Raw genomic sequence first — 57,671 nt, 5'->3', positions numbered from 1 at the left:
GCCAACGCCGTTTTCGGGAAATAAGGCAAAGGCTTAGTCATGCCTTCGAAGAATAAGCGAACTAATTCAGTCAGTAGCTGTTTGGCATACTGAGCATCGGCAATTTCTGGGTAGATCAAATGCAGCGCGCCTTCTTTACGATCGTAACCAATGATGTGAGTTTTCTTAGCATGACCCGACGCCGACATGGCAAGGTGATCGATCCACGCTGCAAGGTAATCCTGCGATCGAATCTTACCGCTTCGATAGCGAATCAAACCGGATTGGTAGCATTGAGTTAGCCAACCTGTTAGGCGAACGTTTTTCTCTTCGCCTTCATTTCGCTCAAACAAGGAATCAAACGTCAGGTCGATTTCCAAATCGTCTTGAGGCGCACCAGATAAAAACGCCAGTTTGTCCACCAGCTCTTCCGCCTGAACTCGGTTGGTTTCAAACTCGATATAACCAAACGCCCCCACCGGCAGTTTGCCTTGCGCGCGCTGTTGACTCATAAAGTGTTTAAGCACCTCTGTTTTTTTCTCTGGCTGCATCAATGTCGTTTCAAGCAAGGTTTCTAACAGCTCATCACGCATTTGATAGCTTTCCAAACCACCTAAAACAAAGGGTTCGTCGTCTTCCATCACCGGCAGTGGCGGTTCAAAGATTACTTTTAAACGACGATTGAAAAAATACTGCACAGGTAAGCGCCAGAAACGTTGCAACTCGACTAAGTCGAGCTCAAGTGGGAACGTCGCTCCTAACAGATAGTCGTCTAATGCCCGATTAAAATCACGACGAACATAGCCTTGCGATTGACTACTTTGAGTCAATGCCGCTGGAATCCACTCTTTCGCGTAGCTGGCGTGCATGCCTTGGAACGCACTCGGGCTAAACGGCACCATGGCGTGGGTATTCACCAACGCATTTAATAAGTTGTCGCCAGACTCATCAACGGGCAACGCTTCATCACCACTTAAACAATAGTTTTGGTGACAGTATTCCATCAGCTCAGAAACCAGAACCGAAGGCACTCGCTCGGTGTTATCTTGGATTGAACGACCAACATAACTGATGTAGAGCGTTTGCTGTGCAGACAACATCGCTTCGAGGAATAGGTAACGGTCATCATCTCGGCGCGAACGGTCGCCCGGTTTGGTTCTTCCTGTCATCAAGTCAAAGCCTTCTGGCGGCATGGAGCGCGGATACACGCCGTCATTCATCCCCAACAGACAAACAGTTCTAAACGGAATAGAGCGCATCGGCATCAGGGTACAAAAGTTCACTTGACCAGCAAGGAAGCGCTGGCTGACTCGTGTGCCAGATAATTTGTTTTGAAGGTATTGGCTGATGATCGACGGCGATAACGCATCATCAAATGCGGCATCAGCTAATTGCTCTTTGAGTTGGCTGAGCGTATCGCGAATGGATTTGAGCGCCATTTCGCCTTCTAACTCAACTGAGAAGAAGTCATCCAGCAGTAAAACTAAAGTCTCTCGCCAACCATCAATAGTCTGAACATGAGAAAGTTTGCTTCGATAAGTGCTAATTTGTTGGATAAAGTGTGCCAACTTGCCCGCCAGCTCTGCGCCCATGCCTTGTACTTCGTTGTACGGAGACAAACTGCCTTGCTCGGTTTCAAACAAACCTGCGGATTCTGGCATCGCGTAGCCAAGCAACATTCGTTGAATACCAAATTGCCATGTGTTTTGACGGGTTTCCGGCAGTTCAAATTCGCATCCGGTATTGGCGTCCAATCCCCAGCGAATCCCCGATTCCTCAACCCATTGTTTGGCTTGTAAAAAATCATCTTCGCTGAGTTCAAAACGCTTTAATATCGCTGGAGTTTCCAGAAGTTCGAGTAGTTCTGAGGCCAAACAGCGCGTATTGGGTAAGTTCACCAACTGCATAAATGCGGCCAGAATTGGGCTCTCTTGATCGGCGGTTCGGTCAGAAATCGAATATGGAATAAAACGCTCACCCGGCGCGTTACCAAAGACCGCCTGAATCGCAGGGCTGTAAGCGTTGATGTCCGCGACCATCACGATAATATCGCGCGGTTTTAACGTTGGGTCAGCATCGAACATCGCCAACAGTTGATCATGCAGCACTTCCACTTCACGCATCGGGCTGTGACAAGCGTGTAGGCTCAGTGATTTATCACCCAAGCTAACCACTTGTTTGTGATGACTGTTTTCAATCTGTTGGTCATCTTGATGTTCTTCAAGATTGAGAATATCCGCTTGCAATTGATGGAGCAGACTGTCGCGCTCAACATCAACAAAGGCTTCAATTTCATGAGATTCCAGCTGAGACAACAGATACATATTGTCGCGCCCGAGTTTACCCATGGATGCCAACAGACTGTTTCCGACCACATCGGTGTGCAGCTCATCGATCACATTATCTTCCAGTGATCCTTTCAGTTGCTCAGTTTCACCTTGCACTTCCGAGTGATCGTCCTGCCACACAACGTGCTGACGATGTTTCGCCGCCAAACGAGCCAGATATTTGCGATCTCGAACTTCACCCCAGTAATAACGACACGGGTTGGTGAACATCAGATGCACGTCGATGTGTTCACCAATTGCTTTTAGCGCATCCATATAGCGAGGCGGCAACGAAGAAATGCCAAAAACAAACAAACGCTTGGGTAAATGGTCAAAATTGCCGTTAAAACTCTCTAACGTGTCGATAAAGTGCTCATAAAGGTTGGCACGGTGATATGGAGACTGTCCTAATGACACAGTGTGATCATACAACGCTTGCCATAAGATCGGCTGCCACGGATGCTCATCTTCCAGCTCTGGCACACTCTGCCCTGCTTCCCAACTTGCGATCCACTCCGGACGATACACCAAGTAACCATCGAAAATATCGGCAATTTTCTCAGCCAGTTGATACAGCTTAGAGTGATCACTGTCATCTTTGAGGTACTGCGCTAACGGCGAAAACACGTCTTGGTTGAGAAGCCCCGGCAGCAGATGCATCAACTTCCAAGTCATCGCTTCTTTGTTAAACGCACTGCGTTTTGGCACGTCTGGCAACACCTGCGTAAACATTTCCCAAATGAAAGTAGCAGGGAGCGGAAAATCAATGTTCGCGGCAACACCAAACTCTTTGGCCAATTCCATTTTTAGCCACTGGGACATGCCCGGACTTTGAACCAGAATTTGTTCTTTTTCGAACGGGTTTTCCAGCGGACTGATTCGAATCAGTTCGACAAGGAGTGATTTAAGAACGTCAACTTGGTTGGAGTGATAAACAGTAAACAAATTGGGAATACCGAGCGCCGATTGAAACTGTTAGCTAGCTTAGCACAGCCCCATTTAAACCCGCAGTGATCTCGCGTTCGGAAAAAACAAAAGGTTATATATCACTCAAATAGAGTATGAATCTTCTGAATTTTCACATGTCAATCAAGTCTGACACTTCCATACAAAATGTGACATTCGTCGCAACTATTCCATAATAAAAAACACTGTTTTATACTCCCTCTACCCATAATTTATAAACAAACAAAAAGTATGTTTCGCAAACTGTCTTCCAACAGCGCTTGGCTGATTGCTTTTTTTGCTTGCTTTGCAGTGTACCTGTCGATCGCTTGTTATCCTTTTGTGTTGTCTAACAATCAGAATGAACCGCTAACCTTGTTGCAAGGTTACTATTTGGTTTCGACTCAATATGGCTGGCTGGGCTTGATCGCTCTTCCATTTATGTTGTTGAGTTTATTGCTCTCTTTTCTACCGACTCGAGCATTCAAAGGTATCGTGATCGCTATCGCGATCTGTCTATTGATCATGTTTAAAGTCGATATCCTCGTTTTTCAGCAATACAAACTTCACATCAACGCTCTATTAATCCGTATGTTTTTCGAAGGTGGTGGTGATGTCTTCGATATTTCGTGGATGAGTTGGCTAATCTTCATCAGTGAAATTGCCGTTCTGGTGATCGGGCTCGCTTGTACCGTTTGGGTAAGTAATCAACTGGCACAAAGCCGAGCTAAGTTCGTTTTGATCAGCGTCTGGTTTGCTGTATTGCTTAGCACGCAGATGATTCATGCGTACAAAAACGCACTTTACGACGATGAAGTCAGTCAGTTTTCGAATAACTGGCCACTTTACTACCCGCTGACGGCTCGTAAATTTATTTACAAACACGACCTAGTGGATGAGAACATTGCATCGAAGAACCGCGTAGAGTTAACCAACATTGAACGTAGCTCACTCAACTATCCGCTTGCGCCGATTCAAGTGCAAAGCAAAGAGAAACAGCCCAATGTCTTGTTTATCTTGGTTGACGCGTGGCGCTACAGTGATGCGACGCCGGAAGTCATGCCAAATGTCAGCAAGTTCGCCGAAAAAACGGTGAATTTCACACAACATATGAGCGGCGGCAACTCAACTCAAGCGGGTATTTTCAGCCTGTTTTACAGCTTGCCAGCGACCTACTGGGAAAGCTTTTACGCAAGTCAACGCTCTCCTGTTTTTATGGATACGCTGCAAGCAGAAGGCTACCGCATGGGCATTTTTGGCTCGGCACCGCTCACCAGCCCGCCACTTTCTCGCACGGTATTCAAAAAAGTGTCGGACTTGACCCTGAAACAAACTGGGGAAACAGCTGTCGAGCGCGATCAGCAGATAACAGACAAGTTCATCGAGTTCCAAAAGCAGGATAGCGACAAGCCGTACTTTGGTTTTCTGTTCTACGATGCCGCCCACGGCACGGTGTTTCCCGAACCTGAATTTGCGAAATTCAAACCATACTGGGAACGCGTTGACCACATTTTGCTCAACAACGATTTTGACGCTTCGCTTTACCATAATCGATACAAGAACTCGTTGTACTACATCGATAGCTTGATTGGTGATGTGCTGAAAAACGTCGACTTAGACAATACCATTGTGGTGATTTCATCAGATCATGGTGAAGAGTTTAATGACCATAAGATGAACTATTGGGGCCACACGGGTAACTACAGTGACGTTCAAGTACATGTGCCTCTTTACGTGTACATGCCAAATCGTCAGCCAGAGCAAGTTGATTACCGCACGACCCATTTTGACGTCGTGCCAACCATGATGAATACGCTGTTTGACGTTCAAGGAACAACGAGTTCATACAGCGTTGGTCATAACTTGTTTGATAGCTCTGCCTCTCGCGATTGGTATATTGCAGGCAGCTACTACAACTATGCATTGGTCGGCAAAGAACTGATGCTTGTGGTCAACCCTGGCGGGCACTCTCAGCAACTGAATCGCCAGTTAAAAGTCGAGAAAGAACAGAAAGTTCCTGTCGATATCATTCGTCATTCTCTGGATGAGATGTCGCGATTTTACAAAAAAGGCTAGCGTCCAACATCGACGCCGATTGAAATAAAAAAGCCTCTTGGTTGTAAGACCAAGAGGCTTTTTCCTATCTGCTATTTAAGCGTGATGAGCGTGCATCAAGCGTGGCTGAATCAACAAGTTGTTGATGTATTGTAAGGCCACATAAGAGACAACAAATGTTGCCACAATCAACTCAAGACCAGCTAAGCCGCGCACTTGTTGAACATAGTGCGCAGCCAATCCTTGCAACTCCATCCAATTGGCCATTTTAAACAGCGCCGTCGCACCGATCACCATCGGGAAAGTGAACGCCGCATAGCCTGGGCTAAATGGCAGTCTAAGCAATTTAAAGAATGCGAGGTAAATGATGGCTGTCATCAATACCGCGATACCAAATAGCATAGCGATGATCACTGGTGATGGTGTCGCAGTGACCGTTAAGTACCCTGCCAATGATAGACTTGCTGGCGCTGCCATGATTGCCATTGTTGGTTTCGCTGCATCCGGAATTTCATGGGTAAACATGAAACGGTAAATCATCATCGGCAACATGATCGCGTACGCCACCATACCGAACATCAATGCACCTTGTGCCACTGGTGCTAACATCGGGTTGCCAGAGAAAGACACATCTGCAACGATGATACCCACAGGCGGTACAAACCAACTAGGAACCATGTGGTGCAATTCAAAATCTTTGGCGCGATGGTAAACAAAGCTCACCAAGAACACGATGTGCAAAACCACCGCAATCAGCCAAAGCGCATCGCCAGCTAATGGGTAAAAATGGCCGAGAGAGTTCGATACCACCATAGTGCCCATCGCAAATGTCGGAACCACGCTGCCCACAACCGGATGAGCAAGATCTTGTCTCAACAGATGATTATGTAGCAAAAACTTGGTTGCCAATATAGCCAACAATATGCTTGCGATACCCGCACTAATCCACTGTCCGTAGCCATGTAATTCGGCGAAGTTTTCCCAACTCCAGCCCAAGCTTGCAATACCAAGAGCCAAACCCGCCATTGGAGTTGGCGCTCCCATTATTTTTGCTTTTGTTCTTTGAATCATGATGACCTCAACCAGACTCACTCTTGATGGGACGTATAATACGCTTGCACTTCGTTCCGATATATCTAATTATTTAAAACAAACGTTCAGAATTACTTAACGGTGGGGTATGGCAAGTCACATTTCTCTTAAACAACTGAAAGTGTTTACGACGATCACGCAGCACAAAACGCTCACAGCGGCTTCTGATAGTCTCTTTTTATCGAAAGCCGCAGTGAGCATGGCACTCTCAGAATTAGAAAAACAGATCGGCCATCACTTGTTTGATCGTGTTAATAACCGACTAATTTTGAACCAAGAAGGTCAAAAACTGCTGCCACTGGCGGACGAATTACTCAACCGAGCCAAGGACATCGAGAGCATTTTCGATGGTGACCAAGCGCTATCGGGCCAACTTCGCATTGGTGCCAGCGACACCATTGGCAACCAAGTCGCGCCCTATTTGCTTAGCGAATTTCGTCAGCAAACGAACCATCGTTCTCAAAGCCTGTTCATTTCTAACTCCGCACAAATCTGCGACATGCTGACCGATTACGAGTTAGACATAGCCCTCATTGAAGGCAAAACACTTCACCCTGAATTGCAGTCCACCCAGTTTAGCGAAGATGAAATGTGCGTGATTTGCGCGCCCGATTCCCCAGCCGTGCACGAAGGGCCAGTAAACTTAACCGAGCTAGAAAACAGTGAATGGATATTGCGAGAGGCAGGATCTGGTTCACGCGAATTTTTTATGCGCGTTGTCGCGCCGCGCTTGGAACATTGGCATGAAGCTTTTCAGCTCAATACCACCGAAGCGTTGATCAACTCAGTATCGGCAGGGTTAGGCTTGGGCTGCTTGTCACGTTTGTCTGCAGAACCTGCTATTCGTGACGGCCGCGTAAAACTGCTCGACATGCCTTTAGATATGAAGCGCCGCTTCTGGTTACTGGTTCATAAAGAGAAATATCAAAGCCCATTGCTCAGAACGTTTATCGAATTTTGCCAAGATTGGGAGCGACCAACAAACCTTCCTTTGGGGAATAAATCCGCAAAGTGAAACCAAGATAGTTTAAATGCTAGTCAGTTAGTTGTACGTGTCTCTCATTCTGAGGCTTGTCGCTAGACTTGATTGGTCAAAAACTGTATAAAAAGCCAGTATCAATACACCAAATTAGGGGACCAACCATGGCTGTAATCGTCAAGTACGTGGTAGAACGCAATGGAGAAGAGAAAATGACTTTTACCTCTAAAGCGGAAGCTGACGCATACGACAAAATGCTGGATATGGCAGACGAGTTATTCTCACTGCTGGGTAAAAGTGAACTTCTAGAAGACGAAGGTAAGCAAGAAGATCTTGCAATGTTCCTTGCGCAAAACAAAGAAGAAGTGCTTTACGCTCTGGGTGCAAAACGTAAACCTGCACCAAAAAAAGCAAAGAAGCTTGAAGCTGTTGAAGAAGATAGCGAACAAGAAGACGCTGCATAAGCCTCTCATTTGTTTAGAAAAAACGTCGCATTATGCGGCGTTTTTTTATTCCTTCCGTTTATCTCCATATATCTCTGAGAATATAAAGAACCGATTTAATATCCCAAATTGCTCTAAATTTCATGTTGCAGATTAGTGTGACTTAGATCTAGTCTAAATGGGTCCGGTGATGGGGTGCCACCGGAATCGAAAGATTCGAACCGCTGTTAAAGCTAATGACTCCTACAGAAACGAAAACAGGTCAGCCCTGTTGGAAGTGCTTTCGCTTATGTTGTGAAAGCGAGAGTTCTGTAGTGAGCAATTCAACTCTTCTCCAACCCCGCTCCTGTTTTCTCAAAAATAAAAATACACTGGGAAAACATTATGCAATATTCACACGAAATCCAATCAATGTGCCCGATTCAACGCGGCGATCTTCATGCATCTGCACCGATCCCTGTTGAAGGCGCAATGATCAATCCAAAAGACGTTATCGCGATTTCTGGTCTTAGCCACGGCGTTGGTGCTTGTGCTCCTCAACAAGGTGCAGCAAAACTGACTCTTAACGTCAAAAACGGCATCATCGAAGAAGCTTTGATCGAAACGATCGGCTGTTCAGGCATGACTCAATCAGCCGCGATGGCCGCAGAAATCCTAACTGGCAAAACCATTCTTGAAGCACTGAATACCGACTTGGTATGTGATGCTATTAACGTCGCGATGCGCGAAATCTTCCTTCAATTTGTTTACGGTCGTACTCAATCTGCTTTCTCTGAAGGCGGCTTGGAAATTGGTGCGGCACTGGAAGACCTTGGTCAAACTCAACGTAGCCAAGTGGGTACTAGTTACTCAACTAAAGCAAAAGGCGTGCGTTACATGGAGTTGGCTGAAGGCTACGTAACAAAACTCGCGCTAGACGAAAACAAAGAAGTGATTGGTTACCAATATCTCAACCTCGGCAAGATGATGAAAGCCATCAACGAAGGCGTATCTGCTGCAGAAGCCGCAGACAAAGCAACGGGGACTTACGGTCGTTTTGACGAAGCCGTAACTACCATCAACCCACGCCAACAATAATTGCCACCAAGAGGAAAGAGATTATGAACACTCCAATTACTGAATCTGTACGTCGCACATTAGACGAAATGCAACTTTCCTCTCTGGAAGAGGCTTACCAATACTGTATGGATCGTGGTATCGACCCTAAAGCACTAGTGATGGACACTCAACCTATCGCGTTTGAAAGCGCTGCCGATGCCTACACGCTAGGCACTGCTTTGGCGATTTTCCGCGGAGCAAAAACAGCAGAAGAAGCTGCAAACATCATCGGTGAAGGCCTTCAAGCCTGCACAAAACCAGGCAGCGTAGCAGAACAACGCCGAGTGGGTATCGGTCACGGTGCATTGGCGGCTCGTCTATTGAATGAAGAAAGTGGCTGTTTCGCTTTCCTTGCGGGCCATGAGTCATTCGCAGCGGCAGAAGGCGCAATCAAAATCGCATTGAACGTCAACAAATCACGCAAAAATCCGTTGAAAGTGATCCTGAACGGTTTGGGTAAAGACGCCGCTTACCTCATCTCACGCATCAATGGTTTCACTTACGTACGCACTCAGTACAACTACCAAACTGGTGAGTTAGTGGAAGTAGAACGTCGCCGTTTCTCCCAAGGTCCACGTGGTGAGATCCTTTGCTACGGTGCAGACGATGTGCGTGAAGGCGTGGCTATCATGCATAAAGAACAAGTGGATGTGAGCATCACTGGTAACTCAACTAACCCGACTCGCTTCCAACACCCAGTAGCAGGTATCTACAAAGCAGAGCGTAACCGTGAAGGCATGCCTTACTTCTCTGTGGCATCAGGTGGTGGTACTGGTCGTACTCTACACCCAGATAACGTGGCGGCTGGTCCTGCATCTTACGGCATGACAGACACTATGGGTCGCATGCACGCCGATGCGCAATTCGCGGGTAGCTCTTCAGTACCAGCACACGTAGCAATGATGGGCTTCATCGGTATGGGCAATAATCCAATGGTAGGTGCAACGGTTGCACTTGCGGTAGAGGTCGGTGAGCTAAGCCTCTAAGTCGATTTATCGCTTTACTATTCAAAGCCAGTAAATCCAACGAACCCAGTGTAGGGGGAGTGACTTCGGCCCTCCCCTTATTTTTTGCTAAGCCCCCTTCTTCAACTTCACTTTGTCTTTATCCCAAATCGGTCTGATAAGGCTTTTGCGACACATTTCTCATCAGACAAACATATCTCTAAAAAGACAAAAGGTATCCATCTACAGACTTTCTCCATTTCCCCTCTTTAAACTCCCCAATACTCTCTTTATGATGACTGACAACTTAATTATTTCTTGTCAGTGAACAGACGAGACACAAGACTCAACACATGGAGATCAACTATGGCTTTCTTCTCTCTAGCCTTTGGTACGGCAACTAAAAACCGCGACGGCAAAATCATCGAAGCGTTTTTCCCAAACCCGGTTCTTAACCCAAGCGAAGCGCTTGTTAACGCACTAGCAGCAGTAGCAGGTTATGAGCAAGGCAACCAAGCTATCGAGATCTCTGCAGCACAAAGCGCAGAACTAGCAGCAGCATTTGAAGCAAACGGCGATGCTGCAAACGCATCTTTCGCAGCAAAAGCAGCAGAATCAGCACAACCACTTGTACTGGTTATCCTTGCAACTGACGAGCAGCCACAAAGTGTTGCTGAAGGCTTCCTAAAACTTCAACTTATCTCTAACCGTCTAGTTAAGCCACACGGCACAGTACTAGACGGTATCTTCGGTCTACTGCACAACATCGCATGGACTAACGAAGGTCCAATCGATCTACCTGAACTAGCAGAGCGTCAAATTGAAGCTCGCCTAGCGGGTCGTGCACTAAGCGTAGATTGCGTAGACAAGTTCCCTAAAATGGTGGACTACGTAGTACCAACTGGCGTTCGTATCGCTGATACTTCTCGCGTACGTCTTGGCGCACACGTTGGCGAAGGCACAACAGTAATGCACGAAGGCTTCATCAACTTCAACGCGGGTACAACAGGCGTGAGCATGGTTGAAGGTCGTATCTCTGCTGGCGTAGTGGTTGGTAACGGCTCTGACATCGGCGGCGGCGCATCTATCATGGGCACACTATCTGGCGGCGGTAAAGTTGTAGTTTCTATCGGTGAAAACTCTCTACTAGGCGCGAACGCAGGTCTTGGCTTCCCAATGGGTGACCGTTGTACTATCGAATCAGGTCTGTACGTAACTGCTGGTTCTAAAGTACGCATGCTAGATTCTGCTGGCCAAGAAGTAGAAGTAGTGAAAGCACGCGATCTTGCAGGTGTTTCTGACCTACTGTTCCGTCGTAACTCTGTAACAGGTCAAATCGAGTGTCTTGCAAACAAGAGCGCGGTTGAACTGAACAGCGAACTGCATAAAAACAACTAATAAATAGTTAAGAAAAATCCCCCAGCAGGAAACTGTTGGGGGATTTTTTAGCTTAAAGAAAAATGCGTGATTACTGATTTAAAAAGCTGACCGCTTTATCTGGGAAATCAGTAAACAAACCATCCACTTTTACTTGGTTGTAGTACACATCCATCATGCCTTCAAAGCTGTCAGTGTACGCTGGAATGCGTCCTGGATCGGCGCGGAACGTGTATGGATGCACTTGCAAGCCAGCGTCTTTTGCAGCCTTCATCAACGGCTTGATGATGATATTGTCTTTGGTTGACTTATCATCCACCAGCATCGGCTTCCAAGGTCCAATTCCTTCCGCGTAACTCGCTACTTTCTTCATTCCGTCGGCTTCGAACATCCAGTCATAACTGTATGGTGTTGCCTTGTCGCCTTTGTACACCATAGTTTCGTTCCAGTCCGTGTAAGCCATAAGCTGAACGAGCTTTAAGTCCATATCCATTGCAGGCATGAGTTCATTGTTGATGCGTTGAAGTTCATTCGCATCAAAACATTGAAGGTAGACTTTGTCGTCTTGAGAGCCGTAACCGTACTGCTTCAAGACTTTAAGTACTGCTTTAGAAATGTCCTTACCTTCATGACGATGGAACCAAGGCGCTTTAATTTCTGGGTAAATACCGATGTCATAACCCAGCGTTTTGTTTAAGCCTTGGATCAGCTCAATCTCTTCAGCAAACGTCGGCACGGTGAAATCAGATTTCCACATAGGGAATCGGGTTGGATAGCCCGCTACTTTGTTGCCTTTGTCATCGATATTAAAGCCTTCAGTTACTCGCAAGGATTTGATTTCCGCCAGAGTGAAATCAATCGCGTAATAACGACCATCTTTACGTGCACGATCAGGAAAACGCTCCGCAACATCCGTTACGCGATCGAGATAATGGTCATGCAACACGACCAACTGGTCATCTTTCGTCATTACCACATCTTGCTCTATGTAGTCAGGTTTCATTGCGTAAGCAAGTGCTTTGGCTTCTAGCGTGTGCTCAGGCAAGTAGCCCGATGCACCACGATGCGCAATGACAAGCGGCTTCGCAATCGCACCAGCAGAGAGGCTAAGTGCTAAAAAAGTAAGACATACTGACTTTGTTTTCATTGTTATTTCCTTGATAAAGCGAAGAGGCAGTATTCCACTGCCTCTTTAAATAAATATTACGCTAGCGCTTCCTTCTCGCGCTCTTTTTGCTCGTGGTGCGCACGTTCACCTAAGAAGGCGTACATCAAACACACGATAGAAGTAATACAAGAACCCACTAAGATGATAAAGCCACCATCCCAGCCAAAGTGGTCTACGGTGTAGCCCAAAATCGCGTTTGCGGCAACTGCCCCACCCAGGTATCCAAACAAACCAGTAAGACCAGCGGCAGTACCTGCCGCTTTCTTCGGAGCGAGTTCAAGTGCGTACAAACCGATCAGCATAACCGGACCATAGATTAGGAAGCCAATTGCAATAAGCGCCATCATATCTACTGTTGGGTTGCCTGCAGGGTTAAACCAATAAACCATCACTGCAACTGTCACTAACACCATAAATAAGATACCAGCAGGTGCACGACGACCTTTGAACAATTTGTCAGAGATCCAACCACACAATAGTGTTCCTGGAATGCCAGCCCATTCGTATAAGAAATAAGCCCATGACGATTTATCTACCGAGAAATCCTTCGCTTCTTTTAGGTAAACAGGTGCCCAGTCCAGTACGCCGTAACGAATTAGGTAAACAAATGCGTTTGCAATTGCAATCGACCAAAGAAGTTTGTTGTTGAAGACGTATTTGAAGAAGATTTCCTTCGCTGTCATTTCTTGTTCATGGGACTTGTCATAGTCATCTGGGTAATCGTCTTTGTATTCTTCAATAGGAGGCAGACCACAAGACTGAGGGGTATCGCGAACCGTCATCCAAACAAACACAGCAACTAACGTGGCGAAAAATGCAGGAACATAAAATGCAGTGCGCCAATCATCATTAAATGCCCACAGGCCAAGAATAAATAGTGGACCAATCAAACCGCCACCCACGTTGTGCGCCACGTTCCAAACCGAAACGATCTCACCACGCTCTTTACGTGACCACCAGTGCACCATGGTTCGGCCACAAGCAGGCCACCCCATCCCTTGGAACCAACCGTTTAAGAAAAGCAAAATGAACATCGCAGTGACGCTACCAGTCGCCCATGGCATAAAGCCAAAGCAAAACATCACTAATGCAGACATCAATAGGCCGCCACTAAGGAAATAGCGAGGGTTGGAGCGGTCTGAAACGCTGCCCATTAGAAACTTAGAGAGACCATATGCAATGGAAACAGCTGCCAAGGCGACACCTAAGTCTCCGCGGCTAAAGCCTTGCTCGATAAGATAAGGCATCGCCAAACTGAAGTTTTTACGAACTAGATAGTAACCGGCGTAGCCAACAAAGATACCGATAAAGAGTTGCCAACGGAGGCGAGAGTAGGTGCTATCGATGCTGCCAGGGGACAGACGATCAATGTGCGCCTTAGGTTTGAATATTCCAAACATAGGAACCTCATTATTTTGTATGCGATGGTAAAAACACAAAAGGAGCGAACGAAACAAAATAAATCTTCGTTCGAAAGTTCATGAATTGTATGGAGTTAGGATTTTATTTCTGTGACAAATGTTGCACATGGATTAAATATAAGTAAATACAGTAAATTATATGAGCATTAATTAGATCATCGTTCAACTTTACTCAAGATTCGTTAATATTAAACTGATGTTCAAACCTCTCACTTGAGCATTCCAATTCGAAACCTTTGAAACAAAGGCTCGAATTAGAACATAAACTAACCGTAAAAAGGGCGATTTACGCCTGCCCTACTCGCTCCGAACCAACTAATAACTAAAAAGCTGAAAAACGATCACGTTTAGCATCAAACGAAATAAAAAAAACAATTTTTATTTGAATACAAGCCGAAGCAATGATTCACAAACACAAGACATTAACAGCGTTTATTCTCTTATCAACTCATCCTATTGGTACCAATGGGATGACGATTTTTTCTAAAAGTCCAAACATGACAGCGTATTTTTTATATCACTGCTATCCCTTGATACATTTGACATCCTCCTACTCCTTTAGGGTTAATTTCTACACAAGTTCTGTGCAATAAGTCTCCAAGCACGTAGCAGCTTCACAAAACTCCTCTTACCAGTTGTGCATTCTTTTTCACATCGGTAATTTGAGCGCTCTCATCACTGGCCTCGTGACAAATAAATTATTTTCGTTGTGTTCTTTTCCGGTTAAAAGATGCGCCATTTAACAAAAACGAAGACTTTGATTAACAAATTTATGCTCAAACGCTCATTTTTAACGCTCGTTTGTTTTCGCAAACGTTTATATATGCACAATAGTATCGTGCTAGACAGGCAAAAATGATCAAAGGACTTTTAACATGACAACGAACAAACACCCCTCTCTGCTCGGAGAATGTTTGGCCGAGTTTATCGGTACAGGACTACTTATTTTCTTCGGCGTAGGCTGTGTTGCAGCCTTAGTTCTAACAGGCGCATCATTTGGACAATGGGAAATCAGTATTGTATGGGGCTTCGGTGTCGCCATCGCTATTTACTGTACGGCTGGCGTCTCTGGTGCACACATCAACCCTGCCGTTACCATCGCACTTGCTATGTTCCATGGTTTTGATAAGGCGAAAGTGGTGCCATACATTATCGCTCAAATGCTTGGGGCATTCTGTTCTGCTGCATTGGTATACAGCTTATACAGCAACCTTTTCACCGACTACGAAATCGCTCATAACTTCGTTCGCAGCAGCCAAGATGCACTAGCAACTGCTGGTATCTTCTCAACCTATCCGCATGCCTCCCTCTCTTTCTTTGGTGCTTTTGCTGTGGAATTCGTTATCACTGCTGTGCTGATGTTTGCGATTCTGGCTCTGGGCGATGAAAATAACGGCGCGGCACGTGGCGCAATGAACCCTCTATTAATCGGTATTTTGATTGCCGTCATCGGTGGTTCACTTGGTCCACTAACAGGCTTTGCGATGAACCCTGCTCGTGACTTTGGACCAAAGCTGTTCGCTTACTTCGCAGGTTGGGATTACGCTCTGACAGGTGCTAAAGACATTCCTTACTTTATCGTGCCTTTACTTGCTCCGATTGCAGGTGCGTGTTTTGGTGGTTGGTTGTATCCAAAAGCGATTGCCGCTTACCTTCCACAACAAGGCCACGGTTGTACGATTCCAAACCAATGTGAGACGGAAGAAGAAACAGAAGAAGCTAGAGCTTAAAACTGACGTAACTCGAACATTTACTAAAATATAAATAACGAAACAAAAGGATTCTTACCATGACTGAGCAAAAATACATTGTTGCCCTAGACCAAGGTACAACAAGCTCTCGCGCAGTGATTCTTGATCATGATGCGAACATCGTAAGCGTCGCGCAACGCGAATTTACTCAGATTTATCCAGAAGCTGGTTGGGTTGAACATGATCCAATGGAGATCTGGGCAACACAAAGCTCTACCTTAGTAGAAGCTCTAGCTAAGTCTGGCATCCGTAGCGACCAATTAGCGGCTATCGGTATTACTAACCAGCGTGAAACGACCATCGTCTGGAATAAAGAAACAGGTAAACCCGTTTACAATGCGATCGTATGGCAATGTCGCCGTACTGCTGATATCTGTGAAGATTTAAAAGCACGCGGTCTCGAAAACTATGTACGTGACAACACTGGTTTGGTGCTTGACCCTTACTTCTCCGGTACCAAAGTTAAATGGATTCTGGACAATGTTGAAGGCGCACGAGAAGACGCAGAAGCAGGCAAGCTTTTGTTTGGTACTGTCGATACTTGGTTAGTTTGGAAGATGACTCAAGGTCGCGTTCACGTAACCGACTACACTAACGCATCGCGTACCATGCTGTTTAACATCAACGATCTATGTTGGGATCAAAAAATGTTAGATGAGCTTGGCATCCCAGCATCTATGATGCCAGAAGTGAAGCGCTCATCGGAAATTTACGGTAAAACCAACATCGGTGGTAAAGGCGGTACTCGTATTCCTATTTCTGGAATCGCAGGTGACCAACAAGCGGCGCTTTACGGCCAAATGTGTGTTGAAGCGGGTCAAGCGAAAAACACTTACGGTACGGGTTGTTTCTTGCTAATGAATACTGGCCAAGAAAAAGTCACTTCGACACATGGCCTTCTAACTACTTTGGCTTGTGGTCCTGCAGGCGAACCAGCTTATGCACTTGAAGGCGCCGTATTCATGGGTGGAGCTTCTATCCAATGGCTACGCGATGAATTGAAAATCCTAAACGGTGCAGAAGACTCTGAATACTTCGCGACAAAAGTGGATACATCAAACGGCGTTTATGTCGTGCCTGCATTTACTGGTTTAGGCGCTCCATACTGGGATGCCTACGCACGTGGCACGATTGTCGGCCTTACTCGCGGTGTGAATTCAAACCATATCATCCGTGCAACATTGGAAGGCATCGCTTATCAAACTCGTGACGTACTGGATGCGATGCAAGCTGACTCAGGCATTAAGCTTGCGAACCTTCGCGTCGATGGTGGTGCAGTAGCGAACAACTTCCTAATGCAATTCCAATCCGATGTATTGAACACAGAAGTACACCGCCCTCAAGTAACTGAGGTTACCGCTCTTGGTGCAGCCTACCTTGCCGGCCTTGCAGTTGGTTACTGGGATAGCATTGATGAGTTGCAGAATAAAGCGGTACTTGATCGCACCTTTGAGCCACACGATGATGAAGAAAAACGCAATCGTCGTTACAAGGGCTGGAAACGTGCAGTGAAATGTGCACAAACCTGGTCTGAACTTCACGACGAAGAAGATTAATCTCATCTCCATAAGAAAAAAAGAGCGCCATTTGTGCGCTCTTTTTGCGCTTTATCCCCGATTCCTGAACTCGCTTACTTCTCACAACGAGCAAATTCGAGCACAATAGAGCTTCGAATTTGAAGCATTGGCCGTTACCAATGCACAAGGGAGTGGTAAGTGAAGCAAATACCTCGACACCAGCAGATTGTTGAGCTGGTGAAAAAACAAGGCTATGTCAGCACGGATGAGTTAGTAGAAAGATTCAATGTCAGCCCACAAACCATCCGACGCGATCTCAATGAACTCGCCGATGACAACAAAATTCGTCGTTATCACGGTGGAGCCACTATTCCTCTCAGTTCTGAAAACACATCTTACAACACGCGTAAAGCGCTCAACTTCAATGAAAAAGATGTCATTGCAGACGAGGTAGTCAAACACATTCCAGATGGTGCCACACTATTCATCGATATCGGCACCACACCAGAAGCAGTTGCGCGAGCGCTCAATAAAAACCATAAACAGTTGCGTGTTGTCACCAACAACATCAATGTTGCGACCATTCTTTTCCCTAACCCTGAAATCAAAGTTATCTTAGCGGGTGGAGAAGTCCGCAGCAGAGACGGCGGTATTGTTGGCGAGGCTACCCTCGATTTCGTTAAACAGTTCCGTCTCGACTTTGGTATTCTCGGCATTAGCGGTATCGACTTCGATGGCTCGCTATTAGACTTTGATTACCACGAAGTCCGGGTCAAACAAGCGATCATTGACAATAGCCGTAGTGTATTTCTTGCCGTAGACCACACCAAGTTCGGGCGCAATGCTATGGTGAAACTAGGCAATATTGCACAGCTCAACATGATCTTTACCAATAAGCAGCCACCAGAAGAAATCTTGTCAATTTTGAAGGAAGCTTCTATCCCACTTGAAGTGGTTGAAGCTAACGAATCAAACTCCGAAAACGAGTAACGTCAATCGTATAACTCCCCCTCAAATGACCTCTGTCTTAATTAGACAGAGGTTTTTTTGTGTCTAAATCACACAAAACGCTCACAAACGAAAATAATAGATGATCACAAACGAAACCTGAGCTAGGATTACATTATGTTCTAAAATGCTCGTTCGCTCACCAAGAGGTCAAATTTATGAGTATACAAAATAATGCTTCCACTACTAGCTCATCCACTACCTTAGACTTGATCGTAATCGGTGGCGGCATTAACGGAGCTGGTATTGCAGCAGACGCAGCTGGCCGAGGTTTGAGTGTTGGCTTATACGAAGCAAATGACTTCGCATCTGCGACTTCTTCAGCAAGTTCTAAACTGATACACGGCGGTTTACGCTACCTTGAACACTACGAGTTTCGTTTAGTTTCGGAAGCGCTCGCAGAGCGTGAGGTTATTCTTCGTAAAGCACCACACGTCGCACTACCAATGCGTTTCCGTTTACCGCATCGCCCATTCCTACGCCCAGCTTGGATGATTCGTTGTGGCCTTTTCCTTTACGATAACTTGGGTAAACGTACGACGCTGCAAGGCAGTAAAACCGTCAACCTTGCGAAATCTGGCTTGCTAAAACCAGAAATGAAAACGGGTTTCGAATACTCTGACTGTTGGGTTGATGATGCACGTTTAGTATTACTGAACGTTCTTGCGGCTCGCGAAAACCATGCTGAAGTGCGTAACTACTGCCGCGTGGAAAAAGCACACCGTGAAGGTGGTATCTGGCATGTTACTATTCACGATGTGATGACAGACCAACGTTTCGAACGTAAAGCGAAAGCGTTAGTCAATGCTGCGGGGCCTTGGGTAAAACAGTTCTTTGATGATGGATTAGAGCAAGCCTCTCCTCGTAACATTCGCTTAATCAAAGGCTCGCACATCGTTGTTCCTCGTATCCACAACGAACCGCAAGCCTACATTCTTCAAAACAAAGACAATCGCATCGTATTTATGATTCCTTACTTAGATAAGTTCTCAATCATTGGTACAACAGATGTGGAATACAAAGGTGACCCACGTGAAGTGTCGATCTCAGATGACGAAGTCGATTACCTCATTGATATCGTAAACCAACACTTTGTCCACCAGTTGACTCGCGAAGATGTAGTTTGGACATACAGCGGTGTTCGTCCTTTATGTGACGATGAATCTGACTCTCCGCAAGCAATCACACGAGACTACACGCTAGAGCTCGATGCGGAATACGACCATGCACCTCTGCTTTCTGTTTTTGGTGGTAAGTTAACGACCTACCGTAAGTTAGGTGAAGCAGCAATGAAGAAACTTGCTCCGTTCCTACCTGAAATGGGTAAAGACTGGACGGCCAACCAAACCCTTCCTGGTGGTAACTTCAGCTGTAGTCGTGAACAATTAGCGAAACAAATTCATGCTAAATACACTTGGGCGCCAGAAGCATTGATTCTTCGTTATGTCACTCAGTTTGGTACCCAAACGTGGAACTTAATGGAAGGTACAACAAGTGAAGCTGACTTAGGACAAACGTTCTCGACACAAGCCGGTGGTGTTTACCAACGTGAGATCGATTACTTAATGAACCATGAAATGGCAATGACCGATGAAGACATTTTATGGCGCCGTACTAAGCTTGGTCTTTACATGAACGAGGAAGAAAAACAGGCCTTAACGGACTATTTAAAGAAAAAGCTACAACAGAAAGTGGTTAATCTTTCTCAAGTTGGCTAACAGCTCCCCTCCCTCCCCCCACAATAAAGCCTGCTTAGTTGCAGGCTTTTTGTTTTGTTGTTTAAGCACAACACCTTGGTGCGCTCCACTCGATTGCAAATAAGAACAACTATTCATAGACATTTGGCGTTAAATACAATCATACTCATTTGAAAAATAATGCATCAATGACTTCAGAGTACCGTACTCAGAGCATTGCCTCTGTATGGCAATGCAATTCTCGCGAAAGAAGTATCTTGAGGTTATTTTGGTATCGGCTCAAACAAGGAAAAGAAAATGGGTTTTATGATTGAACATTGGGACTTCTCAACCCCAGAAGCAACTCAACAATCCACCACGGCAGAGCAAATTCAAGCTAAGCATTGGTACCATTGCGAACGGCTGCATCCTGATATTCGTGGTTGGCTGGAGCAAAACCAAGTACCTCGAGCTACGGTTGATCATCTATTAGCCGACGAAAGCCGACCATCTTTCCATCCTTTAGATGACGAGAACTTCATGTTGATTTTACGAGGCGTCAATATGAACGGCAATGCATCACCAGAAGATATGCTTAGTATTCGAATTCTCTACTTTCAAGGCGCACTCATTTCAACTCGTAAAATTCCATCACGCGCGATCATGGAGATTCGCCAAGCATTAGCGGAACACAAAGGCCCAAAAAGTCTTGCTAGTTTACTTCATCAGATCATTGAAGGATTAAACAGTAAAATAGACATTTACCTTGATACAATTGAAGAAACACTAAACCAGTTCGACGTGAATGATGAATCGACGTACAAACATATGGCGACTCAAAAAGCACTGATTTCTATCAAGCGTTTTATTCGCCCTCAGCAGTACGCTATCCGTGATCTTGTGGAGTCAGAATCAGAATTGATTGCTTTGAGACCTCATCAATATCGCTTCGCACACAATAATATTACGCGCATAAATGAAACACTTGAGTTTTATCTTGGAGAAGTGGCGCTTTTCCAAGAAGAGATCAAACATCATCGTGATGAGAAAACCAATAAAAACAGTTACCTGTTTACTTTGGTAGCAACGATTTTTCTACCAACCAGCTTCTTAACAGGTTTACTCGGTATCAATGTTGGTGGAATGCCAGGCGTGGAATCCACCATGGCATTCACCTGGTTCTGCATCGCCTTAATTGTCATTTTTGGTCTAGAGTGGTGGCTATTTAAACGCTTGGGGCTCACGAATAAAGCGGACGACGAAGACGAATAAACACTAAACCTATAAAGAACAAAAACCAAAAGAGGAGCACGCGGCTCCTCTTTTCTCTACTCACATTAGAATCTTATCCGGGGTGACCATCCACACGAGGGGTCACAAGCATCACACCAAAGCGCCACACAAACAGCCCAAACGCAACAATCCATAATCCGCCGCTGATATCAATCCACAGCATCATGTTCGCTGGGTCAAAGATCACGGCGAAACTGCGAACCAAAGCTGCCGCGGTAATCGCTGTAAACGCAAGGCTCATGTTTGGCCCTTTGTAGATCATGCGACCAGTATGTCCCATCGTCACCCGTGCAATCATCGCTAAAATCAAACCGCCTAACGCACCTATCGCAAACAGGTGAATGAGGTTATGGCTGGCAAATGCATCTCCCCAGACGCCTCGCAAAATTAAGCTTAGTGGTAAACACAAATACGCAGCATGCAGCGACCACACTAAAGGCTCGCTCAGGGTTAACCAAGGTTTCCAGCGAACAAAACGCACCAACTGAGCAACACCTGCAAATAGCATCAAAGGACTACCTAGTTCTGCAAACGTCACAGGGAAAAAGCTCAGCACAAATAGCATTACCAATGGCAAGTTCGCGAACCACTCTAACCAAGCCAATGGTTGCGCTTTTTCGAAATTAAATCGACGCGCAGTAAAAAATGGAATTACACGTCCGCCCATCACTGACAACAGCAAGGTAAACCACCACAGCATTGCTTGCCACACCGCTGAAGAGCTAAAGGGCGGCATACCTTTTATCGTTGCGTAGCTTGCAAAGTTCGCAAAGATGGCTAAAAGAAACAGTGGAACGAAAAACAAATTACGCCAACCTTTGGCTCGATACACACGAATGCCCACCTCATAGGCGACAAACAGTAAAAATACCGCTTCGATACTGCTGGTTAACCATAACGGTGCTTGTGTCCAAAGCAATATGCGGGGCACTAACCACAAGCCAAATAAAGCCAGAAGCATGTAATGCTTGGTACCATTAATGCCAGTCCAGTTTTGTACCGCGGTCAGTACAAAGCCAACTACAATGGCCATCGAAAAACCGAACAACATTTCATGTACGTGCCACCACAATGCAGGCACGGCTAATGCGTTTGGCTGTCCGCCTTGGAACATCCACACCCACAACGCAATCGCAACAATGGCGTAAATCGACCCAAACAGAAAAAACGGCCGAAAGCCTAATCGCAGCCATGCGGGGATTTTTTCTTCTACTTTTTTATCGGTGATATTCAGCATTATCTTGCCCTCAAGCGTCTCTCGATGCTGGTTAACTCAACTACATATTGATGCTACCATAAACATGTATAAAAAATACATGTTTATAATTAAGATTATACTTAAGAGGTAAAGTTGTGCTTCAGATGCGGGTTAGGTATAAACATGAGAGGCACAACTATCAGTTAAGGGATGCAACGACAATGTACATATTTGGCTATGGCAGTTTGATTAATTCTGCGTCGCGTAAGTTAACCGGACAAACGGGAGAAGCCATTCCCGTCATAGCACATGGGTTGGTTCGCTACTGGGGGAAGATTGACGACAGCTACAGCCTCTCTCCATTAGTGGTGAACCAAGGCGATGGACAGGTTAATGGCGTTTTACTCGAAGTAAATGAAGAAGCGCTCGCAGAATTCGACCGCCGTGAGCGAGGTTATCATCGTATTCAACTTCAGCCAGATCAAATCGAAACAGATGCGAGTTTTAACCAATAACATGACATTTGGGTTTACGTAAAAGACGAGCCACTACCACCATGCGAAAAGAGCCCAATCATGCAAAGTTATGTTGATACCGTACTGGCAGGTTGCTTGGAAGTTTCCCACGCGTTTGCAGAGCATTTTGTGCGTCACACCATTGGCTGGCAACACGCGAAAGAAAATGACCGCCACCAACCCAAATATGGCAACCTTGCAGGCGTACAAGATCACCATTATGAGTTGATTGATAATCTAATAAAAAAAGGAGCCTAACGGCTCCTTTTTAGTATCTATGTTTTGCTTACGCGAGCTTAAAACTTGTAATCAACACCAACGTACAGGCTGTCAAAATCAAAATCTTCGCTGCCACCGTTTTCGGCATCAATACTTACCGAAGAAGCACGGTAGCCACCAGATACAACCAAACCTGAAGCGAACTCATAACCAGCCTCAACACCGTAGTTAAAGCCTACATCACGACCATCATCGGTAACAGTGCTAGATGATTTCACTTCATAAGAAACACTCATTACACCAAGGCCAGCAATCGCACCAACATAGAAGCCTGTACCTGCAAATTGGTATTTAGGCTTCGCATTGAAATTGAACGCAGAAGCATCAACACTAAATTTAACCGGCCACCCCATGTAAGAAAATGTTTCTTCAAAGTCGCCAAAGTATATGTACTCACCTTCAAAAGCTAGTTTGAAGTTTTCTGAATATTGAAGCTCTTTACCTACAGCAAGGCTAAGACCTGTCGCAGAAAGATCTTTTGACAAGCTTTTAACTTTAAGATCTGAATTTACCAAATCAGCACCAACATACCAGTTACCTTTTGCTTGAACTGATGCTGAAGCAACCACTGCACCTAAAGCCAATAATGGCAATACTTTTTTCATTATAATTTCCTAATTTTTCATACTGTTAGACAGCTTTTAAAAGCGCGGAGATTATAAATAGAGTTGAATACTTTCCTATTGATTTGTTTATAAAATGAGACACAAAACATAAACATGAACAATAAAACGTTTGCTTGATTAAACTCTAAACAGCTCGAGTCCTATTAAGTACTAGAGTTACCACAAGTAGCAAGTTTCCAAACCAGTCGCGTTTTTCAGTATTTTTACAGCAATATAATCCTTACGTTTACGGCTTTATTTATTACTCAATAGAGTCTATTTCATGAAAACAATTTGGCTTGATATGATGATTTAAAGTGTTTAGGACTGTCTTACTAAAGGTTTGTGCATATCTAAGTAGCTGTTTAAAATAGTCAGATTATTGAGCTCACACTTGGGCAGTGCCAACGGGAAATTTACATGGCAAAGCTAAAAGATATCGCCATTGAAGCAGGCGTCTCACTTGCAACCGTATCGCGGGTTTTGAACAACGACCCAACGTTGAGCGTTAAAGAAGAAACCAAATACCGCATTTTGGAAATTGCAGAAAAACTGGAGTACCGCACCAGTAGCTCGAAGAAAGGCATCAAAGAAGCTAAGCAAAAACATCACTTTTTAGCCTTATATAACTACAAACAAGAAACAGAGGTGAATGACCCTTACTACTTATCAATTCGTCATGGGATTGAAACGCAATGCGACAAATTAGGTATTACGCTAACCAATTGCTATAACAGTGAAATTGATGTTGAAACGAAAAAGATAACAGGTGTCCTTTTAGTCGGAAATGTCGACCAAAAGGTAGTAGATAAATTACCTAAACGTCTAGCCGATAGCATTTGCTACATAAACTTTTCAGATCCAACCTGCCCTTATGATTGCGTTGATGTCGACCTTATTCGAATCAGTAGGCAAGTAGTTGATTTCTTTGTACAACGAGGCCACCGCCGCATCGGTTATATTGGCGGTCAAGACAAGCACGACGCAGCTGACACTCGTGAAAATGTGTTTTTGGACTATGGCTATCTAAAAGGCGTGGTCGCAGAACATGATATACACTATTGTGCCTGCTCTAGTTTGTCCGGTTATAACTTAGCGAAAGAGATGCTAGCCAAAGGTGACTTCCCGAAAGCAGTATTCATTGATTCAGACTCCATCGCGATTGGCATAGTACGTGCAATCCATGAATTTGGCTTAAAGATACCAGAGGATATTACGCTGATTAGTATGAATGATATTCCTACTGCTCGCTTTACCTTTCCGCCGTTGTCTACAATTCGTATTCACTCTGAGTTGATGGGAACTCAGGGAGTGAACTTACTAGTGGAAAAATACCGAGATGGACGCTTACTCCCTCTTCATGTATACGTTCAAACAGAGCTTAAACTACGTGGTACAACTCAATGATACCTTTTCCATTAATCTCTTTTATGAATTAAATCTGGAACATCCCCCCCTAACCCAAGATATTCATTTTGCACAATCAGTACTGTTTCGGCGTAACGCCGATAACTCAGCGGGTAGTAAGAAGTTCAACAACAAATCACTCTAAGCACCATGAGTGCCCCAAATGTTTATCATTTAGAGGTGATGGTCGAAGAAACCAACTCGCGTAGCCAAATGCCTTTGTCTTCATTGTTTCGGCTGGAATGCCACAGCATGGCAATATCAAAATCCGCAACGGCGATCGGCGGCTTAACAGTAATGAGATCGTCCGAAAAGCCCTCCGCCAACGCCATTTTTTCTGGCACGATGGCAATGAGATCGCGCTTTTTCAATAGATGCCGAATAGTGAGAAAGTTGCGCGACGCCACGGTGACTTTGCGGCTCAAGCCATGTTCTGCGAGCTTTTGGTCTACTTGTGTCTTTAAGCTCCCATCGGGACTTACCAGAGCTTGCTCGATGTTCGCGAACGCTTCCAGAGACAGCTGTGTTTCCCCTTTCAACACCTGTTTATCACACATGCACACGTGTTTTTCGGTGTACAAGTACAAGCTCTCAAAGTTGTCATCCAACACCGGCATGCTGCCAATAATGACATCGAGCTTTTCGTGCTCAGTTAATGCCACGTAGTTGCTACGATTGACGTTAATAAAACTGATCTGCGCCTCTGGGGCGCGCTGGCGTATTTCGTCATAAAGCCGAGGAGCAAAGATAAACTCGGCATAATCCGTTAACCCGATGCGACATACACCCGCGTAATTTTCAGGTTGGAAGGCAGACTTAGTGAGCAAGTCTTTGGCGATAGAATCCAACAAGTGATGCACAGTTGGCGCGATGTGGTGAGCGTGCTCGGTGGGCTCCATCTTGTGCCCTTTTCGCTCAAAAAGCGGGTCGTCAAACAACAACCTTAAACGAGACAAACTATGACTCATCGCCGACTGGCTAACGTAACTTTTCTCTGCCGCGACGCTAACGCTTCGATAGCGATACAAGTAGGAAAACGTCACCAATAAGTTCAAGTCAATGTTGCGCCACTGAATGTCCTCTTTCACTCCAACATCCTCATCCCATTTCATTCATAGATGAAATTAAAATCATCAATTTGAGTCATTTTAGAGCATTCGATAAATTAGCAACAATGCTTTTTAGATAAACAGGCTCGACATGTTCACCATATTCAAAACTTTTTTCTGGCTGGGTTGGTTCAGCTTCGGCGGCCCGGCGGCTCATATTGGTTATTTTCGCCAAACCTTTGTTGAGAAACTGAAATGGCTTGATGACAGCGAGTACGCGCAAATTGTCGCGCTCAGTCAGTTTTTGCCGGGACCGGGCTCAAGCCAAGTTGGCTTTGCTTTAGGCTATAAACGTGGCGGTTTAGGTGGCGCATGCGCAGCATTTGTCGGATTCACGCTTCCTTCAGTGGTCATCATGTTGGCGCTGGCGATGGTGAGCAGCCAAATCACCGACACCGCAGTGTTCCAAAACATCGTTCACGGCCTAAAACTGCTCGCAGTCGTCGTCGTGGCGGATGCGACTTGGGGCATGTACAAAAACTTCTGCCAAAGTAAACTGACCGCGGGTTTGTGCGTCGCGACTGCGATTGCGTTGCTGGTGGCGCCAAGCATCATGACGCAAATGTTCGTGTTGATCGCAGCAGGTTTTGTCGGAATGCGATATCTGAAGAAAGACTCCGCGCCATCAGCCGAGTCGTTTAAACCGTCTATCGCGCCATTAGCTCTATTTGCGATGCTTTTACTCGGCTTACCGTTAGTGGCTCATACGTTACCTTTGCTTGGGCTGTTTAGTGATTTTTTCCAAGCTGGTAGCTTAGTGTTTGGTGGCGGTCATGTGGTTCTGCCGCTTCTGCAAAACATTGTTGGCGACCAGCTCAGCCAAGATGCATTTTTAACAGGCTACGCCGCTGCACAAGCTGTACCAGGGCCAATGTTCACCTTTGCGACTTTTATCGGTTACGAGCTTTCGGATACGCCAATTTTAGGCGCTCTGACCGCAACGCTTGGCGTATTCCTCCCAGGGTTTCTTTTACTGCTTGGCGTTCTTAAAAACTGGCAAGCACTGGCAGGCAAACCGCTGGTCTCCGGCGCCATCAACGGTGTCAATGCCTCGGTAGTAGGGTTGCTACTCGCGGCACTTTACCAGCCAGTATTTAGCAGCGCAGTTGTTGCTCCCATCGACATGGCGTTAGTGGTTGCAGGTTTTTATCTACACAAAAAGATCAACCTATCGGTGCTATGGATGATCGTGTTTTTTGTGGCAGCAGGCCTTGTCACGGGCATGATTTAGCCTGCTGATACACCAACTATTGAATCCAGATAAACCACGGGCACTCAAATACGAGTGCCCTTGCTTAGATTAGATAGCGAAAACGGAACAGACCCCGATAAAAAGAGCATCCAAAATTATGACTTAACTTCTCTCGGTTAAGCCATTGTTCATTCTTACCAACTTAACCGCATCATGACGAGAATGGACATCGAGTTTTTTGTACAACTTGTATATATGGCTTTTCACTGTACTTTCAGATAAAAAAAGTCTTGAAGCAATTTGTTGATTTGAAATGCCGTACACAAGTAGCTCTAGAATCTGTTTTTCTCTGCATGTTAACTCATCATGCTGCTGTTCTTCGGACAAATTTGCATGCCGATAATTGAGGACTAACTTCTCTAGGTACATTCTTGGTAGCCACAGCCCACCTTTCAGTACGTATTCCGCGCCATCACATATATGTGTCACTGATGCACTTCGGAGCAAAATTCCTTTTAACAACTTCCAATGCAGTAAGTCCGTTTGTACTTTTTCACAAGGGACGTTGTGAAGCATAAAGGACCACCCAAATAGATCAAAATCTGGTAACTTTCCTTGAACTTCAAGCTGACGCATAAAATCGTAATCAATAAACATCAAATCGATACTGAGTGAGTGACTTCTGAACACCACTTCATCTGGTTGCATTATCTTTACATCGACATCATGAATGGAAGATAGTTGTTTTTTTATTAAGTTACTTTGTAAATTACTCTCAGCTAGCAGTATCAAGTGCTTCTTTTCCATAGTCCCACCACATTAACTTACCTGTTTCACCAACCCCCGTTAGAAAATTAATTGGGGATAGCAAAGAGAATTTATCTTCATTTTAAGTAGAAAATATAGCACTTCAGAATGATATCGCATTGCTTTTCAGCACCGAAAAAGACTTAAAAAGTATGAACCTGTTGTGTTTTTATCCATACTTTTCAACCTGTGTTAGCATAAGGATATGATTTATAATATTAAATAATAAAGATAATAATTGGATAAAATACCATTTATAAAAAATGGATGACTGCTCCGCTCAGTGCAATAGAACGAATTACTTCTTTATATTGGCTTCATTTCATACTTGATGAGTACTTAAAGTAAATACAAAAAATAACATTATGATTATGTTATTTTTTTCTTTAACACCTTAAAGAGACGCACCTAAATACTCCCTTCCAGCCTGAATCATTCTCAATAATGAGAACAGCTTTCACTGATCCTTTCTTATAATTTCATCGCTTCCCACAACATTTGAAGGAAGCAGCAAGAAGTTAAGTGCAGTCATTTTTAATCAGGAATAACAGGAAATGGAGTAATCGTTATGACTCTAAACAAAACAGGGCTTGCTTTAGCAATGTCAGCAATTTTATTTAGTGGCTCTCTAATCGCGAATGAGATCGATGATGGAGACGACAACATGCAATGGACTGACAGCGCTAATACCGATATCGGTTTATCTGGCAGCTTCAATGATAACAGTGACAATAGCGCATCTCTCGGTGTTGGTGATAGCTTCAACGACAACAGCGATAATAGTGCGTCACTAGGTATTGGTCATAGCTTCAACGACAACAGCGACACTGACAACAGTGCAACTCTTGGTGTTGATGACAGCTTTAATAACAACAGCGACAACTCAAACTCGAGCACTAACACAGCTCAAAGCCACAACGACAATAGTACGTCTAACGCTAACGACAACAGTACCAGTGCTGATCTTGATGTGAGCCTAAATAGTGATAGTAGTGACTCAAGTACTAACACAAATAGAAGCCACAACGACAACAGCGACTCTAGTACTACTGTAAGACGTAGCAACAACGACAACAGTGACTCTAGTATCAACAGTAGCTTTAACGATAACAGCGATAATCGTAATCAAAGCGACAACCGTAACCAGAGTGATAACCGTAGCTACGCTGATTCAAGCACAACAAACTCGAACAGCTTTAACGACAATAGTAACTATCAAAGTGACTCGAGCTCAACAAATGTTGATAGCTTCAATCAAGTCCATATGGATACAGATATGGTTGTTGCGAGCTCAAGCCTAATGGGTGGTGTTACAGGTGCATCAGTTATTTATGCAACTAACGCGGATGATACTCGAGTTCGAGTTGAAAACATGAACACCCTTGGTGGTCTTGGTGGTGCAGCTGGTATTACTACCGTTGGTCAAAATGCTGGTTCAAATTCACTTGTACAACAATCTGTTACAACTAATGCAAGTGTGTTTACTGGGGGTGAGTAACCGACTAGTAGGAGAAAGCGATGCGTTTGGCAATCTGTACTTTGAGTATGATAGTTGCCTGCACTGCACTCGCTGATGACATTGCATTATCTGGCGGAGAAGTTAGCTTGGATATCATGAATGAATCAAGAGGTGGACAAAATGTTGAACTCGACTTGGTTTATGCAGAATCAGATATCAATGGTATTTCGTCAGATAATGTCGCGTCAAACACCGTGAGTGGTAACAATATACTATCAAGTGGAGCGTTCGCAGACAGTTCGGGTATATCCAACGTAATTCAGAACAGCGGAAACAACGTTTTAATCCAGAACTCTACCGTCGTTAACCTGACACTCAAGTAAACAATATGAAAGTATTAAATAACTTAATTTGGCTGATGCTCGTTTATTCAGCATCAGCCATTTCATTAGAACTGCTACCTTACCGAGCACATTACTCTGTTCCTGTTAAAAGCTACAAAGAAATAGTGTTCGGTGATGTTTTTCGCCAACAGTATGACTTCAGCTGTGGCTCTGCCGCCCTGGCTTCTCTTCTCACTTTTCATTATGCAACAGAGTCATCTGAACAAGATATCTTCAAAAGCATGTTTGAAAAAGGTGATAAAGAAAAAATCAAAGAGAAAGGTTTTTCTTTGTTGGATATGAAGTTTTACTTGGATTCCATAGGGTTACGTTCTGACGGCTTTCAAGTAGGACTGGAGAAAATTAAAGAAGTCGGCGTCCCTGGGATTACTCTCGTTAATTTCGACGGGTATATGCATTTTGTTGTCATCAGAGGTATAAACAATCACTCAGTTATTCTAGGAGACCCTTCTAGAGGAACCATGATAATGAAACTGGATGAGTTTGAAAAATATTACCAAGGAATTGTGTTACTGGTCCGTAACGAAGCGGAAATGGGACGGTCTAGCTTTATAACCAATGATAATTTCACCGTATATCAAAGATCACCATTAAAAACAGGAGTGTCTAGAGATTCCTTAGGGGTATTTAGCATTACTCTCCCAGTTTCCGGTGAAAATTAATATAACATTGTTTTAAATAACTTTAAGAACTTAACAACCTGAAAGGCCTACATTATGAACTACAATAAATTTTTGTTAGTGCTTTGTATGCTAATACCTCATTTTAATGTGAATGCTAAAGATGTTGGCCTGCAAGAACTTACTCCTCTTTCAAATTTATCTTTAGAAGAATATCGAGGTGGTTTCCAAATTACGGACGAGTATATTATTAATATTGGATTAAGCATTACTACGACTATAAATGGCGATGATATTTTGAACACAAATATTGCCAACTTAGTAATTGAAAATGGTAATTTAAAAAACATTAGCGCAAATAGTGAAAATCAAAGTGGAGATGTTTTCAACCAGGGTATTGTTAACATCATACAATTTGGTGAAGGCAATATTATTGGAGATGATTCTATAGATTCACCCAAAATGCCTTCGTCTCAAAATCCTAATATAATAAGTTCAGACTTTATAAATTCAAGTATTATCAATATTATTCAAAACACGAAAGATAACAGTATTATTGGACTTAGCACGCTCGTAGACATTGATGCTCAAGTAAATGGGGTAATACGGGAAATCAAAGCAAACCAACAATTAGAAGACGCCTTATTGAACCACCTTCAATGAGCATTTCCATTTTTATCTGAAAAATTGTCACGTTAAGCTTCTTTGATATTAGAAACGACTGATATCTATGATTACATACCAAAAGAAAGTTCGATATATCAATAGGCCACCATCATTTTAAGAATATATACCTACTTTATCCAATATAATCCAATCAATTTATAATGCGAACACTAGGCGCTAACGATAAATTAGGCCCAAGACTCAAGGGCCTAATATCCATTTTACAAATTAAAAGGTACTCGTACTGTTAATTGAAAGTCGGGAGTATCTTCTGTAAGACCAGCTTGAGCACTAACATTGATAGATGAGCGTTCACTAAAGGCATAGTTTATACCAAAAGTTAATGCATCTAATTGAAGCAACTTAGCATCATCTGCCGATCTGCCATTTACTTTGCTTTTTAAAATAGTTTTATGGCTAAGTCCTAAAGAGAATGAAAGATCAGGATTCACCGCAAACCCCATTCCCCCTGAAAGAGAAATAGTGTCTCCAAGTTCAACATCAGCTTTTGTGTCGCCAACTGTAACAGTATCCTCTAAGTTATAAATATAACTTAGACTAGCGAACAAGACCGCAGGATCAACAGGGTGAATAAGAGATAAATTAGGCTCAAAACTCCAAAAACCCGAACCTGTAGGGACATCACTAAATGAGTTGCTTCCATCTTCAATAGAAACATCATAAGGCGATCGTCCTGTATCCGACTTTACTCTAAGGCCACCTACCCAGTATGGCGCAGACTCAAAGTTAAACTGGTGCCTCAATGCGAACTCTACATCACCAAGCCCTCCGCCATCCACCGTTGTGTTTACTACTTCACTGTTTGAACCATCTTGAATGGGGCGCGTAGAAACTTGGTCATTACGATACACATACGGCACTCTAACTTCTAACTCTGTGGCGTTTGTTAAACCGTACCGAGCAGTTAATCCAACGGTTACTGTAGTCCTATCCGAATCACTCACTTCAATTCGCCCAACAATCAGAGTTGGTAAGACTGTATACCCAACAACAGATACTTTGTTTGAAGAGTTTTGTGTATAGCTTAAAGACGAATCAAATGACCATTTACCTTTAGGTGTGAGAACGCCTGGGCGCTCAATAACATCACCAACCGTTTGGGCGCGCTGAGGAATATCATCTCCTTCAGCACCATATGCATTCCCCGCAATGAATAAACTACAAAGATAGGTACCCAGTAAAGTCTTCCGTAACATCACATCTTTCCTTTTGCTGATGATCGTACCCAAGTAATCTCAGGCAATAGCTTGAGGTGAAGCTCCTAACTTTCCAAAGTAAGATTAGTATAGCTACTTCAAAACCACGACATACCTTTAAGTTTGGCGCTTTGAAGAAATTAGGAGACATTTATACTTATCTTCAACACTAAGCCACTAGTTAATAAATAATTAGGATAGATTCTATGTTTTCGCAATATTATTAATAAAATAAATTGCTTACCTGTGCTCTTAGTATGAAGTCGGTATGACATAACAGCTGAAAAGCCTGTTCTCTTTTGCGTAGCATCAATCACATTGCTTTTTAGATCGAGTCGCTCCGACTTCAACCATAACTAACGCTATCTTCCCCACATATTTCATCAAAATGCATTCCCGTGTCGCGATTTAACATGCTAAAGTTAACAATGCGTTAACAATTATAAATACAATGAGAAGACATGGAGTCACTTAAAATGAATCAGCCGAATCTAAATAGCGCTGCTGGTTGCGCTCTCCCACCACCAAATGAAATGATCCTCAAATGGGCTCAAGAGCGTCCAAATGAGGTCTACCTAAAACAAATTATTAACCGACAATTTGTTGAGTACACATTCTCTGATGTTGCAGATCAAGCCTTAAAACTTGTCAGCGCACTACGCTCACTTGGTGTAAAGCCTGGCGACAAAGTCGCATTAGTATCTAAAAACTGTGCAGAATGGTTTATTTGCGATCTTGCTATGATGCTTGGTGACTATGTCAGTGTGCCAATCTTTCCTACCGCCGGTGCAGACACCATCGAATACTGTGTGACTCATAGTGAAAGTAAAGCGATCATTGGCGGAAAACTCGATGATCCCAAAGCAACTCAGCAAGTCATTGATGCTATGCCTGAACTCATTAGCATCGCTCTACCTTATGACACGGCACCAAAGTGTAAGCACGAATACCAAGCGCTCATTGCTGATGCAGTGCCAAGTAAAGAGCGTCCGCAGCATTACGATGACAAGCTAATGTCGTTGGTGTATACCTCAGGCACATCAGGGTTACCGAAAGGCGCGATGCTAACTTACGGCGCATTCAGTTGGTCTGTTCAGCAACTGATCAATCATATTGGTATCCAAGAAAACGACCGATTGTTCTCTTATTTACCGCTCGCTCATATTACAGAGCGTGTTTATATCTTCGGTTCATCGATTATGGGTGGCGTGCCAACAGCATTTCCAGAGTCACTGGACACTTTTATCGAAGATGTGAAGATGCACCGACCAACTCTGTTTATCTCCGTCCCACGATTATGGACGCTATTCCAGCAACGTATTCAAGACAAACTTCCACAGAAGAAGCTCAATATTCTGTTGAAAATCCCATTCGTCAATTCTTTGATCAAGAAAAAGCTAGCAGATGGTCTCGGTTTAGATCAGGCTCGAGTATTAGGCTGTGGCTCTGCACCTGTCTCGCCAGCGCTGTTGGAATGGTACCACTCAGTGGGCCTTGATATCACAGAGGCTTGGGGGATGACGGAATCATTTGCCTACAGCACGCTCAACTACCCATTTAGAGCTGACAAAATTGGTAGTGTCGGTAATGCAGGGCCAGGCATTGAGTTAAAAATCGCAGCCGATGCTGAAATCATGGTGCGTGGCAAAGGGCTATTTTCTGGCTACTACAAAAATGATATTGCCACCCAAGAGTCTTTTGATTCAGAGGGCTGGCTACACACAGGCGATATCGGCGCTATCGACTCAGATGGTTATCTAACGATTCAAGGCCGTAAAAAAGATAACTTCAAAACCGCCAAAGGTAAATTTGTCTCTCCGGTTCCTATCGAGAAAAAGCTTTTCGAGTACAGTCGCGTAGAGATGATGTGTCTCATCGGTTTAGGGCTACCCGCTCCGATTCTTTTGGTTGTGCCACATGACTTCCCTAACTTTGATCGAGAGCGATACGCACGTACCACACGTAAAGTTATTGCCAGGATGAATCAAGAACTCGCCTCTCATGAGCAAATCAAAGGTGTGTTAATGATTAAAGAACCTTGGAGTATAGAAAATGGCGTACTGACGCCAACGCTTAAAATTAAACGTCATGTGCTCGAACAAAAGTATCATGAGATAGGCCACAATTGGCCAAAAGATGAATTGGTCGTGTGGGAAGAAGACTTGTAATTTTGCTTGCACTCCTCAACACCATTGGGGAGTGCAACTTAACTTTGAGCTTGAATCAAACTCATAGACTACTCTCTCCAGAATGGCTTACTCACTTCACAACTAATCTCCCTTTCACCTAATCCAATATCGTCCCAAAGGTGCTTTGGTAACTCTCTCAAGTGACGACGTGTCTTATAGTTCCTTCTCCAAGCCGCCAGTTTAGAATAAATTAACTGTAACCCGCTCTGATGGGCAGTAGGTATAGTACGCTCACAAGTGTGTGTCATGTTTTCCATTTCAAAGATCCCTATACAATGTTGACCACTTAATAATCAGCGACTACGCTGATATCCTCAAACGATAGAATCTGCCATAGAGTTAAGGAAAACTAATGTGAAAGATCGAATGCCTCCCTTACAGGGCTTGTATTACTTTTTCGTTGCAGCAAAGGAAGGAAGCTTTAAAACGGCAGCAAAAGAACTGTTTGTTACGCCAGCGGCCATTAGTCAGCAAATTCGTCATTTAGAAGAGTTCTTAGGCACGGACCTATTTGTTCGTCAGCACAGAAAAATCGTGCTCACACCTGAGGGAGAGCTACTGTTTAGTCAGGCAGAAAGAGGGTTTGCTCATTTGCAGCAAGGGGTTAGATTAGTCAATCAAGATCCAAACCCGAACCACCTTTCGATATCAACACTCCCCTCTTTCGCTCATCATTGGTTAGTCCCGAAAATTACGGCTTTTCGTCAGCGTCACCCTGATATCGCCTTGCTATTAGAACCAACCAATGATTTGGTGTCTTTTCAAGATAGCCAGATAGATTTATGTGTTCGTTACGGTTTAGGAAAATATCCCAATTTAGAATCACAATGGCTGATGGACGAAGCTTTTTATCCAGCTTGTCATCCGGTGTATCAGAAAGAGCATGGGATCTATAACATCGAGGATTTAAGCAAAGCTGAGCTGATTGAAGATGTTTGGCCTGATCTTGATTGGAATATGTGGTTAGCAACCTTGGGTCACTGCGCAGCAAAGCCTACTCTAAAATACAGTGGATCACATCTCGTGCTTGAGGCTGCACTATCACTTCAAGGCGTGGCATTAGTAAAACACAGTTTAGCTCATCAATATTTTCGTTCTGGCAAATTGGTCCGAATTGGAGATATCGCTATCAAGCCCAACTTTGCGTATTACTTGTGTGCGCCAAAAGGCTACTTAAAAAGACCTAAAGCTCAATTGTTTGCGCAATGGTTGAAGGAAGAAATAGAAATATTTGAAAAGTCAGTGGTACCAGACTTTAAGACCATTGACCTAAAAGGCAACAGTACTAGAACGGCATCATAACAATCGTCAAAACAAACGCTAAATAGGAATAAAACAAACACGCTCTGCGTATAAGACTGCTAAATACAAAAAGCCCCGCACTAAGCGGGGCTTTCAAGTTATAGAGTTAACTTAAGAATTACTTCTTAGCGTTACGCTCTTTAACGTCAGCAATTACTTGCTCTGCAACGTTTGTTGGACATGGTGCGTAGTGTGAGAACTCCATAGAGAACTGACCACGACCAGAAGTCATAGTACGTAGAGTACCGATGTAACCAAACATTTCTGATAGAGGTACATCACCCTTGATACGTACGCCAGTAGACGCTGCTTGTTGGTCTTTGATCATACCACGACGACGGTTAAGGTCACCGATTACGTCACCAACGTGATCTTCTGGAGTGAACACGTCAACTTTCATGATTGGCTCAAGAAGTTGCGCGCCAGCTTTAGGCATAGACTGACGGAATGCACCTTTCGCTGCGATTTCGTAAGCGATAGCTGAAGAGTCAACTGCGTGGAAACCACCGTCGAATAGTTCAACTTCAACGTCTAGAGTAGGGAAGCCAGCTAGAACACCGTGCTCCATCATTGACGCAAAGCCTTTCTCAACTGCAGGCCAGAATTCTTTAGGTACGTTACCACCAACAACTGTTGATTTGAACGTGAAGCCAGAGTTTGGCTCACCTGGTTTGATGCGGTAATCGATCTTACCGAACTGACCAGAACCACCAGACTGTTTCTTGTGCGTGTAGCTATCTTCGATTGCTTGAGTGATAGTTTCACGGTAAGCAACCTGTGGAGCACCAACTTCTAGCTCAACGCCGTAAGTACGCTTAAGGATATCTACCTTGATGTCTAGGTGAAGTTCACCCATACCTTTCAGGATAGTTTCGCCTGAATCTTCATCAGTCTCAACTTGGAATGATGGATCTTCTGCAACCATTTTACCGATCGCGATGCCCATCTTCTCAGAACCGCCTTTATCTTTAGGCTTAACTGCGATAGAGATTACTGGATCTGGGAAGATCATTGGCTCAAGAGTACATTCGTGCTTAGGATCACATAGAGTGTGACCAGTTTGAACGTTCTTCATACCAACTACAGCGATGATGTCACCAGCTTGTGCTGAATCGATCTCGTTACGCTCGTCCGCGTGCATCTCAACCATACGGCCGATACGCTCTGTTTTACCAGTTGCAGAGTTAAGGATTGTGTCACCTTTCTTCATCTTACCAGAGTAGATGCGGATAAAGGTTAGAGCACCGAAGCGGTCATCCATGATCTTAAATGCAAGAGCACGTAGTGGCTCGTCTGCAGATACAGTCGCAACTTCACCAGTTGGCTCACCAGTCTCTGAATCAGTTAGAGGCTGTGGATCAACTTCTGTTGGAGATGGTAGGTAATCAATTACCGCGTCAAGAATAAGTTGGATACCTTTGTTCTTGTACGCTGAACCACAGTAAGTTGGGAAGAATGCTAGATCACGAGTACCTTTACGGATACAACGTTTGATGTCTTCTAGAGATGGCTCTTCGCCTTCTTCTAGGTAAGCCATCATTAGATCTTCGTCTTGCTCTAGAGCAGTTTCGATTAGCATTTCACGGTATTCAGCAGCTTTTTCTACCATGTCTGCTGGAATATCTTGAACTTCGTAGTTCTCTGGTTGGCCAGACTCATCCCATACGTAAGCTTGTTGGCTTAGTACGTCTACAACACCTACGAAATCTTCTTCGATACCGATAGGTAGAGTCATAACTAGAGGTGTAGCACCTAGTACGTTCTGTACTTGATCTACAACTTTGTAGAAATCTGCGCCCATACGGTCTAGTTTGTTAACGAAGATCAGACGTGATACGTGTGATTCGTCAGCGTAACGCCAGTTAGTTTCTGACTGAGGCTCAACACCACCAGAACCACAGAATACACCGATACCACCGTCAAGTACTTTTAGAGAACGGTAAACTTCGATAGTGAAGTCAACGTGTCCAGGAGTATCGATGATGTTTAGACGGTGATCGTTCCAGAAACAAGTTGTTGCTGCAGACTGGATTGTGATACCACGCTCAGCTTCCTGCTCCATGAAGTCAGTAGTAGTTGAACCGTCGTGAGTGTCACCGATCTTATGGATCTTACCAGTTAGCTTTAGGATACGCTCTGTAGAGGTAGTTTTACCCGCGTCTACGTGAGCAAAAATACCAATGTTTCTGTATTTTGATAAATCAGTCATTGTCTTACTCTGTTAATAAGGTATAAAGTGCGCGCAGAGTATATCACATTCTGTCAATACTGATACCCTTGCGTGCGGATGGAAGAAAAAAAATTTTAACGTGAAATTTCCGTCCCCAAAGCATAGTCAAACACAGCAATTTATGTACTTTATTCGCATTTTATTGAGGACGGATAGAACAGTTTGTGATTGCACAAATACCATTCTTATGAGCATTACAGCTCGTCAAAAGCCTCTATAGCTTCCGACAATTTCTTAACGCCGTGAATTTGCATGCCAGGGATGCCACCTTTCGGCATGTTGGCTGCTGGCACGATGGCTTTCTTGAAACCATGTTTGAACGCTTCATTCAAACGCTCTTGCCCACTTGGCACTGGACGGATTTCGCCCGCAAGCCCTACCTCACCAAAAATCACCACATCTTTAGGGAGTGGACGGTCACGAAAACTCGATAAAAGCGCCATAACTAAAGCAAGATCAGCGCTCGTCTCCGTCACCTTAACACCGCCAACCACATTAACAAAGACATCTTGGTCTGCCATTTGTAAGCCACCATGCTTATGCAACACAGCGAGCAAAAGTGATAGGCGGTTCTGCTCCAAGCCGACCGCAACACGACGAGGGTTGGCTAACTGCGAGTAATCCACCAGCGCTTGAATCTCTACTAGTAGAGGGCGCGTGCCTTCCCAAACCACCATGACTGAAGAGCCTGATGTTTCTTCTTCACCACGAGAAAGGAAGATCGCTGATGGGTTACTCACTTCCTTCAATCCTTGGCCTGTCATTGCAAATACACCAAGCTCATTCACAGCACCAAAACGGTTTTTATGACTACGCAAAGTGCGGAATCGGCTATCCGTTCCACCATCGAGTAGTACCGAACAGTCGATAATGTGTTCAAGAACTTTGGGGCCCGCAAGGGTACCATCTTTTGTTACGTGACCAACAATAAATACCGCAACATTATTCTGTTTTGCGTATCGTGTCAGAGCCGTCGCAGATTCACGTACCTGAGCAACACTGCCAGGCGACGATTGAACATCAGAAACGTGCATCACCTGAATCGAGTCTATTACCATTATACGAGGCTGCTCTTTTTCGGCGATTTGGCAAATTTTGTCGACGTTCGTTTCCGATAGCATTTTTAAATGATCTTTCGGCAAGCCCAATCGGGAAGCACGCATTGCCACCTGCTGTAACGACTCTTCACCGGTTACGTAAAGCGTTGGCATTTGCGCAGATAAACTACACATGGTTTGCAACAGAAGGGTTGATTTACCTGCACCAGGGTTACCACCAATCAAAATTGCGGCACCTGGCACAACACCACCACCCAAGACGCGGTCAAGCTCTTTAAACCCACTGGTGAAGCGAGGTACTTCTTGCAGATCAATTTCGGATAGCGTTTGAACCGTAGCTTCTGTTGCGGAACCAGCGTAGCCGCTTAAGCGTTCATTGCGAGCAACGGTTGGCGATGCAGCGATACGTACTTCTGTTATCGTATTCCATGCACCACATGCGTTACACTGCCCCTGCCAACGGGGAAAGTCCGCGCCACAATCATTACAAACATACGCTCGTTTTGCTTTCGCCATGATGCCTCAATTTTTTCTACAAATGTGACTAAGCACAGCCAAGTCAGACCTGAACTGAAATGAACTATTGATATACTTAAGTATTACTTCGCTTAGCCGATACAATTTAAAGTAACGACATACTCTAACAGAAATAATGCAGCAATCTGAAATTCTCTCGCTCGCAGAACGACTCATTCCCGTTTACGGTACGAATGACTTTGACTTTGTCCTTGGCCAACTGACCGAGGAAGAGCCGCCTTCGGCCAAAATTTTGGTTAAAATGGAACTTAACCGCTTAATGGCTCCATGCAAAAAAAGCATTGATTTGCGAGGTCGCGTTCAAGGCGAATGTCGCGAGTATATTTTGGATGGCATTCCACATTGGTTGGATGATGTTGCTTTCAACGCTTACCATAAAAACATCAAAAAGTTTGGCTGCTACACGGAAGGAATGTGGGAAGCATTGGTCAACACGCGAAATAACTTTCGCGTAATGAGCAAGCGCCTTACTCAGCAAAAAACGCAATCGTTAACGGATCCTAAAAGCCCGTTCTTAGCAGAACCCGTTCACCTAGGCTACGATTTAAAGCGCCAAGAAAAACGCTTGAAAGTCCAATCTCAAGTTGAAATTTGCCGTTCTAAAGGACAGCTTCTTCATGGATTAAGCATTGATTTATCTAGCTCTGGCGCAAAGTTCAAAGTCCCTAGCGCATTTAAATATAACCTTGGGGAAATTATTCAGGTCACGTTTACTGAATTTGCCAGCAAATCTAACGTTGCAGGTATAGAGAAACCGCTTGCATACCGCATACTCGCGGTTGATGACTGTTACGAAAATGACTCAGTTCGATACCTCAGAACCATACGCTTAACTGACACCAATGTCGTCACCAGAGTGATAGATGAAGCGCTCAACAGTGCAGCTAAAAGGGCTCGTCACGACAATCAAGACAAGATTATTCGAGCTCGAACTCGCGGTTATGAGCACATCGCACTAAAGCACACCAGCAGCTTGCCTCTATTCTTTGATGGTAGTGACCTAAAATTAGCAATGTTAACGCCAAACAATCAAAAGCTTTGGCAATACTGGCACGATGAGAGAAACCAGCAAATGTTTGGTTCCTTATTCAACGAGCAACGCATCGCGTCACTCATTAAGCCTGGTGTGAAAGGAACAACCAATGTCCTTTATTCATTTACTCACGAGCACGAGAATCGAACCTATTTCTATTCGATGTTTCGCCCTGAAGCAACTCGCGAACAGCGCCAGCTATTTTGGCATTTAGGTGGCAAACGAGAGAGTTGGCGCGCCTTTAGAATTTCAATCTTTGAACTATCTGAGCAAGAACAGGAAGACCTAGCAGCATTCTCTCCAGAGTTGGCAGAAACGTCTCAATCACTGACTCATATTGGTATTTTGCAAGAAATTGCTGACGAAAAATCAGGGCAGGATTACCTGCTAACTGAAAAGCCGCGCTTACCCGCTAATACATTAAACGCGTTTCGCCATCCGAGAAGAGTTATCGGCAATCCAAAGGGCATTTATTTTGATGCAAAGTCTCGTCGAAAAGAGCCTCGTTATCGTTTTAAAACACCTTTAGAGTTGTACTCAGGACAAACTAAAACAGGCGGCTGTACTGTTGACCTTTCCAAACGAGGACTCGGAATTAGGCTAAGTGAGCCCACGATGTTACGTTCTGGGCAAGAGGTAAGAATCAACTTTCGAGAATTACAACTCTACGATAAAAAATTGCCGTTAATGTCGGTGCCATACCGAGTAATTCGTGTAAGCCCAGATGGTTGTAGCGTGCAGCTAGTTATTGATGAAAGCAGCCAAACCATGAAGGTAATCGCTTTTTTCAATAGCATTATCGAGCACAATCAAGACAAGCTAATCCCGCAAAAAGAAACGCTACCAAGTAATGCTCTACTTGAAAGGCTGCACTGCATGTTGCTCTCGCGTACGCTGAGCACGCCCATTTTTATCAGTAAGAGTACGTCATCTTCAATCAAAACCCCCGTTATCGGGGTGAACTTGCCGCTACCTAAACACATTGAGCTTTTTGCCCGTCTTGGGCATGACCAACTGTTGTCACTTGAACCTATCTTTAAAGGCCGGACAAGCACATTAATCGCAGAGCCAATAAAACGTGTAGAAGGTGCTCAAGCCAGACATCAGGATATCTACATAAGCGCCGCAAAAGTAGGCAATAAAATTACAGGCATTGAGTCAAAGCTTCATCAAGAGTTCAACAGCGTAAAAGAGCGGATTCAATTTATAAAGAAAGCGCGAATGATGGGTGACTTTTACGTGCTTCGCCTTTCTACTGCACCAATTTTCGATCCGATGACATCATTACTGCAACAAGATTTAAGTGACTTAACCCAATTTGGTGTACATCAAGCGAGCAAGTTAGAAAAAGAGTTGACGGCGCTCGTTGGTTACAGTGAATTTGAAGACATTACTGAAGAGGTTGTAATTAGATTGGAGTTAACCGAGTAAATTCAAAGCCATACCAAATTGAAAAAAAAACACCGCCTTTCTGGCGGTGTTTTTGAATGGATGGTTAAGGTTTAGCTTTCCAGCTAACCTTTTGCTGCTTCACCAATGCGCCAGATAAAATACAGAGCACACCGCCCAACCCAGCAAAGCGAATCGCAGATTGCGCTTGAGCTTCCACTTTTGGTTTTGCGTGATACGCAATCCCTAATCCTGCCACCGACATCATCACAAGATCATTAGCGCCATCACCGACAGCAACCGTGTTGTGCTGCTCAATTTCATATTCATCCGCCAGTTCCACTAGAATGTCAGACTTCATCTGCGCCGTTACCACATCACCAAGTACGTTACCCGTGAGTTTGCCGTCAATAATTTCTAATTGATTGGAGCGAGCAAAATCTAAGTCGACTTTATCTTTGATGTAATCAGAGAAGTAAGTAAAACCACCGGAAGCAATCGCTGTTTTCCAGCCCAAGGCTTTCAACGTCGCAATTAGCGCTTCAAAGTCCGGCATGAATGGTAACTGGGAACGAACTTGTTCAAGAATTGATTCATCGGCACCTTTGAGCTTACCAACTCGCTGACGTAAACTTTGCTCAAAATCCAGCTCACCTTGCATGGCACGTTCAGTGACTTCAGCGACCTCATCCCCTACTCCTGCCAGTTTCGCGATTTCATCAATACACTCTATCTGGATCGCCGTTGAATCCATATCAAATACAATCAACCCTTGGGTTGATAGATCGGGCACTTCATTAAGCGAGGCGTAATCTAGGTTGAGACTTTGTAAGATCGTTTCATGTTGAGGAGTCAACTCTCCGGCCATCAGGGCTACTTCATATTGGCCAACTTTCCACGTTTCTAGTATCGGGTTGTAAAAGCCGGTGAAGAAATCAATGTCTTCGAAGTGACTTGGCGAAAGGTACTCAGCAAATACGATCCAGTTTGCTTTTGCTTTATCTAATTGGGAGGCAAATCGAGTCTCGGGTAATCGTTTTAAAAGTGTCGTATGTTTTCTGATAGGCAAGCTTTTTGACGCGTCCATGTATATAATCCCTTATGACTTTGCTAAAACGTTACCTCAACAAACTAAAAAGGCAAGTCTTTGTTTTATTTTAAATGGATGAGTAAAGAGCATGAGTGAATCTTTGTTCTCAGTAAGGAATGCCCTAAGAATTCTGGCACTAATCCTACTGTGTGTGATGTTGTTTATCACAATAAAAAACAGTGTTGTGATCAGTAAGGGTAATGAGAAAATTCAAGCACAACAGCTTGAAACGCTCACCAAAGTTTTGATTTCACAGGCGTCTCTTTCTGCCAGTGAGATGATTTTAACTAAAGATCAAGAACGATTACTTCAGCTAACAAACCAGCTAGCACAAGACCGTTTAGTGTTTGATGCAACAATCTACGATGCACAGGGTGTACGTTTAGCGTCTAGTGAAGAGGCATTATCGGTACGCGAAGTTCTTGGCCTGGATACGCCTTTGGCAACAGCTTCCATTGGTCGCCAGCAGTTGGTTGAACCAGTTTTTGCAGATGGTGCGCTTATCGGTTTTGTTCGCGTGACCTTTGAGACGGGCCGGGTGACGGCTATTTCTGACCACCACTATCGCAAGAGCGATCGTTATATGTACATGATGGTCTTAATGAGCTTTGTCTGTGGTATGTTGTTCATCTTGATTTTACGTCGACAACCGATACGTCGTAAAAAAGCGCCAAACCTGCTGCTAACCAAGTAACTAGGTAGCGCTAATAACTCATATAAAAACAGCCCGCAATGTGCGGGCTGTTTTTTTTAGCTCTTGAGAGCGAAAAATAGAATGACTCTTCGTCGCTTACTCTTCGTCACCAAGCAATACTGAATCTAGTGCGATTAGCATCATGTCGTTGAATGTCGTTTGACGCTCGTCAGATGTAGTCTGTTCGCCAGTCTTGATATGATCAGAAACCGTACAGATTGTCAGAGCTTTTGCACCGTATTCTGCCGCAACACCGTAAATACCAGCCGCTTCCATTTCAACACCAACAATGCCGTACTTGTCCATTACATCGAACATTTCTGGATCTGGCGTGTAGAAAAGCTCTGCTGAGAATAGGTTACCAACTTTAACGTCAATACCGCGAGCTTTTGCAGCGTCTTCTGCCGCACGAACCATGTTGTAGTCTGCGATTGCCGCGAAGTCATGACCTTTAAAGCGGATACGGTTCACTTTAGAGTCAGTACATGCACCCATGCCGATCACAACATCACGCACTTTGATGTCTTCATTCACTGCGCCACAGCTGCCAACACGGATGATTTTCTTCACGCCGAAGTCTTTGATTAGTTCAGTCGCGTAAATCGAGCATGATGGGATACCCATACCGTGGCCCATTACCGAGATCTTACGGCCTTTGTATGTGCCTGTGTAACCAAACATATTACGAACGTCACACACTTGAACGACATCTTCAAGGAAAGTCTCTGCGATGTATTTTGCACGTAGTGGATCGCCAGGCATCAGTACGACGTCTGCAAATGCACCCATTTCAGCATTGATATGTGGAGTTGCCATTTTCTTTTCCTTAACCTTTCTCTAGCGCTCCGCGCTTAAGGCGATATAAGCCAGAGTATTCTCATTTCCGACAAGCAGCATTTACATACTGCAAACATAAAACTAGGAGCAATCAAGCTCCTAGTTTTCAAAAACCTAACTAATTATAGGAAGTTCTTACCGTAATCCATTGGAGAAGTACCGAAGTAACTTGCCAATGTTTGACCGATATCTGCGAATGTTTCGCGGCGGCCAAGAGAACCAGCTGGTACTTTTTGACCATAAACCAATACTGGGATGTGCTCACGAGTATGGTCAGTACCTGGCCATGTTGGGTCACAGCCGTGGTCTGCCGTTAGGATAAGCACATCGTCTTCTTCCATAATCTCTAGCACTTCATTGATGCGACCATCGAAGTACTCAAGTGCCGCTGCGTAACCCGCTACGTCACGACGGTGACCGTAAGCTGAGTCGAAGTCTACAAAGTTAGTGAATACGATCGTGTTGTCGCCCGCTTCTTTGATTTGCTCTAGCGTTGCTTCGAACAATGCAGGGATACCTGTCGCTTTCACTTTCTTAGTGATGCCGCAGTTTGCGTAGATATCAGCAATCTTACCAATAGAAACCACGTTGCCTTGCTTCTCATCAACGAGCTTCTGAAGAACCGTTGCTGATGGTGGCTCTACAGAAAGATCACGACGGTTACCTGTACGCTCAAATTGACCTTTACCAGCACCAACGAATGGGCGCGCGATAACACGACCAATGTTGTAATCTTCTAGCTCTTCACGTGCGATTTGGCAAAGCTCTAGTAGACGGTCTAGACCGAAAGTCTCTTCGTGACATGCGATTTGGAATACAGAGTCAGCAGACGTGTAGAAGATTGGTTTGCCAGTCTTCATGTGCTCTTCACCAAGATCGTCAAGAACTTGAGTACCAGACGCGTGACAGTTACCTAGGAAACCGTCAAGACCTGCACGCTCAAGAATGCGGTCAGTCAATTCTTTCGGGAAGCTGTTTGCTTTGTCAGTGAAGTAACCCCAGTCAAACAGAACAGGAACACCTGCGATTTCCCAGTGACCAGACGGCGTGTCTTTACCTGAAGAAAGCTCTGCTGCATGACCGTATGCACCAATGATTTCAGCGTCTGCGTCTAGTCCAGGTGCGAAGCGACCTGTCGATTCTTTATGCGCCATTGCCAAACCAAGTTTCGATAGATTTGGAAGGCGAAGTGCACCTTGGCGATTGTCGTTATCTGCTAAGCCTTTTTCACATTGGTCAGCGATGTGACCTAGTGTGTCTGAACCTACATCACCAAATTCTTTAGCGTCGGCAGTTGCACCGATACCGAATGAGTCTAGTACTAAAATAAATGCTCTTTTCATTGCTCGTTCCTTAGGCCCACTCGGCTTTTTATTATGGTTGAGTAGGCCTTGTGTAATTACTTGTTCTATTAGATATCTTCTGCACGAATTTGGCGGTAAACCTCTGGAGTTGGTGTGTATTCACCACCTACTTTGATTGCACTGCGCAGTGCTTTTGCCGCTTCTTCCCATTGCTCTTCAGTGCGAGCGTGGATGACCGCAAGAGGTTTATCACTGTCTGCGACCTCACCTAGGCGGATGAACTGGTCGAAACCAACTGCGTAGTCGATTTCATCAGTAGCAACACGACGACCACCACCCATAGCAACCACAGCCATGCCGATAGCACGTGTATCCATTGCAGAGACAATGCCCGTTTCTGTTGCGTAAACTGGCTTGATGATTTCTGCTTTTTCTAGGTAGTTGTCGTAGTTTTCTACGAAGTCCGCGGGGCCGCCTAAGCCGGCAACCATCTTGCCGAAGCACTCAGCCGCTTTGCCGTTATCCAGCACTTCCATCAGTTTTGCGCGTGCGTCTTCTGTGTTCTCAGCAAGCTTGCCAAGTACTAACATTTCAGCACATGAAGCCATGGTCACTTCAAGTAGACGAGGGTTACGGTATTCACCTGTTAAGAAACGAACCGCTTCACGAACTTCTACTGCGTTACCCGCTGAAGACGCCAATACTTGATTCATGTCCGTAAGAATTGCCGTAGTCTTAGTGCCAGCACCGTTTGCTACCGCAACGATTGATTTTGCTAGCTCTTCAGACGCTTCGTAAGTTGGCATAAATGCACCTGAACCCACTTTTACGTCCATCACTAGCGATTCCAGACCCGCCGCCAGTTTCTTAGAAAGGATCGACGCCGTAATCAGGGAGATATTGTCTACCGTTGCGGTAATATCACGAGTCGCGTAAACACGCTTATCCGCAGGAGCAAGGTCACCAGTTTGACCGATGATCGCCACACCAGCGTCTTTGGTTACCTGACCAAAAACATCATTGCTCGGCGTAATGTTGTAACCAGGGATAGATTCAAGTTTATCCAGCGTACCGCCTGTATGACCAAGACCGCGGCCAGAGATCATAGGTACGAAACCGCCACACGCTGCCACCATTGGGCCAAGCATTAAAGAAGTTACGTCACCCACACCACCGGTTGAATGTTTGTCGACAATTGGACCACCGAAGTTCATGTGGCTCCAGTCGATAACCATGCCCGAATCACGCATTGCACACGTTAAGGCGATGCGCTCATCCATGGTCATTTCATTAAAGAAAATCGTCATAGCAAACGCCGCAATCTGACCTTCAGATACCGTGTTGTTCGCTACGCCTTGAATAAAGAAGTTGATTTCGTCGGCGGTTAGGACTTCGCCGTCACGTTTTTTACGAATGATTTCTTGTGGTAAATACATTAGTGCCTCCCAAGCTCTTTTGAGCCATGGTTGTAGTAGGATAGAAGAGGTTTGGTAGCACCCGTTTAGGTGCTACCGTTCAGACGTATTATTGGAATTAGTACGCTGTTGGATCAGCGACGTCGTCCGATACTTCTAATGTATTTAGTAGGTTGGTTAGCAGGCTAGACGCACCAAAACGGTAGTGACGAGCATCAACCCAGTTGTCACCTAGGATTTCGTCAGCCATTGCTAGGTATGCAGCTGCGTCTTCAGCAGTGCGCACACCACCTGCTGGCTTGAAACCAACAGTTTCTGCAACACCCATGTCGCGAATCACTTCAAGCATCATGCGTGCATATTCTGGTGTTGCGTTTACTGGCACTTTACCAGTTGAAGTTTTAATGAAGTCAGCACCTGCTTCAATACAGATTTGAGATGCTTTCTTGATTAGTGCTTCTTCTTTTAGTTCACCCGTTTCGATGATCACTTTAAGAAGAATATCACCACAAGCCTCTTTACATTGCTTAACTAGTTCGAAGCCTACTTTCTCATCACCCGCCATTAGCGCGCGGTAAGGGAAAACTACGTCAACTTCGTCTGCACCGTAAGCAACCGCCGCTTTTGTTTCAGCAACTGCGATTTCAATGTCGTCGTTACCATGTGGGAAGTTCGTTACTGTTGCAATACGAACCTCTGGCGTACCTTGCTCACGAAGTGTCTTCTTAGCAATAGGAATAAAGCGAGGGTAAATACAAATTGCAGCTGTGTTGCCTACTGCTGTTTTCGCGTCATGACATAGTGAGATCACTTTTGCATCAGTGTCATCGTCATTCAACGTAGTTAGGTCCATAAGTTTAAGTGCACGTAGCGCTGCTGCTTTTAAATCGCTCATTTCTATCTCCGATCAATATTCAAAAAATTCACTACTCAGCCTTACATCACGTCTTTAACTATAATCAACAAGTCGAGACAATGTGAGTAAATGGCTAAACAGTCTATTAATGAACGGACTTGGTTCCCTGAAGACTCGGCATATACAGCGAAAATTTATCATATGCCAATTGCTATCCTTGTCACCGCACAGTACCAGTTTGGCCTATGGCACAACAATCTATGATTGCGGTGTCTTTAATATCACATCACAAAGCAAAACGCCTATTAGATCTGATATTGCAGGGCAATTCATTTGCCCATCGATTATGTAATATTCATTACGTGATTAAGAATCAAGCTTAACCACTATCCTGTGATTAATACATTATAGAGTTTCACCGCAAAACTGTAGCACCAAATAGAGCGCAAACGGTTTGTATCTCAAAATTTCCTAGCCCCTATTCCATTGACTGCGTAATACCTCGACTAAGGCAAACACCCGATGAAATTTTGGAGCCCGAAAAACGAAAAATGCCCCGCAGCAATCTCTTGCTACAGGGCATGATGTAAAACGGCGTCTATATATTAAGAACCGATTCTAATTATAGTGCTGCAAGGCTTAAGCAGAAGCCTGCAATTGTCGCTGCCATAAGGTTAGACAACGTACCTGCAAGAACTGCTTTAACACCCATGCGAGCGATGTCACTACGACGGTTTGGTGCAAGGCTACCTAGACCACCAAGTAGAATCGCGATAGAAGAAAGGTTCGCGAAACCACATAGTGCGAATGAGATGATAGCTGTTGTCTTCTCAGACATTACTTCACCAGTTGCCGCGATTACTTGAGCGTTTTCACCTAGATATGGTGTGAAGTTCAAGTAAGCAACGAATTCGTTCACTACGATTTTCTGACCGATGAATGAACCAGCTGTTACAGCTTCTGCCCATGGAACACCGATTAGGAATGCTAGTGGAGAGAACGCGTAACCTAGGATTAGCTCTAGTGTTAGTTCTGGCATGCCGAACCAACCACCGATGCCACCTAGCATACCGTTGATTAGCGCGATTAGACCAACGAATGCGATTAGCATTGCACCTACGTTAAGCGCAAGTTGTAGACCAGAAGCCGCACCGCCCGCAGCTGCGTCGATTACGTTAACTGGTTTGTCGTCACCGCCGTCCATCGCTTCTTCGATACTTTCGTGAGGCTGGTCAGTCTCAGGGTGAAGGATTTTAGCGAACAGTAGACCACCAGGTGCTGCCATGAATGATGCCGCAACTAGGTACTCTAGTGGAACACCCATAGATGCGTAACCAGCTAGTACACCACCAGCAACAGAAGCTAGACCACCACACATTACCGCGAATAGCTCTGATTGAGTCATTTTTGGAACGAATGGGCGAACAACTAGAGGTGCCTCAGTTTGACCTACGAAAATGTTAGCAGCAGCTGACATTGATTCCGCACGAGAAGTGCCTAGCGCTTTTTGTAGTGCGCCACCAAGAATCTTGATAACCCATTGCATAACGCCAATGTAGTAAAGAACTGAAATCAGTGCAGAGAAGAAGATCAGTGTAGGAAGAACACGGAATGCGAAGATGAAACCGCCGCCGCCGAATACTTCGAACATCTTGTCAGAAACAAGACCACCGAACAGGAATGATGAACCATCGTTACCGTAGTTGATAACGTTAGAAACACCTGAAGAGAAACCGTTTAGTAGATCACGGCCCCAAGGTACATACAGAACAAATGCACCTAATGCGAATTGGATAGCGAATGCGCCACCCACAGTTCTAAAGTTGATAGCTTTTCGGTTGTTAGAAAATGCCACTGCAATCGCAAGAAGCACTACCATACCGATTAGGCTCATAAACAGGCTCATAGTTTATGACTTCCTTATAAGTTATTTATTGGCGTGTTACAAAATGGAGCTATAAAGCGGGGGCAATTATACTCATGCAGAATCAATTAAAGTAATGCCAGCCTCACACTTTCCTATAAGATTCATGATTGATTCAACCAGCTTTGTGAGTTAATTCACAATAAGCAGGAAAACGTTTTCGATTTCAAACCACATCTTTAGATTTTATTCACATATCGAGAAAGCAAAATTGCTATTTTTCCACAGTTGAGAGGCAATCGATTGCTTTCGGCCGTTATGCAACTCTACGAGCTCATTAAAGACGTGAATGAGTTTGGCTGGGTGATTTGACTCCCCTTGATATCCAAGTATAGGCATATCTGGTGCGTCTGTTTCGATTACTAGGTTTTCGAGTGGTAATTTTTGAATTGCGTCGCGTGTTTTCTTGGCTCTTGGGTAGGTAATCGTTCCTCCTACACCGATAAAAAAACCTAATTTGACCCACTCCATGGCTTGCTGATAACTCCCAGAAAAAGCGTGTAGCACACCACCTCTAGGGAGATTCGCCGATTTCACCATTTGAATGAGGCGATTGTGCGCTTTTCGGCTATGTAAAATAACTGGGAGTTCGAAGCGTCTAGCCAGCTCAAATTGAACTTCAAGTATCTTTTCTTGCAACTGTGGATAAACATCAATGGCAAAATCTAAACCACACTCTCCTATTGCTACGCACTGTGGTCCTTTTTGATTTAGATAGCCTTCTAGCTCTGTAAGGTGCTGCTCAACGTTATCTTCAAGAAAATACGGATGAAAGCCGAGCGCATAATACAAATTGGCATGTTGCTCTGCCAAAGTTTGAATACGAGCCCAGTTTTGCGGACCGACGGAAGGAATCAAAATTCTTGCGACGCCTTGCGTTTGAGCAAGCTCAAGTTGATGCGCAAAGTCATCTTGAAACACATCAAAATCAAAGTGGCAGTGCGTATCAAAGAGCTTCATCTTGACGCTTTTGATCTGTATCTGCGGGCAGAAAATCAGAGGATGGTTGGGCTTCACTCTTCTCTTCAGTTTGATGGGCAGGGTCTTTTCGATATGGGACACAACTGCGTTTCTGATCGGGAGTTAACCCCATCTCTTTACACCAGTTGTCGTAACGCTTTAGCCCACGTTTAAACCAATTCATATCTTATCCTTATATAAAAACGCCCTTGGCTAAGTTTATAGCCAAGGGCGTTTTAAAATCTAGTTTGCGTTACGGCTTACCCTAACCGCGCAAATTAGTGCTCACGTGTCGCACGGAAATCAACGTCAGGAAAACGCTCTTTCGCTAAGTTTAAGTTAACCATTGTTGGAGCGATATACGTTAGGTTATCACCACCATCCAATGCTAAGTTCGCTTGATTCTTGCGTTGGAACTCATCCAGTTTCTTCGCATCACCACACTCAACCCAACGCGCAGTTGCAACGTTAATGCCTTCATAAATCGCTTCAACGTTATACTCAGACTTCAAACGAGCCACAACAACATCAAACTGAAGTACACCAACGGCACCAACGATCAGATCGTTGTTCTGTAGAGGACGGAATACCTGTACCGCACCTTCTTCTGATAGCTGAACCAAACCTTTGAGAAGCTGCTTCTGCTTTAGTGGATCTTTCAGGCGAATACGACGGAATAGTTCCGGAGCGAAGTTCGGAATACCAGAGAACTTCAGTGATTCACCTTGCGTAAAGGTATCACCAATCTGAATAGTGCCGTGGTTGTGTAGACCAATGATGTCACCGGCGTAAGCGTGTTCTGCACGTGCACGGTCACCAGCCATAAAGGTTACTGCATCAGAGATACTCACTTGCTTGCCAAGACGAACGTGGTTCATCTTCATACCTTGCGTGTAAGTGCCCGATACAATACGCATGAATGCGATACGGTCGCGGTGTTTTGGGTCCATATTCGCTTGGATCTTAAATACGAAACCAGAGAACTTCTCTTCAGTCGCTTCAACTTCACGTTCAACCGCTTGACGAGTTTTCGGCGCTGGAGCCCATTCAGTTAGACCGTCTAGCATATGATCCACACCAAAGTTACCTAATGCAGTACCGAAGTAAACTGGCGTCAGGTCACCTGTTAGGAACATTTCCAAATCAAACTCAGGGCAAGCACCCATAACAAGCTCAAGCTCTTCTCGAACACTTTCCGCAAGGCCTGCACCAACTTTTTCATCAAGCTCTGGGTTATCGAGACCTTTGATGATTCGAACTTCTTGAATCTCATGACCGTGACCTGATTCGTATAAAATCGTTTCATCACGGTGAATGTGGTACACACCTTTAAATTCTTTACCACAGCCGATTGGCCATGTAATTGGCGCACACATCATGCCCAACTCGTTTTCTACCTCGTCCAATACTTCCATTGGATCACGAACGTCACGGTCAAGTTTGTTCATGAAGGTTACGATTGGCGTGTCACGCAGACGCGTTACTTCCATCAGCTTACGTGTACGATCCTCGACACCTTTCGCCGCATCGATAACCATCAAACACGAGTCTACTGCCGTTAACGTACGGTATGTATCTTCCGAGAAGTCTTCGTGTCCAGGCGTATCAAGTAGGTTTACCAGACAGTCATTGTAAGGGAACTGCATTACAGAAGTGGTTACCGAGATACCACGTTCTTTTTCCATTTCCATCCAGTCTGATTTTGCGTGCTGTGCGTTACCACGACCTTTAACCGTACCTGCTTTTTGGATCGCGTTTCCGAATAAAAGGACTTTTTCAGTAATGGTGGTTTTACCCGCATCCGGGTGAGAGATGATAGCAAAGGTCCTTCGCTTATTGATTTCATTGAGAAAATCTTGGTTTGCCATGTATAAATTCTTTTAGTTTGTACACGGATTTGTACACACTTTTGGAAGTACTCTCTTTTCAGTTCTTCGCTTGTCAAATCCGTCGTGTTAATCGTAATTGGCCGCTATTTTCGCTGATCTTGACTTTATAAACAATCAATGGTTATCTAATCGGTTACCATTTACTCTCAGCGTGCGCCAATGCTCAGTTGTAGCTGTTTGCAATCGTTGCTTCTTCAGCTCATGAACAACTGTGGCTAAACCACAAATTCCTTCGCTACCAGAAATCGATGATAGCTTGTCGTACTACACCGATGATGGTGCAGTTGCCGTTGATCGGTATTGCAGGGTATTGGGGGTTCAAAGGTTTTAGGAACTTCTGTTCACCGTCAATGACCAACTGCTTAAAGGTTGCTTCTTTCGAATCATCCAAACGCGCAACAACCAATGAACCTGAAGAGTAAGGTAACTCAGGATCAACAACGATCACTGCTCCCTCAGGTATGGATTTTTTTCCGCTTGGATTTTCCATACTGTCGCCTTTTACGCGAAGTGCGAAACAACCCTCATGTGCTTTCCCAGTGACTTCACGCCACTCCTCAGCATCTTCATGGGCAAATCCCTCCGCTATTTCAGTCCAATCACCGGCCTGAACCCAGTTAATAAGAGGAATTCTTCCCTTAATATCAGGCCCGACTTCTACATTACCGACCCCCAAGCCAATCTCGCCATCACCTGTGGCGAGCCAATGAGCATTCACGCGAAGCGCCTCCGCGATCTGCATGGTGTAACGAGACCTAGCCGATTTACCAGAGCAAATCTGGCTGATCGACTGCTGTTTGATACCAATGCGACGAGCCAACTCAGACTGAGTCACCCCAGTAAGCTGCAAGGCATGGTTTAGTCGTTCGGATAAAGTTTTCATAAGCCCGTATTCTACAAATAAAACTGTAGCCTTTCAACAATTTTAACTGTTGACTTAACTACAGTTTAAACTGTAACATTCAATCTTGTAACAGTTATTATTGTAACAGGAGACGGTATGGAAGTGTTCAACACGACACAAAAACATCTCCGCCGTGCCATTGACTTGGTCGGCGGGCAATCAGCATTAGCACGAGCCATCAACTCAAAGCAGCAAAACGTCTGGTTTTGGTTGAATAAATCAGGGCGTGTTCCCGCTGAATTCGTTTTACCCATCGAACAAGCTACGCAAGGACAGGTAACCCGATCTCAGTTAAGACCGGACATCTACCCCGAATGCCCAAGCGAGCTGAAAGCCAGTAACCAGTAGGATTAAGGGCAAGTAATGGTCAGCATATTACGTAAACACAGAAGCGAGTACCTCCATGCGTGATTATGGCAAGGTCTATACCCGCTTTTGGCTAAAGCAAAATGTTTTGTCCTGGAGTGACTCAGCGAAGTTGCTAGGACTGTATTTGCTTACATGCCCACATTGTAATTTGCTTGGCTGCTTTCGATTGCCGATTGGTTACGTTGCTTCTGACTTGAACTGTGATGAGCAACAGGTTGCCAAGGCTCTAAATGAGTTAGAACAAGATCAGTTCCTCATTCGTTGCGAGGAATCCGGTTGGACTTTGATTCGGAGCTTTCTGAAGCACAACCCAATCGAAAACCCAAACCAAGGTAAAGCAGCCTTTCGGTTGCTTAAAGATGTACCTGCCGACTTCATTGGTATGGCATCACTTTTGAAATCTCTTGCCGCTTTTCAAGCTCGGCTTCCAGAAGAATTTTCATCATTGTTTATGCCTGATGGCAACCCGGTAAGGGACTCTCAACGGTCGGATGACTCTGAGAGAAGCAATAAACCAACAGTTAAAACTGTTAACCACATACAGTTTGAAGACTTCTGGGATGTACAAATACGCAAAGAAAAAAAAGCGAAAGCCAAAGAAGAATGGCTACGCATGGGCCTCAATGAAGACCATGAACTCGCCTTGGAAGTGCTAACACGCTGGAAAGAGCAACGAGATAACCGATTGCAGTATCAAGATCGGACTAAGACCCCTATGCCACATAACTGGCTTTTAAACCGGCAATGGGAAGACGAGTACGTTCGCATTGATGAAGTACAGCAATCATCGACGAGCCTAAAGGGCAGCAATCACCAATTGAATATTGAAGAAAGCAATCGCCGCATTGCTGAAAGCTGGGCCGGACCAGGTATTCGGGAGGTTCGTTCAAGTGCAGGAGGTTGATAAACGCGAGTTTGCTGAAGTTTGGGGAGCCGCTTGGGCCATGTATGGCAAAAGCGTATCACCACAATTGCTATCCATCGCATTTGAAGCCCTTCGTGCTTATAGCATTGAAGATGTGCGAATCGGTCTAACTCGGCATATTCAATCACCGGATACAGGGCAATTTTTTCCAAAGCCCGCTGACGTCATCAAGCATATCGACGGCAACTCGGGTTCAAGAGCCATGGTTGCTTGGAACAAAGTTGACAAGGCTGTTCGTCAGGTTGGCGCTTGGACATCAGTGATGTTTGACGATGCGCTTATCCACCGCGTGATTTCAGATATGGGTGGATGGGTTGAACTCTGCAAGGTTGATGACAGGGAATACCCCTTTAAGCAAAAAGAGTTTTTAACACGCTACCAGGCTTACTTGCTGCGGGGCGAAGTGGGTGAATACCCAAGGCTATTACAGGGTATTGCCGACCATCAGAACCAGCAAAAAGGATTTGATATGCAAGCGCCTGTTGCCGTGGGTGACTGGTCAAAAGCGGCACAAGTTTACACGAGAGGCATCGCCAATTTTAGCGCAGTGCCTTTAAAAAGAATAAGCCCGAAAGCCATTCAGGCGTTTCTCGGAAATGAATTAGAGGACAAAAATGAAAACGATTAAAGCAAAAACCGTTGCCCTAGTGATAGCCATGTCCGCAAGCACTTCAGTCTATGCGTTTCCGGGCTATCAGTGGGAAAAAGCAGCACAAAGTGTTGGTATTGATCCAGTCATGCTCTACGCCGTTGCCTTGGCTGAGTCAGCCTCACATCGAGGTCTTAACATGACTAGTCCATGGCCATACGCAATTCGCAATGGTTCACACGCAACCTACGCCAAATCTAAGACAGAAGCGGAGCAACTGTTAAACCAGGCACTCCAAGAGAGTGAAAAATACCAGCTCGATATTGGCCTTATGCAAATCAATTTGCATTGGCATGGGCATCGAGTGAGCTCAGCAGATGAACTGCTAGACCCCATCACCAACCTTACTGTCGGCTCCAGTATTTTGGCCGAAGCAATCAAGTCTTCACCAAACGATTTAGAGCTTGGCATAGGCCGCTATCACAGTTGGAACGAAGAGCGTGCACGCTGGTATGGGCAAAGAGTGCTTTCTATCTATCGCAATATTTTACATGAACTGGAGGTCCGTCAATGACAACCAATCAACAAGACTTCTATCAATTAAATTTGGCATACCTACACGCAGCACGGGAATTGGCGCGCATTGATCCGCAAGAGGCAGTCTTGCGCTTTGGACTTACACGCGATGTGGTTGATGCGCTGATTAATGCTGGAGTTGACGACCTGCAACGAGTGGCGACCTCATCATTCATGCTGTTTCAACCAAGGGGTAACCAAAGCCAACTGATTGAGATGGTGAAGAGCAAAGGCACAGGCATCCCAAGAATCGCTTATTTATTATCAACCCTAAACAACAAGGGGGATGCATGATTGATAACCTGTCCAAAAGTGAGTTGTTTACCCGAGCCTCGCTGCTTATTAAATACGGATTTCGAACGACCATTATCGCGCTCGATACAGGTTTGCCAATCCACATTATCAGAAGGCTGCACAAAGAAGTGACTGGCAAGTCACCTTGTCCTGGTCAATTGCCAGAATCTGATGCCATCGTTAAAAGCAGAAGAGCCCTAGTTGAAGGCTCCCTGCTGATGGCGCTTTATGTCAATATTGGTGGTGATAATGTCTACAAGCAATTAAATATCGATGCTTTGATGAAGGCTTACGATGCGTACTTGGTTGCAAGAGAAGAGGCAGATCTTCCAGCTGAGATCCCCTGGAAAAAACTGACCATCAATGAAGGTTGGGTTCTAGCTCGTGATTTAAGATCACAGCTTGCATCCTTACACCGGTGTCGATGCGGCAGTCTGTATTTGACGGTATCTCAACAGCGCATTCAGCTTAAATGTCCTGTGTGCGAGATTATGGCCGAGCAAACCACTAGAGCACTTTTTGAGAACTAACATGCTGATACATGATTTGATTGTGCACCGCCCGTGCACTTTGAGAGTACTAAGAAGATGACAAACTTACTTAAATCTTTACCAGCACGCTGCTGGGTTATTTCACTGGGGCTTTTTCTGGCGACTTTGGCTGTGGCTCATTTTTTTCCGGCTTTGTTGCTTAATTCGATGAGAAGACATGGTAGCCCCATGTTGTTCAGTTCTTAAACAACATACTGAGTTTCAG

50 protein-coding genes, 1 pseudogene and 1 riboswitch (1 of these 52 running past the window's edge) are annotated in these 57,671 nt (G+C 44.6%); of the genes and pseudogenes, 29 read left to right on the top strand and 22 right to left on the bottom strand.

The features are described from left to right. Positions 1 to 3,251 carry the 5' portion of an exodeoxyribonuclease V subunit gamma gene (gene recC, locus R7070_RS11965; protein WP_225466432.1) on the bottom strand. It extends 241 nt beyond the left edge of the window, so 3,251 of the gene's 3,492 nt are visible here — the first part of the coding sequence; its start codon is at positions 3,249 to 3,251; its stop codon lies off the left edge, out of view. Positions 3,252 to 3,503: 252 nt separating this feature from the next. On the opposite strand from recC, the gene R7070_RS11960 reads away from it, so the two are divergent. Next, a complete protein-coding gene (locus R7070_RS11960; RefSeq protein ID WP_047102631.1) occupies positions 3,504 to 5,327 on the top strand; it encodes a DUF3413 domain-containing protein in 1,824 nt (607 codons plus the stop codon). A gap of 75 nt (positions 5,328 to 5,402) precedes the next feature. On the opposite strand, the gene R7070_RS11955 is transcribed toward R7070_RS11960, so the two are convergent. Continuing rightward, a complete protein-coding gene (locus R7070_RS11955) occupies positions 5,403 to 6,377 on the bottom strand; it encodes a TDT family transporter (protein ID WP_031779038.1) in 975 nt (324 codons plus the stop codon). Between the two features lie 109 nt (positions 6,378 to 6,486). On the opposite strand from R7070_RS11955, the gene R7070_RS11950 reads away from it, so the two are divergent. The 5 genes from R7070_RS11950 to dapD all read left to right on the top strand — a co-directional run bounded on the left by R7070_RS11950 (position 6,487) and on the right by dapD (position 11,260). Continuing rightward, positions 6,487 to 7,413 carry a LysR substrate-binding domain-containing protein gene (locus R7070_RS11950; RefSeq protein ID WP_047102633.1) on the top strand — a complete coding sequence of 309 codons (927 nt, stop codon included), beginning with the start codon at positions 6,487 to 6,489 and terminating at the stop codon, positions 7,411 to 7,413. A gap of 128 nt (positions 7,414 to 7,541) precedes the next feature. Continuing rightward, the gene (locus tag R7070_RS11945) at positions 7,542 to 7,841 is read left to right on the top strand and encodes a YebG family protein (RefSeq protein ID WP_005380208.1); all 300 of its coding nucleotides are present in this window, start codon (positions 7,542 to 7,544) and stop codon (positions 7,839 to 7,841) included. Positions 7,842 to 7,997: 156 nt separating this feature from the next. Then, positions 7,998 to 8,073: riboswitch (Fluoride riboswitch) on the top strand. 131 nt (positions 8,074 to 8,204) lie between these two features. Then, a complete protein-coding gene (locus R7070_RS11940; RefSeq protein WP_005386501.1) occupies positions 8,205 to 8,897 on the top strand; it encodes an iron-sulfur cluster assembly scaffold protein in 693 nt (230 codons plus the stop codon). Between the two features lie 23 nt (positions 8,898 to 8,920). Beyond that, positions 8,921 to 9,904, top strand: a complete 984-nt coding sequence (locus R7070_RS11935; protein ID WP_009707468.1) for a GGGtGRT protein — start codon at positions 8,921 to 8,923, stop codon at positions 9,902 to 9,904. 324 nt (positions 9,905 to 10,228) lie between these two features. Further along, a complete protein-coding gene (gene dapD, locus R7070_RS11930) occupies positions 10,229 to 11,260 on the top strand; it encodes a 2,3,4,5-tetrahydropyridine-2,6-dicarboxylate N-succinyltransferase (protein WP_042521367.1) in 1,032 nt (343 codons plus the stop codon). 70 nt (positions 11,261 to 11,330) lie between these two features. On the opposite strand, the gene glpQ is transcribed toward dapD, so the two are convergent. Both glpQ and glpT read right to left on the bottom strand, forming a co-directional pair. After that, positions 11,331 to 12,386, bottom strand: a complete 1,056-nt coding sequence (gene glpQ, locus R7070_RS11925) for a glycerophosphodiester phosphodiesterase (protein ID WP_053304091.1) — start codon at positions 12,384 to 12,386, stop codon at positions 11,331 to 11,333. A 56-nt stretch (positions 12,387 to 12,442) separates the two neighbouring features. Beyond that, positions 12,443 to 13,807 carry a glycerol-3-phosphate transporter gene (glpT, locus tag R7070_RS11920; protein ID WP_005380199.1) on the bottom strand — a complete coding sequence of 455 codons (1,365 nt, stop codon included), beginning with the start codon at positions 13,805 to 13,807 and terminating at the stop codon, positions 12,443 to 12,445. Between the two features lie 896 nt (positions 13,808 to 14,703). On the opposite strand from glpT, the gene R7070_RS11915 reads away from it, so the two are divergent. The 5 genes from R7070_RS11915 to R7070_RS11895 all read left to right on the top strand — a co-directional run bounded on the left by R7070_RS11915 (position 14,704) and on the right by R7070_RS11895 (position 21,052). Further along, a complete protein-coding gene (locus tag R7070_RS11915; RefSeq protein ID WP_005380195.1) occupies positions 14,704 to 15,558 on the top strand; it encodes an MIP/aquaporin family protein in 855 nt (284 codons plus the stop codon). Positions 15,559 to 15,617: 59 nt separating this feature from the next. Beyond that, the gene (glpK, locus tag R7070_RS11910; protein WP_005380193.1) at positions 15,618 to 17,135 is read left to right on the top strand and encodes a glycerol kinase GlpK; all 1,518 of its coding nucleotides are present in this window, start codon (positions 15,618 to 15,620) and stop codon (positions 17,133 to 17,135) included. Positions 17,136 to 17,294: 159 nt separating this feature from the next. Beyond that, positions 17,295 to 18,086: a DeoR/GlpR family transcriptional regulator gene (locus R7070_RS11905; RefSeq protein ID WP_005380192.1), complete on the top strand. Its 792-nt coding sequence runs from the start codon at positions 17,295 to 17,297 to the stop codon at positions 18,084 to 18,086. 176 nt (positions 18,087 to 18,262) lie between these two features. Beyond that, positions 18,263 to 19,822 carry a glycerol-3-phosphate dehydrogenase gene (gene glpD / locus R7070_RS11900; protein ID WP_033905559.1) on the top strand — a complete coding sequence of 520 codons (1,560 nt, stop codon included), beginning with the start codon at positions 18,263 to 18,265 and terminating at the stop codon, positions 19,820 to 19,822. 276 nt (positions 19,823 to 20,098) lie between these two features. Next, positions 20,099 to 21,052 carry a CorA family divalent cation transporter gene (locus R7070_RS11895; RefSeq protein WP_005391702.1) on the top strand — a complete coding sequence of 318 codons (954 nt, stop codon included), beginning with the start codon at positions 20,099 to 20,101 and terminating at the stop codon, positions 21,050 to 21,052. 73 nt (positions 21,053 to 21,125) lie between these two features. Here R7070_RS11895 and R7070_RS11890 read toward each other — a convergent pair whose 3' ends face one another. Beyond that, entirely contained in the window at positions 21,126 to 22,310 is a 1,185-nt protein-coding gene (locus R7070_RS11890; protein WP_256900258.1) for an NnrS family protein, read from the bottom strand. A gap of 182 nt (positions 22,311 to 22,492) precedes the next feature. On the opposite strand from R7070_RS11890, the pseudogene R7070_RS11885 reads away from it, so the two are divergent. Continuing rightward, positions 22,493 to 23,044, top strand: a pseudogene (locus R7070_RS11885) (gamma-glutamylcyclotransferase family protein). A 38-nt stretch (positions 23,045 to 23,082) separates the two neighbouring features. Here the strand turns inward: R7070_RS11885 and R7070_RS11880 are convergent. Continuing rightward, the gene (locus tag R7070_RS11880) at positions 23,083 to 23,670 is read right to left on the bottom strand and encodes an outer membrane beta-barrel protein (RefSeq protein ID WP_017820436.1); all 588 of its coding nucleotides are present in this window, start codon (positions 23,668 to 23,670) and stop codon (positions 23,083 to 23,085) included. 420 nt (positions 23,671 to 24,090) lie between these two features. On the opposite strand from R7070_RS11880, the gene ebgR reads away from it, so the two are divergent. After that, a complete protein-coding gene (gene ebgR / locus R7070_RS11875; RefSeq protein WP_025768213.1) occupies positions 24,091 to 25,077 on the top strand; it encodes a transcriptional regulator EbgR in 987 nt (328 codons plus the stop codon). A 170-nt stretch (positions 25,078 to 25,247) separates the two neighbouring features. Here ebgR and R7070_RS11870 read toward each other — a convergent pair whose 3' ends face one another. Next, positions 25,248 to 26,165 carry a LysR family transcriptional regulator gene (locus R7070_RS11870; protein WP_115386440.1) on the bottom strand — a complete coding sequence of 306 codons (918 nt, stop codon included), beginning with the start codon at positions 26,163 to 26,165 and terminating at the stop codon, positions 25,248 to 25,250. A 112-nt stretch (positions 26,166 to 26,277) separates the two neighbouring features. Between R7070_RS11870 and chrA the strand changes: the two genes are divergently transcribed. Further along, positions 26,278 to 27,417 (top strand): chromate efflux transporter, encoded by a 1,140-nt coding sequence (gene chrA, locus R7070_RS11865; RefSeq protein WP_170897450.1) that lies wholly within the window; start codon positions 26,278 to 26,280, stop codon positions 27,415 to 27,417. Positions 27,418 to 27,540: 123 nt separating this feature from the next. Here chrA and R7070_RS11860 read toward each other — a convergent pair whose 3' ends face one another. Then, a complete protein-coding gene (locus R7070_RS11860; protein WP_005380169.1) occupies positions 27,541 to 28,185 on the bottom strand; it encodes a helix-turn-helix transcriptional regulator in 645 nt (214 codons plus the stop codon). Positions 28,186 to 28,753: 568 nt separating this feature from the next. Here R7070_RS11860 and R7070_RS11855 point away from each other — a divergent pair. The 4 genes from R7070_RS11855 to R7070_RS11840 are packed head-to-tail and all read left to right on the top strand — an operon-like array spanning position 28,754 to position 31,331. Then, complete coding sequence (locus R7070_RS11855) at positions 28,754 to 29,683, top strand: hypothetical protein (RefSeq protein ID WP_005391691.1); 930 nt, start codon at positions 28,754 to 28,756, stop codon at positions 29,681 to 29,683. 20 nt (positions 29,684 to 29,703) lie between these two features. Further along, positions 29,704 to 30,027, top strand: a complete 324-nt coding sequence (locus tag R7070_RS11850) for a hypothetical protein (RefSeq protein WP_005380167.1) — start codon at positions 29,704 to 29,706, stop codon at positions 30,025 to 30,027. A 5-nt stretch (positions 30,028 to 30,032) separates the two neighbouring features. Then, the gene (locus R7070_RS11845; RefSeq protein ID WP_005380165.1) at positions 30,033 to 30,710 is read left to right on the top strand and encodes a C39 family peptidase; all 678 of its coding nucleotides are present in this window, start codon (positions 30,033 to 30,035) and stop codon (positions 30,708 to 30,710) included. Between the two features lie 54 nt (positions 30,711 to 30,764). After that, entirely contained in the window at positions 30,765 to 31,331 is a 567-nt protein-coding gene (locus R7070_RS11840; protein WP_025768212.1) for a hypothetical protein, read from the top strand. A 224-nt stretch (positions 31,332 to 31,555) separates the two neighbouring features. On the opposite strand, the gene R7070_RS11835 is transcribed toward R7070_RS11840, so the two are convergent. Further along, entirely contained in the window at positions 31,556 to 32,551 is a 996-nt protein-coding gene (locus tag R7070_RS11835) for a transporter (RefSeq protein ID WP_005380160.1), read from the bottom strand. A gap of 476 nt (positions 32,552 to 33,027) precedes the next feature. Here R7070_RS11835 and R7070_RS11830 point away from each other — a divergent pair, with 476 nt between their 5' ends. Continuing rightward, positions 33,028 to 34,719 (top strand): AMP-binding protein, encoded by a 1,692-nt coding sequence (locus R7070_RS11830; RefSeq protein ID WP_256900259.1) that lies wholly within the window; start codon positions 33,028 to 33,030, stop codon positions 34,717 to 34,719. A gap of 68 nt (positions 34,720 to 34,787) precedes the next feature. Here the strand turns inward: R7070_RS11830 and R7070_RS11825 are convergent, their stop codons facing one another. Beyond that, positions 34,788 to 34,988: a DUF1127 domain-containing protein gene (locus R7070_RS11825; protein ID WP_224721253.1), complete on the bottom strand. Its 201-nt coding sequence runs from the start codon at positions 34,986 to 34,988 to the stop codon at positions 34,788 to 34,790. Positions 34,989 to 35,094: 106 nt separating this feature from the next. On the opposite strand from R7070_RS11825, the gene R7070_RS11820 reads away from it, so the two are divergent. Next, positions 35,095 to 36,042 carry a LysR substrate-binding domain-containing protein gene (locus tag R7070_RS11820; RefSeq protein WP_017820432.1) on the top strand — a complete coding sequence of 316 codons (948 nt, stop codon included), beginning with the start codon at positions 35,095 to 35,097 and terminating at the stop codon, positions 36,040 to 36,042. Between the two features lie 118 nt (positions 36,043 to 36,160). Here R7070_RS11820 and fusA read toward each other — a convergent pair whose 3' ends face one another. Together fusA and radA are read right to left on the bottom strand one after the other, a co-directional pair. Then, the gene (gene fusA, locus R7070_RS11815; protein ID WP_005386444.1) at positions 36,161 to 38,251 is read right to left on the bottom strand and encodes an elongation factor G; all 2,091 of its coding nucleotides are present in this window, start codon (positions 38,249 to 38,251) and stop codon (positions 36,161 to 36,163) included. A gap of 215 nt (positions 38,252 to 38,466) precedes the next feature. Further along, the gene (gene radA, locus R7070_RS11810; RefSeq protein ID WP_005386443.1) at positions 38,467 to 39,846 is read right to left on the bottom strand and encodes a DNA repair protein RadA; all 1,380 of its coding nucleotides are present in this window, start codon (positions 39,844 to 39,846) and stop codon (positions 38,467 to 38,469) included. Between the two features lie 136 nt (positions 39,847 to 39,982). Between radA and R7070_RS11805 the strand changes: the two genes are divergently transcribed. Beyond that, complete coding sequence (locus R7070_RS11805; protein ID WP_062730463.1) at positions 39,983 to 42,331, top strand: PilZ domain-containing protein; 2,349 nt, start codon at positions 39,983 to 39,985, stop codon at positions 42,329 to 42,331. Positions 42,332 to 42,395: 64 nt separating this feature from the next. On the opposite strand, the gene serB is transcribed toward R7070_RS11805, so the two are convergent. Then, positions 42,396 to 43,376 (bottom strand): phosphoserine phosphatase, encoded by a 981-nt coding sequence (gene serB / locus R7070_RS11800; protein WP_005386439.1) that lies wholly within the window; start codon positions 43,374 to 43,376, stop codon positions 42,396 to 42,398. A gap of 91 nt (positions 43,377 to 43,467) precedes the next feature. Here serB and R7070_RS11795 point away from each other — a divergent pair, with 91 nt between their 5' ends. Then, the gene (locus R7070_RS11795) at positions 43,468 to 44,073 is read left to right on the top strand and encodes a YtjB family periplasmic protein (RefSeq protein ID WP_005391677.1); all 606 of its coding nucleotides are present in this window, start codon (positions 43,468 to 43,470) and stop codon (positions 44,071 to 44,073) included. Positions 44,074 to 44,169: 96 nt separating this feature from the next. Here R7070_RS11795 and deoD read toward each other — a convergent pair whose 3' ends face one another. The 4 genes from deoD to deoC form a co-directional block, all read right to left on the bottom strand. Next, positions 44,170 to 44,889 (bottom strand): purine-nucleoside phosphorylase, encoded by a 720-nt coding sequence (gene deoD, locus R7070_RS11790; RefSeq protein ID WP_005380140.1) that lies wholly within the window; start codon positions 44,887 to 44,889, stop codon positions 44,170 to 44,172. A gap of 143 nt (positions 44,890 to 45,032) precedes the next feature. Continuing rightward, positions 45,033 to 46,253: a phosphopentomutase gene (locus tag R7070_RS11785; RefSeq protein ID WP_017820430.1), complete on the bottom strand. Its 1,221-nt coding sequence runs from the start codon at positions 46,251 to 46,253 to the stop codon at positions 45,033 to 45,035. Between the two features lie 68 nt (positions 46,254 to 46,321). Further along, a complete protein-coding gene (deoA, locus tag R7070_RS11780; RefSeq protein ID WP_062730462.1) occupies positions 46,322 to 47,650 on the bottom strand; it encodes a thymidine phosphorylase in 1,329 nt (442 codons plus the stop codon). 97 nt (positions 47,651 to 47,747) lie between these two features. Beyond that, positions 47,748 to 48,524, bottom strand: a complete 777-nt coding sequence (gene deoC / locus R7070_RS11775; RefSeq protein ID WP_005380133.1) for a deoxyribose-phosphate aldolase — start codon at positions 48,522 to 48,524, stop codon at positions 47,748 to 47,750. Positions 48,525 to 48,614: 90 nt separating this feature from the next. On the opposite strand from deoC, the gene R7070_RS11770 reads away from it, so the two are divergent. Then, positions 48,615 to 48,749 (top strand): hypothetical protein, encoded by a 135-nt coding sequence (locus tag R7070_RS11770; protein ID WP_005391675.1) that lies wholly within the window; start codon positions 48,615 to 48,617, stop codon positions 48,747 to 48,749. 358 nt (positions 48,750 to 49,107) lie between these two features. Here R7070_RS11770 and R7070_RS11765 read toward each other — a convergent pair whose 3' ends face one another. The 5 genes from R7070_RS11765 to R7070_RS11745 all read right to left on the bottom strand — a co-directional run bounded on the left by R7070_RS11765 (position 49,108) and on the right by R7070_RS11745 (position 54,141). Further along, on the bottom strand, positions 49,108 to 50,391 hold the full coding sequence (locus R7070_RS11765; RefSeq protein ID WP_005380131.1) for a NupC/NupG family nucleoside CNT transporter: 1,284 nt from the start codon (positions 50,389 to 50,391) through the stop codon (positions 49,108 to 49,110). Between the two features lie 204 nt (positions 50,392 to 50,595). Further along, entirely contained in the window at positions 50,596 to 51,369 is a 774-nt protein-coding gene (locus tag R7070_RS11760) for a TatD family hydrolase (protein ID WP_062730461.1), read from the bottom strand. Beyond that, entirely contained in the window at positions 51,356 to 51,553 is a 198-nt protein-coding gene (locus R7070_RS11755; RefSeq protein ID WP_062730460.1) for a DUF5363 family protein, read from the bottom strand. The genes R7070_RS11760 and R7070_RS11755 overlap by 14 nt, the downstream gene beginning before the upstream one ends. Before the next feature lie 94 nt (positions 51,554 to 51,647). Beyond that, positions 51,648 to 53,237 (bottom strand): peptide chain release factor 3, encoded by a 1,590-nt coding sequence (gene prfC / locus R7070_RS11750; RefSeq protein WP_005391671.1) that lies wholly within the window; start codon positions 53,235 to 53,237, stop codon positions 51,648 to 51,650. Positions 53,238 to 53,493: 256 nt separating this feature from the next. Further along, positions 53,494 to 54,141, bottom strand: a complete 648-nt coding sequence (locus R7070_RS11745) for a LexA family protein (protein ID WP_025441476.1) — start codon at positions 54,139 to 54,141, stop codon at positions 53,494 to 53,496. A gap of 117 nt (positions 54,142 to 54,258) precedes the next feature. Between R7070_RS11745 and R7070_RS11740 the strand changes: the two genes are divergently transcribed. From R7070_RS11740 to R7070_RS11715, 6 genes are read left to right on the top strand one after another with little or no spacing between them, the layout of a single operon-like run. Beyond that, entirely contained in the window at positions 54,259 to 54,510 is a 252-nt protein-coding gene (locus tag R7070_RS11740) for a helix-turn-helix domain-containing protein (RefSeq protein ID WP_000451746.1), read from the top strand. A 55-nt stretch (positions 54,511 to 54,565) separates the two neighbouring features. Further along, a complete protein-coding gene (locus R7070_RS11735; RefSeq protein ID WP_169628576.1) occupies positions 54,566 to 55,435 on the top strand; it encodes a hypothetical protein in 870 nt (289 codons plus the stop codon). Beyond that, complete coding sequence (locus tag R7070_RS11730; RefSeq protein WP_318132057.1) at positions 55,422 to 56,084, top strand: DUF6475 domain-containing protein; 663 nt, start codon at positions 55,422 to 55,424, stop codon at positions 56,082 to 56,084. The genes R7070_RS11735 and R7070_RS11730 overlap by 14 nt, the downstream gene beginning before the upstream one ends. After that, positions 56,071 to 56,619 (top strand): lytic transglycosylase domain-containing protein, encoded by a 549-nt coding sequence (locus tag R7070_RS11725; RefSeq protein ID WP_169628575.1) that lies wholly within the window; start codon positions 56,071 to 56,073, stop codon positions 56,617 to 56,619. Before R7070_RS11730 ends, R7070_RS11725 begins: the two co-directional genes overlap by 14 nt. Beyond that, entirely contained in the window at positions 56,616 to 56,915 is a 300-nt protein-coding gene (locus R7070_RS11720; protein WP_000210563.1) for a flagellar transcriptional regulator FlhD, read from the top strand. The genes R7070_RS11725 and R7070_RS11720 overlap by 4 nt, the downstream gene beginning before the upstream one ends. After that, complete coding sequence (locus R7070_RS11715) at positions 56,912 to 57,445, top strand: FlhC family transcriptional regulator (protein WP_000566753.1); 534 nt, start codon at positions 56,912 to 56,914, stop codon at positions 57,443 to 57,445. The genes R7070_RS11720 and R7070_RS11715 overlap by 4 nt, the downstream gene beginning before the upstream one ends. The last annotated feature ends 226 nt before the right edge of the window (positions 57,446 to 57,671 follow it).

Source organism: Vibrio sp. 1557, assembly GCF_033340175.1.
Lineage (GTDB): Bacteria > Pseudomonadota > Gammaproteobacteria > Enterobacterales > Vibrionaceae > Vibrio > Vibrio alginolyticus.
The sequence above is the reverse complement of the archived record's forward strand: the minus strand, read 5'-3'. Positions and strand labels throughout refer to the sequence as shown.

What these genes read in the sequence shown, in the direction of transcription:
- ebgR (WP_025768213.1), top strand. Translation starts at nt 24,091, where the DNA reads ATGGCAAAGCTAAAAGATATCGCCATTGAAGCAGGCGTCTCACTTGCA.
- R7070_RS11945 (WP_005380208.1), top strand. Translation starts at nt 7,542, where the DNA reads ATGGCTGTAATCGTCAAGTACGTGGTAGAACGCAATGGAGAAGAGAAA.
- R7070_RS11720 (WP_000210563.1), top strand. Translation starts at nt 56,616, where the DNA reads ATGACAACCAATCAACAAGACTTCTATCAATTAAATTTGGCATACCTA.
- R7070_RS11835 (WP_005380160.1), bottom strand. Translation starts at nt 32,551, where the DNA reads ATGTTACGGAAGACTTTACTGGGTACCTATCTTTGTAGTTTATTCATT.
- R7070_RS11825 (WP_224721253.1), bottom strand. Translation starts at nt 34,988, where the DNA reads ATGACACACACTTGTGAGCGTACTATACCTACTGCCCATCAGAGCGGG.
- R7070_RS11755 (WP_062730460.1), bottom strand. Translation starts at nt 51,553, where the DNA reads ATGAATTGGTTTAAACGTGGGCTAAAGCGTTACGACAACTGGTGTAAA.
- R7070_RS11955 (WP_031779038.1), bottom strand. Translation starts at nt 6,377, where the DNA reads ATGATTCAAAGAACAAAAGCAAAAATAATGGGAGCGCCAACTCCAATG.
- R7070_RS11725 (WP_169628575.1), top strand. Translation starts at nt 56,071, where the DNA reads ATGAAAACGATTAAAGCAAAAACCGTTGCCCTAGTGATAGCCATGTCC.
- serB (WP_005386439.1), bottom strand. Translation starts at nt 43,376, where the DNA reads ATGGACGCGTCAAAAAGCTTGCCTATCAGAAAACATACGACACTTTTA.
- R7070_RS11745 (WP_025441476.1), bottom strand. Translation starts at nt 54,141, where the DNA reads ATGAAAACTTTATCCGAACGACTAAACCATGCCTTGCAGCTTACTGGG.
- glpT (WP_005380199.1), bottom strand. Translation starts at nt 13,807, where the DNA reads ATGTTTGGAATATTCAAACCTAAGGCGCACATTGATCGTCTGTCCCCT.
- R7070_RS11785 (WP_017820430.1), bottom strand. Translation starts at nt 46,253, where the DNA reads ATGAAAAGAGCATTTATTTTAGTACTAGACTCATTCGGTATCGGTGCA.
- R7070_RS11770 (WP_005391675.1), top strand. Translation starts at nt 48,615, where the DNA reads ATGGCTAAACAGTCTATTAATGAACGGACTTGGTTCCCTGAAGACTCG.
- R7070_RS11895 (WP_005391702.1), top strand. Translation starts at nt 20,099, where the DNA reads ATGGGTTTTATGATTGAACATTGGGACTTCTCAACCCCAGAAGCAACT.
- deoD (WP_005380140.1), bottom strand. Translation starts at nt 44,889, where the DNA reads ATGGCAACTCCACATATCAATGCTGAAATGGGTGCATTTGCAGACGTC.
- R7070_RS11950 (WP_047102633.1), top strand. Translation starts at nt 6,487, where the DNA reads ATGGCAAGTCACATTTCTCTTAAACAACTGAAAGTGTTTACGACGATC.
- R7070_RS11830 (WP_256900259.1), top strand. Translation starts at nt 33,028, where the DNA reads ATGAATCAGCCGAATCTAAATAGCGCTGCTGGTTGCGCTCTCCCACCA.
- glpQ (WP_053304091.1), bottom strand. Translation starts at nt 12,386, where the DNA reads ATGAAAACAAAGTCAGTATGTCTTACTTTTTTAGCACTTAGCCTCTCT.
- fusA (WP_005386444.1), bottom strand. Translation starts at nt 38,251, where the DNA reads ATGACTGATTTATCAAAATACAGAAACATTGGTATTTTTGCTCACGTA.
- R7070_RS11940 (WP_005386501.1), top strand. Translation starts at nt 8,205, where the DNA reads ATGCAATATTCACACGAAATCCAATCAATGTGCCCGATTCAACGCGGC.
- R7070_RS11850 (WP_005380167.1), top strand. Translation starts at nt 29,704, where the DNA reads ATGCGTTTGGCAATCTGTACTTTGAGTATGATAGTTGCCTGCACTGCA.
- dapD (WP_042521367.1), top strand. Translation starts at nt 10,229, where the DNA reads ATGGCTTTCTTCTCTCTAGCCTTTGGTACGGCAACTAAAAACCGCGAC.
- prfC (WP_005391671.1), bottom strand. Translation starts at nt 53,237, where the DNA reads ATGGCAAACCAAGATTTTCTCAATGAAATCAATAAGCGAAGGACCTTT.
- R7070_RS11765 (WP_005380131.1), bottom strand. Translation starts at nt 50,391, where the DNA reads ATGAGCCTGTTTATGAGCCTAATCGGTATGGTAGTGCTTCTTGCGATT.
- R7070_RS11805 (WP_062730463.1), top strand. Translation starts at nt 39,983, where the DNA reads ATGCAGCAATCTGAAATTCTCTCGCTCGCAGAACGACTCATTCCCGTT.
- R7070_RS11840 (WP_025768212.1), top strand. Translation starts at nt 30,765, where the DNA reads ATGAACTACAATAAATTTTTGTTAGTGCTTTGTATGCTAATACCTCAT.
- R7070_RS11760 (WP_062730461.1), bottom strand. Translation starts at nt 51,369, where the DNA reads ATGAAGCTCTTTGATACGCACTGCCACTTTGATTTTGATGTGTTTCAA.
- radA (WP_005386443.1), bottom strand. Translation starts at nt 39,846, where the DNA reads ATGGCGAAAGCAAAACGAGCGTATGTTTGTAATGATTGTGGCGCGGAC.
- R7070_RS11735 (WP_169628576.1), top strand. Translation starts at nt 54,566, where the DNA reads ATGCGTGATTATGGCAAGGTCTATACCCGCTTTTGGCTAAAGCAAAAT.
- deoA (WP_062730462.1), bottom strand. Translation starts at nt 47,650, where the DNA reads ATGTATTTACCACAAGAAATCATTCGTAAAAAACGTGACGGCGAAGTC.
- glpD (WP_033905559.1), top strand. Translation starts at nt 18,263, where the DNA reads ATGAGTATACAAAATAATGCTTCCACTACTAGCTCATCCACTACCTTA.
- R7070_RS11715 (WP_000566753.1), top strand. Translation starts at nt 56,912, where the DNA reads ATGATTGATAACCTGTCCAAAAGTGAGTTGTTTACCCGAGCCTCGCTG.
- R7070_RS11740 (WP_000451746.1), top strand. Translation starts at nt 54,259, where the DNA reads ATGGAAGTGTTCAACACGACACAAAAACATCTCCGCCGTGCCATTGAC.
- R7070_RS11880 (WP_017820436.1), bottom strand. Translation starts at nt 23,670, where the DNA reads ATGAAAAAAGTATTGCCATTATTGGCTTTAGGTGCAGTGGTTGCTTCA.
- R7070_RS11890 (WP_256900258.1), bottom strand. Translation starts at nt 22,310, where the DNA reads ATGCTGAATATCACCGATAAAAAAGTAGAAGAAAAAATCCCCGCATGG.
- chrA (WP_170897450.1), top strand. Translation starts at nt 26,278, where the DNA reads ATGTTCACCATATTCAAAACTTTTTTCTGGCTGGGTTGGTTCAGCTTC.
- glpK (WP_005380193.1), top strand. Translation starts at nt 15,618, where the DNA reads ATGACTGAGCAAAAATACATTGTTGCCCTAGACCAAGGTACAACAAGC.
- R7070_RS11915 (WP_005380195.1), top strand. Translation starts at nt 14,704, where the DNA reads ATGACAACGAACAAACACCCCTCTCTGCTCGGAGAATGTTTGGCCGAG.
- R7070_RS11845 (WP_005380165.1), top strand. Translation starts at nt 30,033, where the DNA reads ATGAAAGTATTAAATAACTTAATTTGGCTGATGCTCGTTTATTCAGCA.
- R7070_RS11855 (WP_005391691.1), top strand. Translation starts at nt 28,754, where the DNA reads ATGACTCTAAACAAAACAGGGCTTGCTTTAGCAATGTCAGCAATTTTA.
- deoC (WP_005380133.1), bottom strand. Translation starts at nt 48,524, where the DNA reads ATGAGCGATTTAAAAGCAGCAGCGCTACGTGCACTTAAACTTATGGAC.
- R7070_RS11960 (WP_047102631.1), top strand. Translation starts at nt 3,504, where the DNA reads ATGTTTCGCAAACTGTCTTCCAACAGCGCTTGGCTGATTGCTTTTTTT.
- R7070_RS11935 (WP_009707468.1), top strand. Translation starts at nt 8,921, where the DNA reads ATGAACACTCCAATTACTGAATCTGTACGTCGCACATTAGACGAAATG.
- R7070_RS11860 (WP_005380169.1), bottom strand. Translation starts at nt 28,185, where the DNA reads ATGGAAAAGAAGCACTTGATACTGCTAGCTGAGAGTAATTTACAAAGT.
- R7070_RS11795 (WP_005391677.1), top strand. Translation starts at nt 43,468, where the DNA reads ATGAGTGAATCTTTGTTCTCAGTAAGGAATGCCCTAAGAATTCTGGCA.